This window comes from Formosa sp. L2A11, assembly GCF_009796865.1.
Classification (GTDB): domain Bacteria; phylum Bacteroidota; class Bacteroidia; order Flavobacteriales; family Flavobacteriaceae; genus Formosa.
Genome location: NZ_CP047028.1, coordinates 2,825,904 through 2,883,574 on the forward strand (window position 1 = coordinate 2,825,904; position 57,671 = coordinate 2,883,574).

At 30.9% G+C, this 57,671-nt stretch carries 59 protein-coding genes (1 of these 59 only partly in view); 30 read left to right on the plus strand and 29 right to left on the minus strand.

The genetic code is table 11. The features are described 5' to 3' along the window. The 4 genes in view from GQR95_RS12375 to GQR95_RS12390 are tightly spaced (each overlapping or abutting the next) and all read left to right on the plus strand, a layout consistent with a single transcriptional unit that may run on beyond the window. On the plus strand, positions 1-1,908 hold the 3' portion of the coding sequence (locus tag GQR95_RS12375; protein WP_159023457.1) for a BatA domain-containing protein. 18 nt of this gene lie to the left of the window's left edge; 1,908 of the gene's 1,926 nt are visible here — the last part of the coding sequence; the start codon falls outside the window, past its left edge; it ends in the stop codon at positions 1,906-1,908. After that, on the plus strand, positions 1,905-3,164 hold the full coding sequence (locus GQR95_RS12380; RefSeq protein ID WP_159023458.1) for a dihydroorotase family protein: 1,260 nt from the start codon (positions 1,905-1,907) through the stop codon (positions 3,162-3,164). The genes GQR95_RS12375 and GQR95_RS12380 overlap by 4 nt, the downstream gene beginning before the upstream one ends. Next, positions 3,164-3,490, plus strand: coding sequence for a hypothetical protein (locus GQR95_RS12385; RefSeq protein WP_159023459.1), 327 nt, complete (start codon positions 3,164-3,166; stop codon positions 3,488-3,490). The genes GQR95_RS12380 and GQR95_RS12385 overlap by 1 nt, the downstream gene beginning before the upstream one ends. Then, positions 3,491-4,141, plus strand: a complete 651-nt coding sequence (locus GQR95_RS12390) for an alpha/beta hydrolase (RefSeq protein ID WP_159023460.1) — start codon at positions 3,491-3,493, stop codon at positions 4,139-4,141. It abuts the gene before it with no gap. A 105-nt stretch (positions 4,142-4,246) separates the two neighbouring features. On the opposite strand, the gene GQR95_RS12395 is transcribed toward GQR95_RS12390, so the two are convergent. Together GQR95_RS12395 and GQR95_RS12400 are read right to left on the minus strand one after the other, a co-directional pair. Next, the gene (locus GQR95_RS12395) at positions 4,247-4,744 is read right to left on the minus strand and encodes a hydrolase (RefSeq protein ID WP_159023461.1); all 498 of its coding nucleotides are present in this window, start codon (positions 4,742-4,744) and stop codon (positions 4,247-4,249) included. Then, positions 4,744-5,505 (minus strand): MBL fold metallo-hydrolase, encoded by a 762-nt coding sequence (locus GQR95_RS12400; protein WP_159023462.1) that lies wholly within the window; start codon positions 5,503-5,505, stop codon positions 4,744-4,746. The genes GQR95_RS12395 and GQR95_RS12400 overlap by 1 nt, the downstream gene beginning before the upstream one ends. Before the next feature lie 101 nt (positions 5,506-5,606). On the opposite strand from GQR95_RS12400, the gene GQR95_RS12405 reads away from it, so the two are divergent. Then, positions 5,607-7,058, plus strand: coding sequence for a TonB-dependent receptor (locus tag GQR95_RS12405; RefSeq protein ID WP_159023463.1), 1,452 nt, complete (start codon positions 5,607-5,609; stop codon positions 7,056-7,058). 75 nt (positions 7,059-7,133) lie between these two features. On the opposite strand, the gene GQR95_RS12410 is transcribed toward GQR95_RS12405, so the two are convergent. Next, on the minus strand, positions 7,134-7,691 hold the full coding sequence (locus tag GQR95_RS12410; RefSeq protein ID WP_159023464.1) for a Smr/MutS family protein: 558 nt from the start codon (positions 7,689-7,691) through the stop codon (positions 7,134-7,136). Between the two features lies 1 nt (position 7,692). After that, positions 7,693-7,896: a hypothetical protein gene (locus GQR95_RS12415; RefSeq protein ID WP_233265924.1), complete on the minus strand. Its 204-nt coding sequence runs from the start codon at positions 7,894-7,896 to the stop codon at positions 7,693-7,695. A 111-nt stretch (positions 7,897-8,007) separates the two neighbouring features. Between GQR95_RS12415 and GQR95_RS12420 the strand changes: the two genes are divergently transcribed. Continuing rightward, positions 8,008-8,301 (plus strand): DUF2752 domain-containing protein, encoded by a 294-nt coding sequence (locus tag GQR95_RS12420; RefSeq protein WP_199269591.1) that lies wholly within the window; start codon positions 8,008-8,010, stop codon positions 8,299-8,301. 8 nt (positions 8,302-8,309) lie between these two features. Beyond that, positions 8,310-8,642, plus strand: coding sequence for a CCC motif membrane protein (locus GQR95_RS12425; protein ID WP_159023465.1), 333 nt, complete (start codon positions 8,310-8,312; stop codon positions 8,640-8,642). A gap of 87 nt (positions 8,643-8,729) precedes the next feature. Here the strand turns inward: GQR95_RS12425 and rocD are convergent, their stop codons facing one another. Beyond that, entirely contained in the window at positions 8,730-9,974 is a 1,245-nt protein-coding gene (gene rocD, locus GQR95_RS12430; RefSeq protein WP_159023466.1) for an ornithine--oxo-acid transaminase, read from the minus strand. A 243-nt stretch (positions 9,975-10,217) separates the two neighbouring features. Between rocD and rlmD the strand changes: the two genes are divergently transcribed. The 4 genes from rlmD to GQR95_RS17000 all read left to right on the plus strand — a co-directional run bounded on the left by rlmD (position 10,218) and on the right by GQR95_RS17000 (position 13,545). Further along, a complete protein-coding gene (rlmD, locus tag GQR95_RS12435; protein ID WP_159024304.1) occupies positions 10,218-11,627 on the plus strand; it encodes a 23S rRNA (uracil(1939)-C(5))-methyltransferase RlmD in 1,410 nt (469 codons plus the stop codon). A gap of 7 nt (positions 11,628-11,634) precedes the next feature. Then, positions 11,635-12,174 carry a DUF6452 family protein gene (locus GQR95_RS12440; protein WP_159023467.1) on the plus strand — a complete coding sequence of 180 codons (540 nt, stop codon included), beginning with the start codon at positions 11,635-11,637 and terminating at the stop codon, positions 12,172-12,174. 37 nt (positions 12,175-12,211) lie between these two features. Beyond that, on the plus strand, positions 12,212-12,871 hold the full coding sequence (locus tag GQR95_RS12445; RefSeq protein WP_233265925.1) for a DUF6048 family protein: 660 nt from the start codon (positions 12,212-12,214) through the stop codon (positions 12,869-12,871). Positions 12,872-13,266: 395 nt separating this feature from the next. Then, positions 13,267-13,545, plus strand: coding sequence for a YSC84-related protein (locus GQR95_RS17000; RefSeq protein WP_305038392.1), 279 nt, complete (start codon positions 13,267-13,269; stop codon positions 13,543-13,545). Positions 13,546-13,579: 34 nt separating this feature from the next. Here the strand turns inward: GQR95_RS17000 and GQR95_RS12455 are convergent, their stop codons facing one another. Further along, positions 13,580-14,737, minus strand: a complete 1,158-nt coding sequence (locus GQR95_RS12455; RefSeq protein WP_159023469.1) for a class I SAM-dependent RNA methyltransferase — start codon at positions 14,735-14,737, stop codon at positions 13,580-13,582. 58 nt (positions 14,738-14,795) lie between these two features. Here GQR95_RS12455 and GQR95_RS12460 point away from each other — a divergent pair, with 58 nt between their 5' ends. From GQR95_RS12460 to GQR95_RS12470, 3 genes are read left to right on the plus strand one after another with little or no spacing between them, the layout of a single operon-like run. Then, the gene (locus tag GQR95_RS12460) at positions 14,796-15,527 is read left to right on the plus strand and encodes a bifunctional 2-polyprenyl-6-hydroxyphenol methylase/3-demethylubiquinol 3-O-methyltransferase UbiG (protein ID WP_159023470.1); all 732 of its coding nucleotides are present in this window, start codon (positions 14,796-14,798) and stop codon (positions 15,525-15,527) included. Then, entirely contained in the window at positions 15,527-16,201 is a 675-nt protein-coding gene (locus GQR95_RS12465; RefSeq protein ID WP_159023471.1) for a ZIP family metal transporter, read from the plus strand. The genes GQR95_RS12460 and GQR95_RS12465 overlap by 1 nt, the downstream gene beginning before the upstream one ends. 3 nt (positions 16,202-16,204) lie before the next feature. Further along, positions 16,205-16,633, plus strand: coding sequence for a DUF4268 domain-containing protein (locus GQR95_RS12470; protein WP_159023472.1), 429 nt, complete (start codon positions 16,205-16,207; stop codon positions 16,631-16,633). Here the strand turns inward: GQR95_RS12470 and GQR95_RS12475 are convergent. Together GQR95_RS12475 and GQR95_RS12480 are read right to left on the minus strand one after the other, a co-directional pair. Beyond that, positions 16,630-17,256, minus strand: a complete 627-nt coding sequence (locus GQR95_RS12475) for a hemolysin III family protein (RefSeq protein ID WP_159023473.1) — start codon at positions 17,254-17,256, stop codon at positions 16,630-16,632. The genes GQR95_RS12470 and GQR95_RS12475 overlap by 4 nt on opposite strands. Further along, positions 17,253-17,936: a DUF4294 domain-containing protein gene (locus tag GQR95_RS12480; protein ID WP_159023474.1), complete on the minus strand. Its 684-nt coding sequence runs from the start codon at positions 17,934-17,936 to the stop codon at positions 17,253-17,255. The genes GQR95_RS12475 and GQR95_RS12480 overlap by 4 nt, the downstream gene beginning before the upstream one ends. A gap of 101 nt (positions 17,937-18,037) precedes the next feature. Here GQR95_RS12480 and GQR95_RS12485 point away from each other — a divergent pair, with 101 nt between their 5' ends. Both GQR95_RS12485 and GQR95_RS12490 read left to right on the plus strand, forming a co-directional pair. Next, positions 18,038-19,126: a M42 family metallopeptidase gene (locus GQR95_RS12485; RefSeq protein ID WP_159023475.1), complete on the plus strand. Its 1,089-nt coding sequence runs from the start codon at positions 18,038-18,040 to the stop codon at positions 19,124-19,126. A gap of 47 nt (positions 19,127-19,173) precedes the next feature. Further along, positions 19,174-19,722, plus strand: coding sequence for an NUDIX domain-containing protein (locus GQR95_RS12490; RefSeq protein WP_159023476.1), 549 nt, complete (start codon positions 19,174-19,176; stop codon positions 19,720-19,722). Here the strand turns inward: GQR95_RS12490 and GQR95_RS12495 are convergent. From GQR95_RS12495 to GQR95_RS12535, 9 genes are all read right to left on the minus strand, one after another. Beyond that, positions 19,703-20,386: a hypothetical protein gene (locus GQR95_RS12495; protein WP_159023477.1), complete on the minus strand. Its 684-nt coding sequence runs from the start codon at positions 20,384-20,386 to the stop codon at positions 19,703-19,705. The genes GQR95_RS12490 and GQR95_RS12495 overlap by 20 nt on opposite strands. 170 nt (positions 20,387-20,556) lie before the next feature. After that, positions 20,557-21,000 (minus strand): hypothetical protein, encoded by a 444-nt coding sequence (locus tag GQR95_RS12500; protein ID WP_159023478.1) that lies wholly within the window; start codon positions 20,998-21,000, stop codon positions 20,557-20,559. A 139-nt stretch (positions 21,001-21,139) separates the two neighbouring features. Then, positions 21,140-22,093 carry an IS3 family transposase gene (locus tag GQR95_RS12505; protein WP_159024305.1) on the minus strand — a complete coding sequence of 318 codons (954 nt, stop codon included), beginning with the start codon at positions 22,091-22,093 and terminating at the stop codon, positions 21,140-21,142. After that, entirely contained in the window at positions 22,030-22,341 is a 312-nt protein-coding gene (locus tag GQR95_RS12510; RefSeq protein WP_159022877.1) for a transposase, read from the minus strand. The genes GQR95_RS12505 and GQR95_RS12510 overlap by 64 nt, the downstream gene beginning before the upstream one ends. Positions 22,342-22,400: 59 nt before the next feature. Then, on the minus strand, positions 22,401-23,486 hold the full coding sequence (locus tag GQR95_RS12515; protein ID WP_159023479.1) for a hypothetical protein: 1,086 nt from the start codon (positions 23,484-23,486) through the stop codon (positions 22,401-22,403). 9 nt (positions 23,487-23,495) lie between these two features. Further along, entirely contained in the window at positions 23,496-24,017 is a 522-nt protein-coding gene (locus tag GQR95_RS12520; RefSeq protein ID WP_159023480.1) for a hypothetical protein, read from the minus strand. A gap of 1 nt (position 24,018) precedes the next feature. After that, a complete protein-coding gene (locus tag GQR95_RS12525) occupies positions 24,019-25,782 on the minus strand; it encodes a hypothetical protein (RefSeq protein WP_159023481.1) in 1,764 nt (587 codons plus the stop codon). Between the two features lie 12 nt (positions 25,783-25,794). Then, positions 25,795-26,004 carry a DUF6140 family protein gene (locus tag GQR95_RS12530; RefSeq protein ID WP_159023482.1) on the minus strand — a complete coding sequence of 70 codons (210 nt, stop codon included), beginning with the start codon at positions 26,002-26,004 and terminating at the stop codon, positions 25,795-25,797. A gap of 107 nt (positions 26,005-26,111) precedes the next feature. After that, a complete protein-coding gene (locus tag GQR95_RS12535) occupies positions 26,112-27,095 on the minus strand; it encodes a YafY family protein (RefSeq protein WP_159023483.1) in 984 nt (327 codons plus the stop codon). Positions 27,096-27,183: 88 nt separating this feature from the next. On the opposite strand from GQR95_RS12535, the gene GQR95_RS12540 reads away from it, so the two are divergent. From GQR95_RS12540 to GQR95_RS12570, 7 genes are all read left to right on the plus strand, one after another. After that, positions 27,184-28,443: a polysaccharide biosynthesis C-terminal domain-containing protein gene (locus tag GQR95_RS12540; protein ID WP_159023484.1), complete on the plus strand. Its 1,260-nt coding sequence runs from the start codon at positions 27,184-27,186 to the stop codon at positions 28,441-28,443. Between the two features lie 3 nt (positions 28,444-28,446). Further along, entirely contained in the window at positions 28,447-29,115 is a 669-nt protein-coding gene (locus tag GQR95_RS12545; protein ID WP_159023485.1) for a PrsW family intramembrane metalloprotease, read from the plus strand. A 40-nt stretch (positions 29,116-29,155) separates the two neighbouring features. Further along, the gene (locus GQR95_RS12550; protein ID WP_370514481.1) at positions 29,156-31,075 is read left to right on the plus strand and encodes a DUF294 nucleotidyltransferase-like domain-containing protein; all 1,920 of its coding nucleotides are present in this window, start codon (positions 29,156-29,158) and stop codon (positions 31,073-31,075) included. Next, the gene (locus tag GQR95_RS12555; RefSeq protein ID WP_159023486.1) at positions 31,075-31,740 is read left to right on the plus strand and encodes a PolC-type DNA polymerase III; all 666 of its coding nucleotides are present in this window, start codon (positions 31,075-31,077) and stop codon (positions 31,738-31,740) included. The genes GQR95_RS12550 and GQR95_RS12555 overlap by 1 nt, the downstream gene beginning before the upstream one ends. Before the next feature lie 66 nt (positions 31,741-31,806). Continuing rightward, positions 31,807-32,292, plus strand: coding sequence for an acetyl-CoA carboxylase biotin carboxyl carrier protein subunit (locus tag GQR95_RS12560; protein WP_159023487.1), 486 nt, complete (start codon positions 31,807-31,809; stop codon positions 32,290-32,292). Between the two features lie 18 nt (positions 32,293-32,310). Then, complete coding sequence (locus GQR95_RS12565; RefSeq protein ID WP_159023488.1) at positions 32,311-33,753, plus strand: acetyl/propionyl/methylcrotonyl-CoA carboxylase subunit alpha; 1,443 nt, start codon at positions 32,311-32,313, stop codon at positions 33,751-33,753. An 11-nt stretch (positions 33,754-33,764) separates the two neighbouring features. After that, the gene (locus GQR95_RS12570) at positions 33,765-35,306 is read left to right on the plus strand and encodes an acyl-CoA carboxylase subunit beta (RefSeq protein WP_159023489.1); all 1,542 of its coding nucleotides are present in this window, start codon (positions 33,765-33,767) and stop codon (positions 35,304-35,306) included. 73 nt (positions 35,307-35,379) lie between these two features. Here the strand turns inward: GQR95_RS12570 and GQR95_RS12575 are convergent, their stop codons facing one another. Next, positions 35,380-37,152: an ABC transporter ATP-binding protein gene (locus GQR95_RS12575; protein ID WP_159023490.1), complete on the minus strand. Its 1,773-nt coding sequence runs from the start codon at positions 37,150-37,152 to the stop codon at positions 35,380-35,382. Between the two features lie 141 nt (positions 37,153-37,293). On the opposite strand from GQR95_RS12575, the gene GQR95_RS12580 reads away from it, so the two are divergent. Then, positions 37,294-38,289: an aldo/keto reductase gene (locus GQR95_RS12580; protein ID WP_159023491.1), complete on the plus strand. Its 996-nt coding sequence runs from the start codon at positions 37,294-37,296 to the stop codon at positions 38,287-38,289. A 196-nt stretch (positions 38,290-38,485) separates the two neighbouring features. Next, complete coding sequence (locus GQR95_RS12585; RefSeq protein ID WP_159024307.1) at positions 38,486-39,703, plus strand: multidrug effflux MFS transporter; 1,218 nt, start codon at positions 38,486-38,488, stop codon at positions 39,701-39,703. Positions 39,704-39,790: 87 nt separating this feature from the next. On the opposite strand, the gene GQR95_RS12590 is transcribed toward GQR95_RS12585, so the two are convergent. From GQR95_RS12590 to GQR95_RS12600, 3 genes are all read right to left on the minus strand, one after another. Next, the gene (locus tag GQR95_RS12590; RefSeq protein ID WP_159023492.1) at positions 39,791-40,423 is read right to left on the minus strand and encodes a MarC family NAAT transporter; all 633 of its coding nucleotides are present in this window, start codon (positions 40,421-40,423) and stop codon (positions 39,791-39,793) included. Between the two features lie 204 nt (positions 40,424-40,627). After that, positions 40,628-41,386: an acyl-CoA desaturase gene (locus GQR95_RS12595; protein WP_159023493.1), complete on the minus strand. Its 759-nt coding sequence runs from the start codon at positions 41,384-41,386 to the stop codon at positions 40,628-40,630. Between the two features lie 59 nt (positions 41,387-41,445). Continuing rightward, positions 41,446-42,018: a Crp/Fnr family transcriptional regulator gene (locus GQR95_RS12600; RefSeq protein ID WP_159023494.1), complete on the minus strand. Its 573-nt coding sequence runs from the start codon at positions 42,016-42,018 to the stop codon at positions 41,446-41,448. A 328-nt stretch (positions 42,019-42,346) separates the two neighbouring features. On the opposite strand from GQR95_RS12600, the gene hutI reads away from it, so the two are divergent. Further along, entirely contained in the window at positions 42,347-43,585 is a 1,239-nt protein-coding gene (gene hutI / locus GQR95_RS12605) for an imidazolonepropionase (RefSeq protein ID WP_159023495.1), read from the plus strand. A gap of 68 nt (positions 43,586-43,653) precedes the next feature. Here the strand turns inward: hutI and GQR95_RS12610 are convergent, their stop codons facing one another. Next, positions 43,654-44,535, minus strand: coding sequence for a chromosome partitioning protein ParA (locus tag GQR95_RS12610; protein WP_159023496.1), 882 nt, complete (start codon positions 44,533-44,535; stop codon positions 43,654-43,656). Between the two features lie 131 nt (positions 44,536-44,666). Here GQR95_RS12610 and GQR95_RS12615 point away from each other — a divergent pair, with 131 nt between their 5' ends. Then, the gene (locus tag GQR95_RS12615; protein ID WP_159023497.1) at positions 44,667-45,701 is read left to right on the plus strand and encodes an arginase family protein; all 1,035 of its coding nucleotides are present in this window, start codon (positions 44,667-44,669) and stop codon (positions 45,699-45,701) included. 73 nt (positions 45,702-45,774) lie between these two features. On the opposite strand, the gene GQR95_RS12620 is transcribed toward GQR95_RS12615, so the two are convergent. The 4 genes from GQR95_RS12620 to aceB all read right to left on the minus strand — a co-directional run bounded on the left by GQR95_RS12620 (position 45,775) and on the right by aceB (position 50,819). Then, positions 45,775-46,944: an alanine--glyoxylate aminotransferase family protein gene (locus tag GQR95_RS12620; RefSeq protein ID WP_159023498.1), complete on the minus strand. Its 1,170-nt coding sequence runs from the start codon at positions 46,942-46,944 to the stop codon at positions 45,775-45,777. A gap of 10 nt (positions 46,945-46,954) precedes the next feature. Beyond that, positions 46,955-47,434 (minus strand): ribonuclease E activity regulator RraA, encoded by a 480-nt coding sequence (gene rraA / locus GQR95_RS12625; RefSeq protein WP_199269593.1) that lies wholly within the window; start codon positions 47,432-47,434, stop codon positions 46,955-46,957. An 86-nt stretch (positions 47,435-47,520) separates the two neighbouring features. Then, positions 47,521-49,146, minus strand: a complete 1,626-nt coding sequence (locus GQR95_RS12630) for an isocitrate lyase (RefSeq protein WP_159023499.1) — start codon at positions 49,144-49,146, stop codon at positions 47,521-47,523. Between the two features lie 74 nt (positions 49,147-49,220). Beyond that, complete coding sequence (gene aceB / locus GQR95_RS12635; RefSeq protein ID WP_159023500.1) at positions 49,221-50,819, minus strand: malate synthase A; 1,599 nt, start codon at positions 50,817-50,819, stop codon at positions 49,221-49,223. A gap of 119 nt (positions 50,820-50,938) precedes the next feature. Here aceB and GQR95_RS12640 point away from each other — a divergent pair, with 119 nt between their 5' ends. The 3 genes from GQR95_RS12640 to GQR95_RS12650 all read left to right on the plus strand — a co-directional run bounded on the left by GQR95_RS12640 (position 50,939) and on the right by GQR95_RS12650 (position 53,570). Then, the gene (locus tag GQR95_RS12640; protein ID WP_159023501.1) at positions 50,939-52,414 is read left to right on the plus strand and encodes a helix-turn-helix domain-containing protein; all 1,476 of its coding nucleotides are present in this window, start codon (positions 50,939-50,941) and stop codon (positions 52,412-52,414) included. A gap of 58 nt (positions 52,415-52,472) precedes the next feature. Further along, a complete protein-coding gene (locus GQR95_RS12645; RefSeq protein ID WP_159023502.1) occupies positions 52,473-53,249 on the plus strand; it encodes an MBL fold metallo-hydrolase in 777 nt (258 codons plus the stop codon). A gap of 72 nt (positions 53,250-53,321) precedes the next feature. Beyond that, entirely contained in the window at positions 53,322-53,570 is a 249-nt protein-coding gene (locus GQR95_RS12650; protein ID WP_159023503.1) for a hypothetical protein, read from the plus strand. Between the two features lie 78 nt (positions 53,571-53,648). Here GQR95_RS12650 and ettA read toward each other — a convergent pair whose 3' ends face one another. The 3 genes from ettA to GQR95_RS12665 all read right to left on the minus strand — a co-directional run bounded on the left by ettA (position 53,649) and on the right by GQR95_RS12665 (position 57,371). Next, the gene (ettA, locus tag GQR95_RS12655) at positions 53,649-55,340 is read right to left on the minus strand and encodes an energy-dependent translational throttle protein EttA (RefSeq protein WP_159023504.1); all 1,692 of its coding nucleotides are present in this window, start codon (positions 55,338-55,340) and stop codon (positions 53,649-53,651) included. Between the two features lie 2 nt (positions 55,341-55,342). Then, positions 55,343-55,519, minus strand: a complete 177-nt coding sequence (locus GQR95_RS12660) for a CAL67264 family membrane protein (protein WP_233266056.1) — start codon at positions 55,517-55,519, stop codon at positions 55,343-55,345. Positions 55,520-55,922: 403 nt separating this feature from the next. Further along, complete coding sequence (locus GQR95_RS12665; RefSeq protein ID WP_159023506.1) at positions 55,923-57,371, minus strand: MFS transporter; 1,449 nt, start codon at positions 57,369-57,371, stop codon at positions 55,923-55,925. Positions 57,372-57,671 lie beyond the last annotated feature (300 nt).

The window sequence follows — 57,671 nt, forward strand, 5'->3', positions numbered from 1 at the left end:
GAACTTCTTTACGCTCTATTTTTATTACTTATTCCTATTATTATTCACTTATTTCAGCTTCGTCGCTTTAAAACAGAAGCCTTTACCAACGTTGCAATTTTAAAAACAGTATCGCAACAAACCCGAAAAAGTTCTCAATTAAAAAAATGGTTAACTTTATTTACACGCTTGCTGCTTTTAGCCTGTGTTATTTTAGCTTTTGCACAACCATTTACTACCAATACAAACATACAAGAAGCACCAAAAGAAACTGTTATTTTTTTAGACAACTCTTTTAGTTTAGAACAAAAAGGACCGCAAGGCGATTTGTTAAAACGCGCTGTACAAGACTTAATTTCTGAAGTAGGTTTTAATAAAACAATAACCTTAGTTACTCACAATGCTATTTACAAAAACACCACTTTAAAAGCCATAAAAAACGAGTTGCTACAATTATCTTATGCTGCAAATCCGTTATCGTATCAGGCTGCTTTACTAAAAAGTGAATCTGTATTTAATAAAACCTCTAAACAGAAAAGACAACTTATATTTATTTCAGATTTTCAGCAATTAAAGGCTCCTTTTATGCCTAAAACAGATAGTTTAACCCAATTAAACTTAGTTAAACTACAACCTATAAATACAAATAACATTGCTTTAGATAGTGTATATATTTCTAAAAACAGTCTATTACAAACAGAATTAACTTTATCGTTAAAAAACTATGGCGCTCCTGTAGAAAATCTCTCGATTGCCTTACATAACAACGATAAATTAATAGCAAAATCTGCGGTTACAATTACCGATAAAGCCAATACTCAATTTACAATTTCTAGTAAAGACATTGTTAATGGAAACTTTAGCATTGAAGATTCTGGTTTGCAATTCGATAATACGCTATACTTTAATATTAATACACCATCTAAAATTAATGTGTTAAGCATTTCTGAAGCCGACAATACCTTTTTAAGAAAAATATATACCGAAGACGAGTTTAAATTCACTTCCGTTTCTGCAAAACAATTAGACTATAATATAATTGAAGAACAACACACCATTGTTTTAAACGAATTAAAAGACATGCCTGCTACCTTAATTAATATTCTAAAATCGTTTACAGATCAAGGTGGTAATTTAATTATTATTCCTGCAGCCCAACCTAATATTAACGCTTATAATACATTATTAACTAACTACAATACAACTTTTAAATCTCATATTAATTCAGAAAAACGCATTACTAGCATTAACTATTCTCATCCCATTTATAAGGATGATGTTTTTGAAAAACAAGTTCAAAATTTTCAATACCCAAAAGTGAATCAGTATTATGTGTTAAACGGGAATTCAGGAAGTTCGGCTTTAAGCTTTGAAGATGGTAAACCTTTTTTAACGCAACTATCAAATGTTTTTCTTTTTACTTCTCCTCTAAATTCAGAGGTTTCTAATTTTAAAAGCTGGGCTCTAATTGTACCTTCTTTTTATAAAATGGCAGTGAGTAGTTTAAAACAGCCTAAATTATATTACACCATTGGAGAACAAAATAATTTTGATGTAGATGTTACCTTAAATCAAGACGATATTATTTCAATAGAAAATAAGAACAGTCAGTTTATTCCGCAGCAGCAATATTTTAATAATAAAGTAAACGTAACCACGCAAGACAGACCACAAACTTCTGGAATTTATAATATAAAAGATAAACTAAAAACAATTAAAAACATCAGTTATAACTACAATCGCGAAGAAAGTAATTTAGAATATCAAGATATTTCTACGCTTAAAAATGTAACTATCAGCAATTCAATTCCGAGTCTTTTCGAAACCTTAAAAAGTAATACAAAAATTAATGAGCTATGGAAATGGTTTACTATTTTTGCACTGGCCTTTTTGATTATTGAAATGCTCATCTTAAAATTTTTTAAATGAACGTACTTATAAAATCTGCAACTATTATTGACACTAAAAGTGAGTTTCATAATCAAACTCTCGATATTTTAGTAGAAAAAGGTAGTATTTCCAAAATTGGAACTTCCTTAGAAAACCCAAATAACTACGACCAAATTGAACTTAAAAATTTACACGTTTCTCAAGGTTGGTTTGATAGCAGTGTAAGCTTTGGCGAACCGGGTTTGGAAGAACGCGAAACCATTGCTAACGGATTAAAAACGGCAGCTTATTCTGGTTTCACAACTGTGGCATTAAATGCAAACAGCCATCCGGTAATAGACACCAATAGCGATATTACTTTTGTAACGAGTAGGGCATCTAACAACGCTGTAAGCGTATTACCTATTGGTGCATTAACACGAGAAAGTAATGGTGTAGATTTAGCCGAATTGTACGATATGAAAAGTGCAGGTGCAGTTGCTTATTACGATTATCAGAAACCAATTTCTAATGCTAATCTTATGAAAATTGCTTTGCAATATGCTAGTAATTTTGACGGATTAGTGTGCTCCTTTCCTCAAGATAATAAAATTGCAGGAAAAGGCGTAATGAACGAACATATTACAAGTACGTCTTTAGGTTTAAAAGGAATTCCTAATTTAGCTGAAGAATTACAAGTCGCTCGCGATTTATTTTTGTTAGAATATACTGGAGGTAAACTTCATATTCCAACCATTTCAACAGCGAAATCTGTAGCCTTAATTAGAGACGCAAAACAAAGAAAATTAGATGTAACATGTAGTGTTGCTATTCATAATTTATTTTTTGAAGACAGCGTATTAAAAGAGTTTAATACACATTATAAAGTATTACCTCCTTTAAGGATTAAAAGCGATATAGACGCTTTAATTACAGGGATAAAAGATGGTACTATAGATATGGTTACAAGCGACCATAATCCATTAAATATTGAAGAAAAGAAAGTAGAATTTGATCATGCTACTTATGGTACTATTGGATTAGAAAGTGCATTTGGTGCTTTACAAACATTATTTTCTTTAAAAAAATCTGTAGATATTTTAACCAAAGGAAAACAACGTTTTGGAACAGATAGTAATCCTATAAATATTGGAAACACAGCAAATTTAACGTTGTTTAATCCAGATAAAAAATTCACTTTTACAAGAGAAAATATTATCTCTAAATCTAAAAATGCCATTTTTGAAGGTGAAGACTTAAAAGGAAAAGTTTACGGTATTCTTAATAACAACCAATTAGTATTAAACACAAAATAATGATGAAACAAACCATTAATGAAGGTAAAAATTTAGCCGTAATTAGTTACTTAACTTTTGTAGGGTTAATTATTGCCATTATAATGAATCTTGAAAAGCGTAATACATTTACCTCTTTCCATATTAGACAAATGTTAGGATTAGTAATTATGGTACTTGTTTCTAATATGATAGAAAAATATTTAAACAGTTGGTTAGGGACATTATGTTGGTTTGCCTCGGCTGCCGGATGGTTATATGCTTTTTATCATGTAATTATTGGACAACAGAAACCTATTCCTTTTATAGGTGAATATTTTCAAGAATGGTTTAGAAACGTTAGATAGATGAAAGACTTAAGTTTATATCATATTACAAGACCTTCTACATTGAAGGAAAACGCGCCACTTTTAATCATGTTACATGGTTATGGAAGTGACGAAAACGATTTGTTTTCATTTGCATCAGAATTACCTGAAGACCTTTACATTATTTCTGTGCGTGCGCCTTTTGCTATGCAACCTTCAGGAAATGCTTGGTATGCCATTAATTTTGATGATGTGAATGGAAAATGGAGTGACGACGATCAAGCCAGAACGTCTAGAGATTTAATTTCTAAATTTATAGATGAAGCTGTAGAAAATTATCCTGTAAATAAAGATAATGTAACCCTTTTAGGCTTTAGCCAAGGTAGTATATTAAGTTATGCAGTAGCTTTAACGTATCCTGAACAAGTAAACAATATTATTGCTTTAAGTGGTTATGTGAATTCTGAAATTATACCAGCAAATCATAACACAGAAGATTACGAACATTTAAGCTTTTTCTGTTCTCATGGTAGCGTAGATCAAGTAATCCCTATAGAATGGGCTAGAAAAACACCAGGAATTTTAGACGACTTACATATTAAACATGAATACCACGAGTATCCTGTTGGTCATGGTGTAGCACCACAAAATTTTTACGATTTAAAAGCGTGGTTATCTAAATTAGTTTAATCACAATACAACACAAAAAAAAGTGTCGCAAATCAGATTTAAAAATGATTCTCGACACTTTTTTTATGCTTAAAATATTACATTAAACATGTAAGTATAATTAATTTACTGAAGCGGATATAATAAAGAATCTATGACATTAAAAGTTACTTCGTTCTGATTAATTACTTCATATTTTATAAGAAGTTCTCCCCAAAAAATACCATCAGAAAAATCTGTAATAATCCATTTATGATTTAGTATTTTAATAGAATTAATTAGCATGGCTCTGCCTTCGTTTGCTGCATACGGAATTAAAGGGTTCCCTCCTTTTACATTTTTACTGTAAATTTCGTCTTTAATAAAAGGAATTAAAGCATCGACATCTAAATTATCATTTTCGAAATAAGTAATTGCATCTTCATTATTTTCAATATTAAAATGAGATAATTCAAACACCTTATCTTGTAATACAGCTATAGAGTCTGTTAAGGTTTCAACTTTGGCTTTACTTTTTTCAATAGTTCTAATATCATCTTCAAAAACATGCTTAGCATTTACATATTGAAATAAAATAAGAAGTAATGAAAAGATAAACAGGTACATAAAAATTCTCTGCTTCATTATATAGTTATTTGGAGGTTATCATAAGCTAAAAACACATGTTCTGGTAAATCTTTTTCTACAGCTTCATGGAAACCAAGTAAATGACTTATATGTGTTAAATAGGCTTTTTCAGGTTGTACTTTATTAATAAATTCTAGAGCTTCTTCTAAATTAAAATGAGAAATATGTGGCTCGATTCTTAATGCATTTACCACTAAAACTTTCACGCCTTTTAATTTTTCAATTTCAGAATCTGCTACCGTTTTCATATCGGTTAAATAAGCAAAATCTTTAAATCTAAATCCGAAAACTTGCAATTTATTATGCATACCATTTATAGGCATAACATCTAAATTTTTAAGTTTAAAGCCTGTGTTAGTAATTTCATGAGCAGTTACACTTGGTGCCCCTGGATATTTATTTACGGTTGTAAAGATATAATCAAAACGAATAGCTAAAGATTTTAGCACGCGTTTATGTGCATAAATATCTATATCGCCCTGGCGAAAGAAAAACGGTCTAATATCGTCTAAACCCGCAGTATGATCTGCATGTTCGTGTGTAAATAAAATACCGTCTATTTTATCTACAACATTTGTAAGCATTTGCTGTCTAAAATCTGGACCGCAATCTATCACGTAACTAAAGTTATCCCATTCTATTAAGACCGACACACGAAGCCGTTTATCTTTAGAATCCTGACTTAAACAAACGGGGTGATTACTACCTATAATGGGAACGCCTTGAGATGTTCCTGTGCCTAAAAAAGTGATTTTCAAAACTGTTAAAGATTTACTACAAAAATAGACTTATTTTTTTGTTTAGTAGGCTAATTTAATACCTTTGTAAGAGATACATTTATTCTAATCTACATTTATACATGGAAATCACCCTGATAGGAGACAAAAAGATTGAAGACATACCTTCGTTAAAAACGAAAGCGCTTCGAATCAATTTAAATGAGAACATTTATGGTACGTTTGCGGAAATTGGGGCCGGTCAAGAAACTGTTCGACACTTTTTTAGAGCAGGTGGTGCTTCCGGAACTATAGCAAAAGCTATGTCTGCTTATGATAAATCTTTTAGTGATGCTGTTTACGGAGTCGAAAAAGATGGTAGATATGTGACTGAGGCGCGTTTAATGAAAATGCTTAATCACGAAATTAAATTGATTGAAGAACGTATTACGCGTGATAAACACCCGAATAAAATGTTCTTCTCTTTTGCAAACACGGTAACAACTATAGATTTTGCAAAACAATTTAAAGGTCATGGATGGGTTGGACTGCGTTATCAAGTCGCTCCAGATCAAGATTATAACGAAATCACATTACACCTTAGATTTAAAGAAACAGATGCCAGATTACAACAAGAAACGCTTGGTGTATTAGGTACAAACCTTATTTATGGTGCATTTTATAAATATAACGAGCCTAAAAAATTATTACGTTATTTATACGACCACTTAGATAAAGACCAAATTGAAATTGATACTATTAATTTCTCTGGACCTATTTTTGAAAATGTAGATAACCGATTAATGAGCCTACAATTGGTGAAAAATGGCATGACAGATGCCGTAATGTTCGATCCAGATGGAAACAACGTTTTACCAGCTCGTGTATTATACAAGAAAAACATTTTAGCGTTACGTGGTAGTTATAGACCGGTAACAAAAGTAAACATGGATTTATTTCATAAATCTTACGACATGTTTATTAAAGAAAATAAGGTTGACGAAAATAATACAAAGGTTATTTTTGAGATTACATTATCGAACTTACGTGCAGAAGGAGAAATTGATGAACAGGATTTCTTAGACCGTGCGAAACTATTATGTTCTTTAGGACAAACGGTATTAATTTCTAATTTCCAAGAGTATTATAAATTAGTAGAATACTTCTCTCAATATTCTAAAAACCGCATGGGATTAGCTATGGGGGTTAATAATCTAATCGATATATTCGATGAAAAATACTACCGTCATTTAAGTGGTGGTATATTAGAAGCTTTTGGTAAATTATTCTTTAAAGATCTTCGTGTGTATCTGTATCCAATGACAGATGAAAACGGAAATTTAACAGATAGTGAAAACTTAAAAGTACATCCACGTATGAAAGAATTATATAAATTCTTTAAATACAATGGTAAAGTGGTTGATATTACGGATTACGATCCTACTATTCTTTCTGTATTTTCTAGAGAAGTACTTAAAAAAATTGCAACTAACGAACCCGGATGGGAAACCATGCTACCAGAAGGTATTGCAAACCTAATTAAACAAAAACATTTATTTAGTTGTGCACCTACCAATGTTATAGACAAAAAATAAAATTAATATCTAGTATAAAAAAAGCGACCACATTATTAATAATGTGGTCGCTTTTTATTGTAACAAATTTAAGTATTACTTAACATTCTGAAAGATATAAACCTCTGTCGCTCCTACTCCATATTTCTGATAATTGGCATCGTAAAATTTTACATTATCGTAGTGATTAAATAAGTATTCTAATTCCATTTTAAGCACACCTTCTCCTACGCCATGAATAAACACAACTTTCTGAATTCTGTTTTTTATAGCAAACTCTAACTTAAATTTAGCGGTATCTAATTGTAACGTTAACATATCGTAATTACCCATATTTTTAGTCGATTTTGCCAGATTATGGATATGTAAATCGACTTCCATAGTGGGTTCAAAACGTTCTTTAGGTTTTATTTTAACAGATTTTCTAGGCTTATATTCTTCCTTTTCTGAGATAACTTGACTTAATGAACTTTCTCTAAAAATCTGAGAATCTAACTGCGGATCTGTCTTTATTTTAATAAGTTCCTGTGCTTCAAAATTCAACATAAATCCATCATCCGTTTCTACAGAAACGGTAGTACCATCAACTTTTATAATAGTTCCAGACATATCTTCATCTAAAACAGATACGGTATCTCCTTTTTTAAAACTCATATTATTCATCTTCATTAATAAAATTATCGTCTTTATCTTTTTTACTTGGAATAGTTTGCGAAATTTTAAACACACCAAAAAGCAAGCTACAAATACCTAAAATTAAAAGGTAAGGGTTTTCTGCGTTATCTACCTTTGCGTACATGGCTATAAGAATTCCGAAGATAATTAATATATAATTTAAGGTTTGGGACGATTTCATCATTTTAGTTTCTAATTAAAATCAAAATTACGATTTTATATAAAGTAGTTTATATAATCTTCTATATAAATGCATTGTTATAATACTATATTTGCATCATTAAATTTAATACTTATGTTTTCTATTGACGATTACATGCTTCCTTGTTTAACAAAAAAATTCTTAGGCTTCGATTGTTTAGGCTGTGGTTTGCAGCGCTCTATTGCTTTAATTTTAAATGGCGATTTTATTGCTGCTTTTAAAATGTATCCTGCCATTTACACCATTATTATTTTTTCTGCTTTTATAGTTGTCAATATATTCAAATCGTTTAAACACCAAGAAACTATTAAAAAATGGCTTATTATTACTAATATTGCTATTATTGTAATTAGTTATATCATTAAACTATCAACCACAAACCTTTAGTAAAAATTATGGAAAGAAATTATTTAAAAACAACACCTATTTACGTATTATCAATTTTAGGACTTATGTGTTGTTGTTTTGCTGGTCTAGGAGTTATTCCTGCTGGTATTGCCTTTTATATGGCGCATAACAGTTTGAAAGATGTAGAACTTAATCCTGAAAATTATGATAATATTGAAGGGATGAATACTGCAAAAACCATAGCTATGATTATCTTAATTATAAACGGAATTTTTCTTTTATATTGTATTTATAGTATTGCAACTACAGATTGGAATGTAATGACTGAACAAATTCAGGAAATACAAAGAGGTATTGAAGCAGGCCAAAATGAAGTTTAAAGAACGTTAAATACGTTCTTATTAAATATAAAAAAAGCGATTCTTAATTAAGAATCGCTTTTTTAGGTTTATAACTATTTTGAAAATCTATTTTTCAAATTGTTTTAAAGTTTTAATTATAATAGAAACACAATCTAACAGTTGTTCTTTATTCATAACTAAAGGCGGAGCAAAACGGATAATGTTACCATGTGTTGGTTTTGCTAATAAACCATTATCACGAAGTGCTAAGCAAATATTCCAAGCGGTTTCGCTATTTTCGTCTTCATTAATTACAATAGCATTTAATAAGCCTTTACCTCTTACTAATTTTGCAATAGAACTTACTTCTATATATTTATTTAACTCACTTCTAAATAACTGACCAAGAGTTTCTGCATTTTTGGCTAACTTTTCGTCTGTAACCACATTAAGAGCAGCAATAGCTACAGCAGCAGCAATTGGGTTTCCTCCAAATGTACTTCCGTGGTTTCCTGGCTTAATAACGTCCATAACAACGTTGTCTGATAAAACAGCACTTACAGGATAAGCACCACCACTTAATGCTTTACCAAGAATTAATAAGTCTGGTTTTACATTTTCATGATTTACTGCTAATAACTGTCCCGTTCTGGCAATACCCGTTTGTACTTCATCTGCAATAAATAAAACATTATATTTTTCGCACAACGCTTTTGCTTTAGACAAATAACCTTCGCTAGGCACATAAACACCAGCTTCTCCCTGAATAGGTTCTACTAAAAAGCCAGCAACGTTAGGATTATTTTTTAATGCAGCCTCTAATTCTTTTAAATTATCGTATTCTATTTTAATAAATCCGTTTGTAAAAGGACCAAAGTTTTCGCGAGCTATAGGATCGTTAGAAAAAGAAATAATTGTTGTGGTACGACCGTGAAAGTTATTTTCACACACAATAATTTCTGCTTCATTTTCTTCAACACCTTTTACTTCGTAAGCCCATTTTCTACATAATTTCAAAGCAGTTTCTACAGCTTCTGCACCAGTATTCATGGGTAATAATTTATCGAAACCAAAATATTCGCAAGCAAATTTTTCGTATTTCCCTAACATGTCATTATAAAATGCACGAGATGTTAATGTTAATTGTTGTGCTTGCTCAATCATTGCTCCTACAATTTTTGGGTGACAATGTCCTTGGTTTACCGCAGAATAAGCCGATAAAAAATCGTAATACTTCTTGCCATCAACGTCCCAAACAAAAACGCCTTCTCCTTTGGTTAGTACAACAGGTAACGGATGATAATTGTGCGCACCATACTGGTTTTCTAAGTCAATTGCTTGCTCCGAAGTTAATTGGTCTAAAACAGCCATCTTAATATATTTTAAATTGATAATTTGCTATTCCTACCTTGTCCCTAATTAATAATGAAATTTGAGATGGAGAGAAATCATCCATTAAACTGTCTGCAAATTACTAAATATAAAAAGCGGATTAAAATAATATGTTAGATTTTTAAATGCTTTATGCATAATAATCATTTAAAAATGCAATTCGTTTCTAAAAAATATGTGAAGACGTATAAACAAAAGCTAAAAACACCTTATTTTTGCGCCATGTCTAGAAGAAATAGAAAACAAGTTTTTACAAATATAGAAGTCCTTGATGCAGGAGCAAAAGGGAAAACCATCGCAAAATCTCCAGAGGGAGCAGTTATTTTTTTACCAAATGCAGTACCTGGCGATGTCGTAGATATTCAAACATATAAAAAACGTAAAGCCTATTACGAAGGTAAAGCTACTGTTTTTCATAAATTGTCTGACAAACGTACAACTCCAGCTTGCGAGCATTTTGGTGTTTGTGGAGGTTGTAAATGGCAGGATATGGATTATAAATGGCAACTTTTTTATAAGCAAAAAGAAGTTGAAAACAATTTACGCCGTTTAGGCCATATAGAATTACCAGAGGTTACTCCTATTTTAGGTTCTGCAGAACAATATTTCTACAGAAATAAAATGGAATTTTCTTTTAGTGATAGCCGTTGGTTAACATTAGAAGAAATTCAGTCTGACGAAGATTTAGGAGATAAAAATGCATTAGGTTTTCATATTCCAGGCATGTGGGATAAAATCTTAGATATTGATAAATGTCATTTACAAGCAGATCCTTCAAATGCGATTAGAAATGCTGTAAAAGCGTTCGCTATAGAAAACGATTTGGAATTTTTTAATACAAGAAACCAAACCGGATTACTACGTACGTTAATGATTCGTACAGCATCTACAGGAGAATTAATGATTCTTATTCAATTCTTTAAAGAAGATAAAGAGAAACGTGAATTATTACTAAATTACCTTGCAGAAACCTTTCCTGAAATTACATCTTTATTATATGTAATAAATGGAAAAGCAAACGATACAATTTACGATCAGGAGATTTTATGTTTTAATGGTCGCGATCATATCTTTGAAGAAATGGAAGGCTTAAAATTTAAGATTAATGCCAAATCTTTCTATCAAACAAACTCAGATCAAGCATACGAATTATATAAAGTAGCTCGCGATTTTGCTGGATTAACAGGAGAAGAATTAGTTTACGATTTATATACAGGTACAGGAACCATTGCTCAGTTTGTCGCAAAACAAGCAAAAAAGGTAGTTGGTGTAGAAGCTGTTCCTGATGCTATTTTAGCTGCAAAAGAAAATGCAAAAGCGAACAATATAGAGAATGTAGATTTCTATGTTGGAGACATGAAAAATGTATTTAACACACAATTTATAGAAACTCACGGTCATCCAGATGTTATTATTACAGATCCACCACGAGATGGAATGCATAAAGATGTGGTAGAAATGTTATTAAATGTTTCTCCAGAAAAAATTGTATATGTAAGCTGTAATAGTGCCACTCAAGCTAGAGATTTAGCGTTAATGGATGCTGTTTATAAAGTAACTAAAGTACGAGCTGTAGATATGTTTCCGCAAACGCATCACGTAGAAAATGTTGTACTTTTAGAAAAAAGATAAATCATTTATGAAATATTCATTTATAATTATTCTTTTACTAGCCTTCTGTTTTTTAGGATGTGAAAGAGATGATATTTGTTCTAACGATACTGAGACAACGCCAAAATTAATTATTAGGTTTTACGATGTAACGAATCCTAATGCAGACGAATCTTTAGATGTTACCAATTTGGTAGTACAAGGTGTAGGCAATGACGAAGTGTTATCAGACTACAATATTGTAGCCACAGATTCTATTGCTATTCCGCTTAAAACCACAGATACGATTACACAATATTCGCTTTACGAGGAATACATTTTAGATGATAATGATACGCCAGACGATGATAGCGATGATACTGTAACCGGTAACGAAGATATTATTACTATTACTTATAATGTAGAAGAAGTATATGTATCTCGTGCTTGTGGCTATAAAACGGTGTATAATAATGTAAGTATAAATTTAGAATCAGATAGTGATAATTGGATACAATTAATACAATCTGTGGACGATAACCAATCTGTAGAAGATGAAACTGAACAACATTTTAAATTTTATCATTAGTACTAGTTTTTGTTTTTTTCTTTTTAGTGCCAATGTTATGGCGCAAAATGATAGTATAAAACAAGCAACTATAGATTCAATTAAAATAAAAGAAAAATACGGTTTACGTATTGGTGTAGATTTAAGTAAGCTTGTAACAACGGCCTTTGATGATGATTATGAAGGGTTTGAAATTACAGGAGATTACAGACTTTCTAAAAACTTATACATCGCCGGAGAATTTGGTAATGAAAATAAAAATACGAACACAGAGTTTTACGACGCTACCACTAAAGGATCTTATTTTAAAGCAGGTATAGATTATAATGCCTACCAAAACTGGTTAGACATGAAAAACATGATTTATAGTGGTTTTAGAATTGGAGCAAGTACATTTAACCAAACATTAAATAGTTATACTGTGTATACTGAAGATCAATATTGGACACCTCAATACTCCTCTTCAGATGCAATTGAGCAAGATGGTTTGAACGCTGTATGGGCAGAATTGATAGGAGGTTTAAAAGTTGAAATACTTACAAATTTATATATTGGAGCTCATATAGAATTTAAAATGTTACTTTCTCAAAGCGAACCAGATAATTTTGAAAACCTTTACATTCCGGGGTATTATAAAACTTATGATAGTGTAGATATTGGTTTTGGTTATGGTTATTCTATTACCTACCTAATACCATTGTATAAAAAGGATAAATAACACGATTTTAAATTGCTTTTATAAGCCCTAATTTTAATGCATAAAGCTTAAAATTAGGGCTTAATATTTTTACATATTTGTATTTTACTTAATTTTAAAGAAGCTATTAATAATTGAAATTGAAGAATCATGACACATTTAAAAAAATTAATACTTGTTTTTACTATTGGGCTTATTGGCTTAACAACTACGGCACAAAGTGAAAAAGATAAATCTATAATAAAGACGCAGCAACAGCAAAAGAAACACTTATTAAAGCGAATCCTGATTTAAAAAAACTCTTTAGAAAATCTGCTGGATATGTTATTTTTCCCAATGTAGGTAAAGGCGCTCTTATTATAGGCGGCGCTTCAGGAAATGGTGTACTTTATAAAAAAAGAGGCTCTAAATTAGGTATGGCTAGTTTAAAAAAAGTAAATATCGGACTTCAAGCTGGTGGAGAAGCTATTATTGAAGTTATTTTCTTTGAAACAAAGACTGAATTAGAAGCGTTTAAAAAAGGTAAATTTAAGTTTGATGCTGGAGCTTCTGCAACAGCAATTAAATCAGGAGAATCTTTTAATGCTAAATATTCTGAAGGTGTTGCCGTATTTACAAAAACCAAGGGTGGTTTAATGGCCGATATTTCTGTAGGCGGACAAAAATTTAAATTTAAAGCGTTTAAAAAAGATTAAACGCCTTATCTAAAAGTTATTAAAAAGCAAGTGGTTACACTTGCTTTTTTGCTTTCTTACTACCTTCATACATCACATATTTTACAAAACGTGATTCTAATTTGGCATTAAAAAGTTTTATTTTTCTTGAAGGTCTTAAACCAACACACTTTAAAGCTTCTAAATTAGACGTAATTAACCAAGCATCTGTTCCTGGGTAGTTTTGCTTCAGCGTATCTCCTATACTTCCGTAAAATTCTTCCATTTCAATATTTAAACGTTCACCATAAGGCGGATTAAATAACATGTGTAATTTCTCGTTTCCAGATTTTCTAGTTTTAAAGAAATCTTCATGTTTTACAGAAATAAATTCTTCTAAATGTGCATTCTTCACATTTTCTATGGCTTTTGTTACCGCAGAAGGCGATTTATCGTAACCCATAATTTTATGATGAAAATCACGTGTTTTAGATAATAGAGATGTTTCAATTTTTTCAAATAGCTCTACATCCCAATCTTCCCAACGTTCAAACGCAAATTCTTTACGCATTAAGTTTGGCGGTATATTACAAGCAATCATAGCCGCTTCAACTAAAATAGTTCCAGAACCACACATGGGATCCATAAAATCTGTTTGTCCATCCCAACCAGAATGCATAATTAATCCTGCAGCCAAAACTTCGTTTATAGGTGCAATATTTGTTGCTGTTTTATAACCACGTTTATGTAAAGAATCTCCAGAACTGTCTAAAGAAATAGTACATTTTTCTCTATCTATGTGAATATTAACCTTTAAATCAGGAAATTTTAAATCTACATTTGGTCTTACACCAGTTGTATTTCTAAATTTATCTACAATGGCATCTTTAGTTTTCTGTGCTATATATAAGGAATGCGTAAACACAGTAGAATTAACAGTAGCATCTATTGCTAGAGTTCCTGTAGGTTTTAAATAATTCTCCCATTGCATTTTATAGACATTATCGTAAATGTCTTGTTCTGTAACCACACGAAATGTACGTATTGGTTTTAATATTTTAATAGCCGTTCTTAACCCTAAGTTTGCTTTATACATAAAGCCCTTATCTCCAACAAAACTTACGTTTCTTACACCCACTTCAACGTCTAGTGCACCTAACTGAGTTAATTCTTTTGCTAATAATTCTTCAAAGCCAAATAAGGTTTTGGCAACCATTTTAAAATTATTCTCCATTATTTACTTTAAATAGAACACAAAAATACAGTATTTTTGCACCCTACATAGTTTAGAAATGATAAAAGATAACACAACATGGTATGTATCGTGGTTTGACTCCCCTTTTTACCACATATTATACAAAAATAGAGACGACCGTGAAGCACATGTATTCATGGATGCGTTAACAGAATATTTAAATATTGCTGAAGATGGCAAAATTTTAGACCTAGCTTGCGGAAAAGGAAGACATTCTATTTATTTAAATTCTTTAGGATATAACGTTATTGGAGCAGATTTATCTGAGAACAGTATAAATTACGCAAAACAGTTTGAAAATGATACGCTTCAATTTGAAGTTCATGATATGCGTACAACGTTTACAGAAACGTTTGATGCCGTATTTAATCTATTCACTAGTTTTGGTTATTTTGATAAAGACGAAGACAATTTAAATACCATAAAGGCAATTAAAAAAGATTTAAACGAATATGGTATTGGAGTTATAGATTTTATGAATCCAGATTATGTTATTGCTAATTTGGTACCTGAAGAAACAAAAGTTGTAGACAATATAACATTCTATTTAAAACGTTATGTTGAAGACGGACATATTATAAAAGACATCTCTTTTAATACAGATGGTAAAGATTACAACTATCAAGAACGTGTTAGAGCTTTTACTTTAAAAGATTTCGAAGCGCTTTTTGAAGCTGCCAATGTACACTTAATTGAAGTATTTGGTAATTATAAATTACAGAAATTTGATGTAAACACATCAGAAAGATTAGTTATGCTTTTTAAATAATGAATTCGTACTTACTTCCTATTATTGCCGTTATATTAGGTATTGCTCTTGCTCTTTTAAGTAAATCAAAACCTACAATAAACACTAAATTATTATTGTCGTTTAGTGGTGCATTTTTATTAGCTTTAACCTTGTTTGAGTTGTTGCCAGAAGTCTATAATCACTTAGAATCTAAACAAACCGGATTGTTTATCATGTTAGGAATTCTGTTACAAATTGTACTCGAATTCTTTTCTAAGGGCGCAGAACATGGCCATGTACATATACATAAACACGATACCAGATTTCCGTGGTTGTTGTTTATTAGTTTATGTATTCATAGTTTTTTAGAAGGCTTCCCAATACACCAACATAACGATATGGTTTACGGTGTTTTAATTCATAAAATTCCAATTGCAGCCTTAATCACAACCTTTTTAATTCAATCGCATTACAATAAAAAACAATCTACTGTATTCCTTTTAGTGTTCATGATTATGACACCTTTAGGAACCTTTATATCAAACCATTTAACATTAGTAGAAAGTTATATTCCATATATTAATGCCATTGTAATCGGGATCTTTTTTCATATCTCTACAACTATTTTGTTTGAAAGTAACGAAGATCATAAATTCAATTTAACAAAGCTAATTTCTATTTTTGCAGGAGTTGCCATTGCTTACGCCGTATAAATTATGTTTAGTAAAGAAGAATCAAGACAATTACGAGAATTATTTTGGACTAGTTTCGGGAAATCCTTTCCTAGAAAATGGGTGTTATATAATACAAAAATTAAAGGCTTTAGTTTTAAGTTTTATTTTGATACTAAAAGCGCCTATGTTACTTTAGATGTTGAAGAAGACCTTGAAAACAGAATTAAACATTGGGAAAAATTAGAATCTTTAAAGTCTATTTTAAAAGACGATTATTTGCCTAATGCTATTTTTGAAGAAGAGTTTTTATTAGATAACGAGAAAGAAATTTCAAGAATTTATGTGCCTCTAGATCAAAAAGTATCTATTCATAATAAAAATACATGGCAAGATGTTATGGCATTTTTTAATGATAAGATGTCTAAATTCGAATCGTTTTTCGAGGATTACGAAGACATTTTAAAGGATTAAATTACATATAAAAAGATCATAAAGAAATGGCAAATGGCGCCTGCTAATACAAATAAGTGCCAAATAACGTGATTGTACGGGATTTTTTCAAATACAAAGAAAATAATACCAACGGTATAAAATACACCTCCTGCAACCAATAAAGACACGCCTTGGCTACCAATTACTTGAACTAAATTACTAAAATCGAAAACAATAAGCCAACCCATTATTAGATATAATAACGTTGAAAATAATTCGAATTTACCTGTAAAGAACAATTTTAAAATAAGTCCGAAAGCAGCAATACCCCAAACTACCCAAAATAAATCCCAACCTAAACTATCTTTTAAAGCAATTAAAAGCACTGGAGAATACGTCCCTGCGATGAGTAAATAAATACTAATATGGTCTAAAATGCGTAAATAATGTTTTTGATTTTCTTTAGTTACCGAATGGTATAATGCAGAAGCAGAAAACAAAACAATAACAGATATTCCATAAATAACAACACTAAACGTAGTCCATGCTGTATTTTGTTCGTTATAATATAAAAGCAATCCTAAACCTATAATTCCCAATACCGCTCCAAAAGCATGAGTAATGGTGTTTAGTCGCTCTTCTAAAGGCGATTGTATTTTCATTTTTTAAGATGTTTTAAACGACCTGACCATTTATGTTCTGCTTCATAAAAATCGAAATCTAATACAGAATTCTGACGCTCTAATCTTCCGTTCTGGAAACAACGTTGCAAAATATCTTCAATAAAATAATCTTCTTTAGATGCAATTGGGTCAAACTCTTCTTTTAAAGAAATATCGAATAATTTAGCCGTATTATTAAACCAAAAAGCACGCCAACCACTACGTAAATCTTTTATTAAATCGAAGGTTGTAATTCCTGTTTGTCTGTGAATAAGCTTCACTAAAATTTGTCCTTCGGTTCTCGTCATTTTTTTTAGTTCGGCAGTAAACTCATCTTCTAAATAATGCTGTACTTGCTTAGTATATCTTTTTTTATCACTTTTACGATCTAATTTATCTAATCGTAATTTTAAAGCCTGTAAACGGTCTGCTGCCATTTTAGCATACGGATAGACTTTCATCGTTTTTCTACGCAAAATAATATATTGCACATGCTCTTTTCTGTTTACAAACTCAATTTTGTTAAGAATTAACACTTCATCTAAATCTATACTTTTATGAAAAATTGAATCTCCTTCAACTTTAATATAAATATCCTGAAGTATATCTTCTTCTGTCTCATTAATTTGAGACCAAACAAGAAGCGGACAAAAGAGTAGAATGTATAATAGTATTTTCATAAAATATTGTAGCAAAAAAACTATTCCAAAATTAATAATTTACATTGCTTATAACATTAAAATCGCATTAATATTATTATTTTTATGCAAAACTATTACAAATGGCAAAGAAGAGTATATTAAATAAAAAATCGTTAGACTTTTTAGAAACATATTTAAATAATGCAGCGCCTACAGGATACGAATGGACTGGGCAAAAGCTGTGGATGGATTATTTAAAACCTTATGTAGACGAATTTATTACGGATACTTATGGAACAGCTGTTGGTGTTATAAATCCAGATGCACCTTATAAGGTTGTTATTGAAGGACATGCCGATGAAATTTCTTGGTATGTAAATTATATATCGGATAACGGATTAATTTATGTGATAAGAAATGGTGGTAGTGATCACCAAATTGCACCTAGTAAGATGGTTAATATTCACACTAAAAACGGGATTGTAAAAGGGGTTTTTGGTTGGCCAGCTATTCATACTAGAGATAGAGCAAATGAAGAAACGCCTAAACCAAATAACATTACCATAGACGTTGGAGCTAAAGATAAAGCAGAAGTTGAAAAAATGGGTGTTCATGTGGGTTGTGTAATTACATATCCAGACGAATTTCATGTTTTAAACGGTGATAAATTTGTTTGTCGTGCTTTAGACAATAGAATGGGTGGATTTATGATTGCTGAAGTGGCGCGTTTATTGAAAGAAAACAAGAAAACGCTTCCTTTTGGTTTATACATTACAAATTCTGTACAAGAAGAAATTGGACTTCGTGGTGCTGAAATGATTACACAAACAATAAAACCTAATGTGGCTATTGTTACCGATGTAACTCACGATACAACTACTCCTATGATTGACAAAAAGAAAGAAGGTCATTTAGAGTTAGGTTTAGGACCAGTTATCGCTTACGCACCAGCGGTACAACAAAAATTAAGAGATTTAATTACAGATACTGCAGAAAAAAACGCAATTCCTTTTCAGCGTTCAGCCTTATCTAGAGCAACAGGAACAGATACAGATGCCTTTGCATACAGTAATGGAGGTGTTGCCTCTGCCCTAATCTCTTTACCACTTCGTTACATGCATACTACTGTAGAAATGGTACATCGTGATGACGTTGAAAATGTAATTAAATTAATTTACGAGTCTCTTTTAAAAATTGAAGACGGAGAAACATTTAGTTATTTTAAATAAAATTAATTCAGCCTCAGATTATTCTGAGGCTTTTTTTTCTTAAAATTATGGACGAAATAATAGACATTGTAACCAAAGATTATAAACCTACAGGAAAAACAGCTTTAAAATCTGAAATTCATACTAAAGGCTATTTTCATAATACAGCACATATTTGGTTATATACCACTAAAGGAGAAATTTTATTAGCACAACGCAGTTATAAAAAAGCGATTTGCCCAGGAATTTGGGATATCTCGGTAGCAGGACATGTAGATGCTGGAGAAACTATTGAAGCAGCTGCCTTACGAGAAACTAAAGAAGAACTTAGTTTAACATTACAAGAATCTGATTTAAAGAAAATTGGTGTTTTTGACTGTTTCCAGAGTTATGATTCTGGTATTAAAGACAATGAATTTCATCATACTTATATTGCAGAATTAAAACAAGATATAAGCACACTAACACCTCAAAAAGAAGAAGTTGAAGCCATACAATTAGTTACTTTTAATAAGTTTAAAGACCTTTTAGCCAATAGTGAAAATAACGACTATTTTGTACCTTCTAATAAAGCATATTATTTACAGGTTTTAAAAGCTATTCAAGAAAATGTATAGCATTTAATTTTGATTTTAAAAATGATGGTTTCGGATCATTTTTATGCATTTTAACACCGGCTACAATTTCTGTTAGACGTGTATTCTCGAAAACTAGAAAATCTTCTAAATTATCTTTTATTACCTGATTTTTAATTCCAAACCAAATGCAAATTAAAGAGGTTAGTAATATGTCTCCAATAAAAAATTTGCCTTTATTTAAAACAACAGCAACGCCCATAAAGAACCATAAACAGAGTAGAATGGCTAATTCAGAAGTAAATTCATTAATACTTTCTGAAGCAATTATAGAAACCATTTTATTTAAGTCTGATTGAGAATCTTTTACATTTAATTCCTTTAAAATGTGAGAATCATCGTATTTTGAGTAGGTAGAAACATTAAAATATTTTTGAACTCTTAACTCCCAGCGCTTAGTTCGTGTATCTTCAGATTGCCAAAATTTTGAAGCCTCCTCACAAACCCTAACAAAACTCATTTCCTCATTAATAAATTGTCGGCTTTGTTCAGATAAATAATCGCGATCTAAAACTATTGGAAATAATTGATTTTTATTATAATCGTGTACACTATCACTAGATATACTTTCATGGTCTAGGCCAGTATTAGCTAAAATAGTATGAGAGAAAACTATACTTAAAAGGCATATTACAAAAATCTTCATTCTGTTGATATTTAGGAGGTTTTGAAGTATGCATCAAAATTAACTACCAAATAGACAAAATGTATCCGTTTTAAAATTAAGTTAAAAAAAACTGTCCTATTGCATTATTTAAATACAGAATAAGACAGTTTAAAAATTATTACAATTGAACTTAGTTTATATAAAGTGTACTAATTTTTTCTTTTTAAAATACTATTTGCTTTTCTATTAATACCTGAATCTGCTTTTTTTAAAGACGAAGTCGTTATTACAGTATTAATTTTATAAGTTGTTAAATTTGAACCGCTATTTAACCAATCTTCCATTCTAGTTTTACCTTTAGATTGATTGATCACTCTTAAAGTTACTGATACATTTTCTAGACAATTTACAACTTCTGCAATTTCACTATTACTTAATCGATCTCGATACATCATAAAAACAGCTTCTGCAGAACGTATATGTTCATAATCATAACGATCTCCTCCTCTTAAGGTTTCTCCCGTATAACAATCTGTATAAAGCGCAATACCATCGCCTCCTCTAATTAAAGCAGTCTTATGCATTTGGGCTTTGACTTTGGTGAATAGCAGGTCTATTTCTGTACGGTGGTATGGACGGTTTGGGTTTTGCATTGTCTATGGTTATTCTCAAATAGTTCAATTAAAATTTAATCCATTTTAATAAATTTACCAAAAACCCAACCAGTTTGGCCATTACCTCTTGTTTTGACCCCTATAAAACAAGAGTAATCTTTTAAATTTCGATTATTGCTTAAGCTGTTAATTTTTTCATTAAAATGAGGTGTTTATCAGCGTCCCATTTTTCCATTGGTGTAATTCGTCCTAAGAGCCCATGTAGCCTAGTATTATTATAAAAAGTCACATACCTTTTTAAGATTTGTTCAATTTGCCCAAAATATCGATAATCAACTTTTTGAAAAATTTCTTTTTTTAGTATTCCATGATAGGCTTCTATATGCGCATTTTCTTCTGGTGTGGCTATATGTGTAAATTCTTGCTGAACCCCAATTAGCCCAAGATATTCACGTACATTATTTGCAATAAACTGGCTACCGTTGTCACTTCTAATAACAACATTATTAGGGTATTGGTATTCTGCAAACAACTCTGATAAAAACGCTATCACCTTATCCTGTTTAATAGAAAAATAGTCTTTTAATATTCTACGAGTATGTACGTCTATGATGGATAATAAATAAGCGTTTTTACCCACACTAGGAACCCATACCGTCTTTATATCCATCTCTAAACATTCCATTGGTCTAGAGGTGTTTACTTTTCTGAATTTTACAAATTTACGCCCAGAACCACTTCTGTTTATCCGATTCTCTAGTTTTAGCATGCCCTGTTCTTTCATAATTCTATAGAGCTTTTTATGATTAATCACGTATGCTTCTTTTTTCAAGTAAGAAGTCATTAATCGGTAACCACAATCTATAAATTCATGACTTAAAATCTCTTTTATAGAAGCAATAACAGCGTCTTGATTAACCCAGCCTCTAGATTTATGATAGGTGAGCTTACTAGGAGTATTACCTTTTTTTCCGAAACTTGGAGTACGGTAATAGCTACTATGAACCATCCCTACCATATTAATTATGTTGGTTTTACTAATTTTATGTTTACTATAAATAGCATTTACTAAATCTTTCTTGGATCGGACGTCCCAAACTTTTTTTTTAAAAGTTCCCGTTGTACTTCCAATTCAATTTCCTTGTTGCTTAGAAGCTTACGTAGTATTCTATTTTCTTCTTCTGCCTGTTTATGTTCTTTACTTTTAGTATCATAAGTGACTTTTAAGCCGGCTTCTCCTTGGCTCTCATGTTTCTTCTTCCAACTATAAAAAGTACCCGTACTAACTCCGTATTTACGACAGGTTTCTACGATACCTATCGCTTCTGAACTGGAGAGAATTTCTAACTTCTGATCTAAGGTCCATTTCTTATATTTCATATCTCAAATATATTAATTTTGAAATTTAAAATATCACTCCGATCTTATTGGGGGCTAAACTAACCTCTCTTTACTTTATACCAAGATTCATTAATATAATCTAAATCATTTTTAGAAACTATACCTTCTTTTGATTCTCCTTCTTTAGTTTTAAAACTAATTAAAATTTCTACAGGAGATTCTTCATTAATAGCAATAATTTTAACAAATTTTCCTTTAGGTAAAATATTATTTTTCCCTTCCGTATCACTTACAATAACTTCATTTTTAATTAAAACAGTTTGCTCCTCAGAAGTATAATTACCTATGACAACAACTTTTTCTCCAGCCTGTTTAAAAGATCCAACAATTTTAGATTTTGTTGAATGCCCGTTTCTCATAATGATATCTGAACCTGTAATTGTTGCAGAATTATCTTTTTTTTCTTCAGTTTTACTTGTCATCAACTCTTCTCCATACACCATCATATCTGACTCACTTTCGGCTTCTAGTTGCGCTAGTTCCTCCTCAGTTAACTCATTAGACTTTGATACTACTTCTTTTGTAGGCTTTTCTTTATCAGTTGTTAAGTTTGTTTTCACAATCTCAGGCCTAGAAGATTTATCACTGGAATCTTCTTTAATTACTTCCTCCCCAATTATTGATCTGAATGGAAACGATAATAAAATCAATACTCCTATCACAACTACTATAATCAAGCCATTTGATCTTTTTTTATCTGCTTTTTCTTGAAACTCTGGTATCTCCTGTATTTCAGAAATATTATCAGATTCTAGTAAAATATTTTCTCCGTAAAAGCTTCTATATAAATCTATATTATAACTAGATATTTTATTCTTTAGGGCAAAAAAATGTGCTAGCGGTTTAAAACTAAGAAGTAACAAAAAAAATAGTACAATAAACTTATTCTCTACCGTAATGACAAAGAATAAAATAATAAATAGAAGAAATAAAAAATAATTTAATCTATAAAGTCCTCTTTTAAAAAATGATTTGCCTTCCTGTATTTGTTTTTTCTTATTAAAGATATTTCTAATATCATTATCTTCAACTTCAAAAAGCTCATGCTCTTTACCAAGTAAATAATATTTCAATGCTTTACTACTCGCTAATTTATTTGATTTAATATATTGTTCTATATTCATTTTATATATTTAAAATTGAAGATCACCACCATTTAAAAACGTATCAACATCATTTTCAATGGAATTTGGTTCTTCTTCATAAGAATTATAATTGATTATTTTAGACATTTCTGTTAGAGAAGAAATTGTATTTTCTGATCCTAAAGTTTTAATTTTTTCAAAATCAGATTGATTTTTAATTACTTTCTCTTTAAAAAGTGACAATTTATTATTGAATACATTTAGAAATTGTAATTCATTTAAATTGTTTAATTCTTTTAACCTTTCCCCATTAAGATTAATTAATTTTGTTTCAATGGCATTTTGAATTATTTCGAAACCTAAATTAATTATTTCAGATTTTTGGTTAGCAGAAATTTGTGAAAATTGATCACTCTGATTAATTTTTTCTGTTACTTGTTTTTTAATAAGATTAAAAACTTCTGTTTCTTTATCCAATTCTATTGCATGCTTTTTTACTGCGGATAAAAATATTAACTGTGTTTCTTTGTTCTTTAAATTATTTATTACTTCTAATTGATTTGAATCCATATTATATAGCAACTTTTAAATCTTCCATTAATAATTCTACGGCTATAGTATTTTTTGCCGCACCTGAAATTTGCTTAATTTGAATTAAAAGATCTTTTAAATTAGCTTTAGAATATTCACTTTTATTAAAAATCATAAATATTTCTGCTGACTGCTGCTTAATTAAACCTTCTAACACAATTTTACGATTACCTAAGGACTCTATATCATTGTTTAACTGATTCTTAAAAACATCCTGATTAGCTAGTAGTTGTTTTAACTCATTGTAATAATATACCTTAGGTAAACAATATATATTCCATTCCTCTAAAGTCTCCTTATATAAGGTTCCACTTTTTCCAAAAGAAACTAGATTATAAAAAACAGATGGCTCTTCTGGTTTTATTTCAATTAGAAAATCATTTTCAAATTTAAGATCTGCCAATTCATTCTTAAATCTAACTTTTTCATTATCACAAAAAATCAAACTATTTTCCTTATCTACCAATTCTAAATCAATTAATCTTGACTCTTTAATTAATAATGCATTATTATCTCTCTTTTCTTTAATTCCGTCTATAGACTTAATTTCATTATACAATGGCTTTATATCGTTTTTAACAATTGAAGTGACAGTGTTAATGAAAACTTTAAATCCTGGAATTAATACATCATTCAAATGTGAAAATATACTAGCGATTCTTAATAAATCATTCATCATTTTACTATAATCACTGTGCATACCTTTTTTTAAAGCTTCAACATCTTTATTAATAGTAGCTATAGTTTTTTTAGATTCACTTCGAGACTTGGCTACTCCTAATACTCCTTCTATAGCCATTCCTACAACTGCTCCTGCTAATTCTCCTTTTATATCTTTAGTAGACAAGCTTCCCTTTTTACTTTTTCTATTTAAGTTATTAATAGCATTTTTTCCAATATTCATACTGGAATCTCCAATTTTATTCATTTGCGCTTCGTGCAAAATTTTAAAACTTTCTAAAGATTGATCTATGTTATTAAAATATAAATTTAGATTCCCCCAAGTATCTTCAAAATCCATCCACTCTAAGCGAGAAAAATCAAATAATTCAGGTTCACTAACTTTTATAGAATCTCCAAATAAATCAACTAATAGATTTATTAAATCTAATCTCAATAATTTCAATTCATTTCTTAAAAACTCAAAATCGCTTATAAGATTTAAATTAATATCTTTAATTTCATTATACTTATTAATTATATTTTCATAGCCTTGCTTTATACTAGAGGCATACTCATATGCATTATCGACTTTAGTGCTACCTGTAATAGAAAATTCATCTTTTCTTGTAATTTGTAAAGATTTTTGATGTGTTTGATTTAATTCATCTATAAAATCTATTGATCTAACATTATTTGCATTATTTTCAATTAATTTGATTTTGTTATCAAATTTGTCTAAATAATTATCTTCAAAGTTTAATGAATCTGTATTTATAAATATCCTATTAGGATTATATATACTATCATTCCCAATATTTTCAATAAAACATTTAACAATACCATCTTGAATTAATTTTGAATGTGAAGCTCTTTTATATGCTTCTTCCAAAATATATTTTAGAATAATTCCTTCTTTAAGGTTTAAATCGTTATTTCCTTCATTTAAAAAATCTACTAATTTTCTTCTATTATATATTGTTTTACTATTGGTTAATGTTATTACCAATTGATGAATCTGTTTAATTAGTTCTGCTTGAAAATATTTATTCTTCCAATTAGTTATTTCTTTATAATTTGACATATTTATTTTAATTTAAACTTGTTCAACATTAAAATACCCAGGATTCAAATATCCTGCGGCTCTAAAATCTATGCCATGCATGCGTAGAAAGGCATTTTGAACTTTTTCAACATCGTCGAAGGGATAGGGAACCATAGTTGAGACTTGAACAGAAAGACCTGCTCCAACATACTCACCTTGCACATTTAGTGCTTCTTTTATAGTAATTTTAAATGTAGGCATATAGGTTAGTTTTGAGATTTAATTACATTAAATTTGTGTTTAATGATACTCAAAAATATATGCCAAATAGACAAAATATGTCTGCTTCAATATAATGTAAGAAATTATTAATTATAATAATCAGACATACAGCCAATATGCACTTTCATTTCTTCAACAACATGAAGTGGAGAAATTATTTTAACCCAACGATTGTATCTTAAAATTTGCATAAAAAACTCGTAACTCGGTTCTACATAAATTTTAAGCTCACCCCAAATTCTAGTATTACTATAATCTAAGTCTTGAGTATCTAGATCTTGTGGTCTTGACACAATAATTTGTGAATGGTGTAACGGATTGCTTTCTAAATATTTAAAATGATGATTAGCCACTTGAATATGAATCCACGTCGGGGGAATATCCGATTTTAATATTCCGATGGAGTTTTTAAAATACTCGGAATCATTAAAAGGAACTGGATTTTTACAGACCCTGTTTGTTATAGATAATCCGTTAATTCTATTATCCAAACACAAGGCATAAATACCTATTTCAGAATTATGAGCAATTAAATACCAAGCATTATTAATTTCTTTAATATGCAGCGGTTGAAATATATTTTTTATTTTCTGAAACCGGTTATCGTCATACCAACCTTTATAATCTACTTCTATAAGGTACTGGCATTCTATGGCATTAATAAGCGCAACCATGTCTATAAACGGACTTAAAGACGTTCTGGAAGTGGTAACAAAATCTTTCCAAGCATGCGCGTGATGATGTAATAAATACAACTCTGTTTTCTCGAAAATCTCTTTTAAATCATCGTTTATAATAAAATCTTCTTCTAATACATAATAACCACTAAAACGTTTATGCTTAATTTGTATATTATTAAAAGATCTAATGTCTTTAATATCACGATTTATAGTTTTTCTGCTATTAGACTCTAATTTTTCGTAAAGTGAATCGTCATTATGTCGTTTAACTATAGCTTCTAATGCCTTCTTTAATTCTTCATAAGTAACATAAGGCTTAGATAACCCATATAATTCTGGATTTTTAATAATACGTAATACATAATAGCGTCTAAGAAATTCTGAAGTCATAAATAGTGATTAACTTCAGCAAAATAATAAATAAGAATCAAAGTTCTATACACAAGGCTATTTTATATATTTGAAATTTTTATAGTATATGAAAATAGCATTCAGTAAAAAAGATATTAGCTCTACAACCTGGTTTTCATTAGAAAAAGGGATTCAACTTTTTGCTGGAGTTTTCATTGTACCCAAAATATTCAATACTTTAGGGACTGTAGATATTGGTAAATTACATCTTGTAGAAGCCATTTTAGGTCTGTTTACACCTGTTTTTTTTCTGGGATTGGCCGCGATTTGTATTCGAGAAATTGTATTACAACCAAAAAAAAGTGAAACCATTATTGCAACAACATTTGTAATGCGGTTTTTAACTTGGATTTTGCTCACTATAGGCATAATAGGTTATTTGCTAATTACTAAAAACACATCGTTATTTACTTTATATTTTGTTTTATTATTTAGTTATTTATTTAGATTAACAGATATTTTCGAATTTTATTTCTTAGCTAAAAAGCAGGCTAAATTTATTTTTTTAAGTAAAATTATAAGCCTTTGTATTGTATTATTATTACAATATTATGGTGTTAAGAATGAAAAAGGCGTAACATATTTTGCAGAAATTATAGCCTTAGATTTTCTAATTCAAGGTATAATTTATACCATCGCATTAATTTTAAATCGTCAATTTTCGTTTAAAAAATTATCTATTTCTATACCACTGGGAAAGCAATTATTAATAATGGGATTCCCTTTAATGCTATCTAACGCCTTAGTGATGCTTTATATTGGTATTGATGAAATGTTTTTAAAATACTTTTATAACGATCATGCAAACGGCATATTTGGAAGTGTACAATATTTAGTTATTGGCTTAAGCTGGACCTTAGGATTTGCTATAATTAACGCACTATACCCATCTCTTGCAGAGTCTTTTAAAAGCAATAAAGAACATTATTATACTAAAATGAAACAATTGGGAATAACAATGATTGTTTTAGGAATTGGTATTGCGATATTTTATACTTTTTTAGGAAATTTTATTTTGAGCACCTATTTTTCAGATCAATATCAGGAGGCTAAATCGCCGCTTCATATTTTTTGTTGGGCTCCATTATTTATATTTATGGGCATGCTTTATGAAAAACATTTGCTATCTACAAACCAGTTACAACACGAAGTATATAGGTTTACTTTAGGTTGTGTTACAAATCTTATATTATGTTATATTTTAATTCCTTTATATTATTTAAATGGAGCAGCAATTGCCGTTTTGTTAAGTCATTTTGTAACTAATATTATGTATCCATCACTACAATTATTTTTACAGAAAAAACTTACTCCTAAATTTAAATAAAACATGAATCTACTTATACTTGCCCTTACTCCTGTTTTAGTAATTATACTTTACATTTATTATAAAGATAAATACGAGAAAGAACCAAAAATCTTGTTGTTTTATAACTTTCTACTTGGTGCTTTTGTAAGTATCATTATCACTACAATTATCTCCCTTTTTTACAACTATAATTTAGTTCTAGATCAATATAGCGTAATGCAACAATTTATTAGAGCTTTTCTAGTTGTTGGCCTTACAGAAGAATTTAGTAAATATGTAATTGTACGTTATTTTGCACAACCTAATAAAGCCTTTAACGAACCTTTTGATGGTATAATATATGCCGTAATGGTGTCTATGGGGTTTGCGGCCACAGAAAATATTTTTTATATTTTTGAAGGCGGCATACAATCTGGTATTTTACGAGCATTTACAGCTATTCCGGCGCATGCTAGTTTTGCAATTCTTATGGGGTATTTTATGGGGAAAGCAAAATTTTCTAAACATAGAATTAAGTATAATATAATGGGATTATTACTTGCTGCATGCTTTCACGGTACTTACGATTTCTTTCTTTTTATAGATTTTATACCTGGAATTTGGGCTGGAGCATTTATTTCTTTATTTGTAGGAATTTGGCTATCAAGGAAGGCAATAAAAAAACATCAAGACAAATCATATTTTAAATAATAGTACTATCTTTATTTCCCGAAAATCTCATTAGATGAACATGATGAAGAACACAATTGCTGATCGCGTTGCCGACTTTATAAAAAACTTCCCTCCTTTCGACCTACTCGATAAGGATCAACTATTAGATATATCTAAAGAAGTTAAAATCAAATATTTAGACAAAGAAAACATCATATATAATATAAACGATCCTTTACACGATCAGTTCTATATGATATATAAAGGAGCCGTTAAACTTAAGAAATACATCAACGAAAAATTGGAAACAATAGATCAGTTTGATGAAGGAGATGTGTTTGGATTGCGTCCATTATTTGCAAAAGAAAATTATGCCATCACTTCTGTAACAGAAGAAGAGACAATTTTATATTGTATTCCTATAGATATGTTCCATCCTTTTATTGATAATAATAAGGATGTTCGTCAATATTTAATCGAGAGTTTCGCGTCAAATACAGAGAATCCATTTTCTAACGAATTTCAAAAAAAATTATTGAAAGACGATGTGAAGTTAGATTTCTCAAAGGATATGTTCGAAATGCAACCTGTCCGTCTTATTAAAAATGTAATTACAGCTAAGCAAACTTCAAGTATAAAAGATGCTGCAAAGTTAATGTCTGAAAATAATGTAGGATCTATAATTATTGAAGATAAAGACTGCCCAATTGGTATTATTACCGATAAAGATTTAAGATTACATGTCGCTACAGGAAACTTTTCTATAAACGATGATGTTTCAAAAATCATGAATCATCCAGTAATGTGCTATAAAAAGAACATTACTATTGCGCAAGCACAAATCACCATGATGAAACACAAAATCAATCAGATTGTGGTGACTAAAGATGGTACGCCTAATTCAAAAATATCTGGTGTATTTTCTGAGCATGATATAATTGTAATGAAAGGTACAAATCCTTCCGTTTTAATGAAAGCTATAAAACGTTCTAACTCGACTAAAGAGTTAAAACGCATTCGTGAAAAAATCATGATGCTTTTAGAAGGCTATATTCAACAAAACATTCCGCTTACACATATAAATAATATAATTTTCGAATTAAACGATGCAACTATAAAACGTGTTATAGAGCGTTGTGTAGAGAAGATGGATCAAGCTCCTCCTGTTAAATTTGCATGGATGTCTTTAGGAAGTCAAGGTAGAAAAGAACAACTTTTACATACCGATCAGGATAATGCTATTGTGTTTGAAAATACAGACGACGACCATATAGAAGAAGTTAGAACTTACTTTTTGGCGTTGGCTAAAAAAGTAAATAAGCGTTTAAAAACTATAGGTTTTGAATATTGCCCAGGAGAAATGATGGCAAAAAACCCTAAATACTGCTTAAGCATTGACGAATGGGAAAATCAATTCTCTGCTTGGACAAGAGAAACTGGAGACGATGAACTGCTTTTATGTTCTATCTTTTTCGATTTCGATATTACTTACGGAGATATAGCACTTATCACTCAGCTTACAGAACACGTTACAGAAATTACAAAAGGCAATTTAATTTTCCAATCTAAATTAGGTGCAAGTTCTTTAAGAAACCCATCTCCTTTAGGATTCTTCAGACAGTTTTTAGTTGAACAAGATGGAGAACATAAAGATCACTTCGATTTAAAAAAACGTGCTATAATGCCTGTTACAGATGCAGGTAGATTATTAGCCATACACTATCAAATTATAAGTATTAATAATACTGCAGAGCGTTTTGAAAAATTAGCAGAGATAATGCCTGAAGATGAAGAGCTGTTTTTATCTTGTGCATATGCCTCTAAAGCATTATTAAAATTTAGAACAAAACACGGATTACGCCACCATAACAGCGGACGTTTCATTGCTTTAGCTGAATTATCTAAAGAAGAAAAAATGAAATTAAAACGTTGTTTTAAAGCAATTTCTAAAGTACAAGAACTTATTAAGTTAAAATTTAATTTAAAGAATTTTATTTAATGAAATGGCCTTTTAACAAAAAGGAGAAAGCATATCCTGAATACTGGAAACGCTATAACTCTCACTTTTTAGAACCTAAAGAAACAGACATAAACACCTCTACTTACGTTGTCTTAGATACTGAAACAACAGGGTTTAATTACGAAAAGGACAGGATGTTATCTATTGGGGCTGTAAAAATTATAAATGGTTATATAGATATTAGTACAGCCTTCGAGTTTTATATAAAACAAGATTATTTCAACGAAAGTACGGTAGAAATTCATGGCTTAATTAAAAACGAAAGATTAGAAACGGTTTCTGAAGAAGAAGCCGTTATTTTGTTTTTAGACTATATTAAAGACTCCGTTTTAGTTGCTCATCATGCGTTTTTCGATATTACCATGATTAACACTGCACTTAAGCGTTTAGAACTTCCCGAATTAAAAAATAAGGTTTTAGACACCATGTTTATTTACAAGGCAACACGCTTAAAATCTAATCTTATAGATCCTAATAAAAAGTATACTTTAGATGAACTTGCCGAAAATTATGATATCGATTTAAGCGATAGGCATACAGCCTCTGGAGATGCTTTAATTACAGCAATCGCGTTTATAAAGTCTATGCAATTTCTTATAAAAACAAAGGCTTATACTTTAAAAGATCTCTTAAATTGTAAATAACTCTATTTCAAAAAAAAATATAATCCTCATGTTATTTGTTATATTTACAAGACAAACAAACATAACATGAGTAAATCTACCAAAGTAACCGTTAACGATTTGCATCATTTTAATCTCTCTTTAAAAGATGTAGATCAATTAGATTCTGTAGAGACAGAACACAATCACTTTCATATTATTCAAGAGCGTATTTCTTATACTGCCGAAATTTCTAAAACAGATTTTCAGAATAAATGTTACACTGTAAAAATTAATAACACCGATTATCAGGTCAATATTTCAAACGATTTAGATAACCTAATTGCAGACATGGGATTCGAGATAGGCGCTTCAAAAAAAGTCGATGTCATTAATGCTCCTATGCCTGGATTAATTTTAGATATATCTGTAAAAGTTGGTGATCACGTAAAAGCAGACGACTCCTTATTAGTTTTAGAAGCAATGAAAATGGAAAACAGTATCGTATCTCCGCATGACGGTATTATAAAATCCATTGCTATAAAAGAAGGTATCACTGTAGATAAAGGTGATGTATTAATAGAATTTGAATAACCTGTAACGTTCCTTATTATGAAAAAAATACTAGTTGCAAATCGCGGCGAAATTGCCTTGCGTATTATGAAAACAGTAAAAAAAATGGGTATTAAAACCGTTGCCATTTATTCTACTGCCGACAGAGAATCACCACATGTTACCTATGCAGATGAGGCTGTTTGCGTTGGCGAACCCTTATCTAGTGAATCGTATTTACTTGGTGATAATATTATAAAAATAGCTAAAGAACTACACGTAGATGCTATACATCCCGGTTATGGTTTTCTTAGTGAAAATGCCGAATTTGTAGAAAAAGTTGAAGCTAATAATATCATTTTTATTGGCCCTACATCTGATGCTATAAAAACTATGGGAAGTAAAATAGCCGCCAAAGAAGCGGTTAAACATTATAACATTCCTATGGTTCCTGGCACAAAAGATGCAATTACAGATGTAAAAGAAGCCACTTTAATTGCAAAAAAAATAGGTTTTCCTATTCTAATAAAAGCTTCTGCTGGAGGTGGCGGAAAAGGGATGCGTATTGTTAAAAACGAACACGAGTTTGAGTCACAAATGTCTAGAGCAATTAGTGAAGCAACTCATGCTTTTGGAGATGGATCTGTATTTATTGAAAAATATATAGCTTCTCCCCGACATATTGAAATTCAAATCATGGCAGATAGTTTTGGTCATACTGTACATTTATTTGAACGTGAATGTAGCATACAACGGCGCCATCAAAAAGTAATTGAAGAAGCACCATCGTCTATTCTTACGCCTGCTTTACGAGAAAAAATGGGAGAAGCGGCTATAAAAGTTGCAAAAGCGTGTAAATATGTTGGTGCTGGTACAGTTGAATTTTTACTAGATGAAAATAATACTTTTTATTTCTTAGAAATGAATACCAGATTACAAGTAGAACATCCCGTTACAGAATACATTACAGGTCTAGATCTTGTAGAATTACAAATTAAAATAGCAAGAGGAGAATCTTTAAACTTAATACAAGGCGATTTAGAAATTAAAGGGCATGCCTTCGAACTGCGTGTATATGCAGAAGATCCTTTAAATAACTTCTTTCCAAGTATTGGAAAATTAAATGTGTACAAAATACCTGAAGGAGAAAATATACGTGTTGATAATGGAGTAAACGAAGGTGCAGATGTTTCTATTTATTACGATCCATTATTAGCAAAATTAATAACCTATGGACCAACTCGAGAAGCTGCTATTCTAACTATGGTAAAAGCGATAGACGCCTATAAAGTTGAAGGTATATTTACAACCTTAAGATTTGGAAAATTTGTATTCCAAAATGCAGCATTTCGCGAAGGTAATTTCGATACTAACTTTGTAAACATTTATTACGAACCAAATATTTTACAAAAACAAGCCGAAAAAGAAGCCAGACTTGCCGCTTTAATCGCTTTAAAACAATATCAAATAGACTTAAAACAAGTGAGATTACCTAATAGTTAAATTGAAATTTTATGGATTCTAAAACAAAAATACTATCCGATAAATTAGCTAAAGCCCATCTTGGCGGAGGAACTCATCGTATAGAAACACAACATAGTAAAAAGAAACTTACAGCAAGAGAACGTGTCGAATATCTATTAGATACTAACTCTTTTGAAGAAATAGGCATATTAGTTACTCACCGAACTACAGATTTCAATATGGATAAAGAAATCTATTTTGGAGACGGTGTTGTTACTGGATATGGAACAATACATAACCGATTGGTTTATATTTTTGCACAGGATTTTACAGTTTTTGGCGGATCTTTATCCGAAACTCATGCCGAAAAAATATGTAAAGTCATGGATCTTGCATTAAAAATGGGAGCACCATTAATTGGATTAAACGATTCTGGAGGTGCAAGAATTCAAGAAGGTGTACGTTCTCTTGGTGGTTATGCAGATATATTTCATAAAAATGTACAATCATCCGGAATTATACCTCAAATCTCAGCAATTATGGGACCTTGTGCTGGAGGAGCCGTATATTCTCCTGCCATAACAGATTTTACAATGATGGTGGAAAACAGCAGTTATATGTTTATTACTGGTCCTAATGTTGTAAAAACCGTAACGAATGAAGAAGTAAGTTCTGAAGATTTAGGTGGCGCACATACACATGCTACAAAATCTGGAGTTGCTCATATTACAGCTGTAAATGATGTAGAGTGTCTGGAACAAATTAAATCTTTACTTAGTTATTTACCACAAAATAATACAAAAAAAACTGCTAAAATTCCGTTTGAATTACAAGATGAAACGCGAGAAATATTAGCACAAATAATTCCAGATAATGCCAATAAACCTTACGATATGCGTCGGGTAATCTATGGTATTATTGATGATAAATCTTTTTTCGAAATTCATAAAGATTATGCAGAAAATATTATTGTAGGATTTGCTAGACTTGGCGGCAGAAGTATTGGTATTGTAGCCAATCAGCCTTTATTTTTAGCAGGAGTATTAGATGTAAATAGTTCTAAAAAAGCAGCACGATTTACACGATTTTGCGATAGTTTTAATATTCCTTTATTAATCTTGGTAGATGTTCCTGGCTTTTTACCAGGAACAGATCAGGAATGGAATGGTATTATTTCTAACGGTGCAAAATTACTCTATGCTTTAAGTGAAGCCACTGTACCGCGTATTACTGTAATTACAAGAAAAGCTTATGGCGGAGCTTACGATGTTATGAATTCTAAACACATTGGAGCCGACATGAATTTTGCTTGGCCAACTGCCGAGATTGCTGTTATGGGAGCGAAAGGTGCCAGTGAAATTATTTTTAAAAATGAAATTAAACAAGCTGAAGATCCTATAGCCAAACTAAAAGAAAAAGAAACCGAATACGCAGAAACATTTGCAAATCCGTATCGTGCCGCACAACGTGGTTTTATAGACGAAATTATTTTACCTAAAGATACACGAACAAAACTTTTAAAAGCATTTAGTATGCTAGAGGAAAAAACTGTAGAATTACCTAAACGTAAACATGGAAATATTCCTTTATAAATTGATCTAATTAAATATAAAAGCCTTCAAAACAATACTGTTTTGAAGGCTTTTTTTTGAAATATACGGTTAACTATATTTTTGCTTGAAACGTATACAAATCGTAGTAACGGCCTTGAGAAGCAATAAGTTCGTCGTGTGTACCGCGTTCTTTAATTTTCCCCTCTTCAATTACTAAAATCTGATCTGCTTTTCTAATTGTACTTAATCTATGTGCTATTACAATTGTAGTTCTATCTTTAGTTAATTCATTCAAACTTTTCTGAATATAACCTTCACTTTCGGTATCTAAATTAGAGGTTGCTTCATCTAAAATAATCACTTTTGGATCGGCTAAAATAGCACGTGCAATGGCGATACGCTGGCGCTGACCACCAGATAATTTTACACCACGTTCTCCTATTAATGTATTTAAACCATCATCAAAACGGTCTGTAAATTCGCTTACATAAGCAGAGTCTACAGCACTTAACAACTCCGCTTCTGTTGCATTTGGTCTTGGAAACATAATGTTTTCTCGAATGGTGCCTTCAAACAAAAATTCATCTTGAAGCACAACACCTAAATGTTTTCTAAAACTTTTTAATTTCACTTTAGATAAATCGTAACCGTCTACAGATACAAAACCTGATTTCGGATTTAAAAACGTAGCAGACAATCCTGCGATAGTAGATTTACCAGAACCAGAACTCCCAACCAAAGCGGTAACAGAACCAGAAGGTGCTTCAAAGCTAATATTATGCAATACATCTTTCCCTGTTTCGTAAGCAAAAGAGACATCGTTAAATACTAAATCTCCTTTTAAGTGTTCTATTTCTAAAGTACGGTTTTCATCATCTTCTTCGGCTTCCATATTCATAAGCTCTTCGGTGCGATCTAAACCAGCCAATGCTTCTGTTAACTGACTTCCAATATTACTCATCTGTACAATTGGAGCAATCATAAAACCAAGTAATAAGGTAAAAAACATAAAATCTCCAATAGTTAATTCGCCTAGCATAATTTTATAGCCACCAATTCCCATAATTCCTGTAGATGCAATTCCTAATAAAAATGTAGAAGAACTTGTCATGATCGCCGTAGCGGTTAAACTCTTTTTTACATTCTGAAATAGTTTATCTACTCCAGATTCGAAAGATTTATTTTCTTGATCTTCGGCATTAAAAGCTTTTATTACACGAACTCCAGATAATGTTTCGGTAAGTCTTCCGGTAACTTCTGCATTTATTACACCACGTTTTCTAAAAATGGGTCTAATATATTTAAACGCTTTTAAAGCTAAAACACCAAATACAGCAATAGGTACAAGTACAAAAAGTGTCATAGATGGGCTAATTTTAATTAGTAAAACCAATGAAATTAGGGCAGTAAACGTCCCTCCTACTAATTGTACTAAACCTGTTCCTATTAAGTTTCTAACACCTTCTACATCTGTCATTATTCTAGACACTAAAACTCCAGATTTTGTATTATCGAAAAAACTAATAGGTAAAGACAACACCTTTTTCTGAACTTTAGCACGTAATTCCGATATTAAATATTGGGCTTGTATACTTAATATTTTTGTGAGTAAAAAAGATGTTATGGCTTGTATTAAGATTGCTCCTCCAACTATAGCCAATAAACTATAAAGCTGGTCGAAATCTTTATTTGGTATAATATCGTCTAATAGGACTTTACTTTTCCAAGGTAAAACCAAACTTGCTAAACGACTAAATACAATTAAAATTAAGCCTATAAATACTAAATTTCTTTTAGGCCATATTATGGTTTTAAAAGCTTGTGCCATACTAACTTTAGAAACCTTTTTTTTATCCCCTTTTTCTGGTTGTTTGAGATGTCTCATATTTTGAATTTGATGGTAAAGATAATTTTACTAGATAAACTATTAATGTTTATAGTAATAAATATTGTTAATAGAGTTTTAAAAGACCTCCTGTTTTACCTAGTATTTCTTAACTTTATACCTCTTTAGAACTTATATATTATGGAATTTAGAACAATAGGAACATCAGATTTAAAATTATCAGCAATTACATTTGGATCTTGGGCTGCCGGCGGATGGATGTGGGGCGGAACAGAACAAAATGATGCTGTAAAAGCCATACAATCTGCATTCGATTATGGTGTAACTACAATAGATACTGCACCTATTTACGGTATGGGACATAGCGAAAAAATAGTTGGAGAAGCTATTAAAGACATTCCTAGAGATCAAGTACAATTAATTACTAAATATGGTTTACGCTGGGATGCTACAGAGGGCGATTTTTATGTAAATACTCAAGATAACGACGGTAAAGACATTGCTATTTATAAAAACTCTAGCAAAGCAAGTATTATTAAAGAATGTGAAGATAGCTTAAAACGTTTGGGGACTGATTATATCGATTTATATCAAATTCACTGGCCAGATGTTACTACAGAAATACAAGAAACTATGGAAGCCGTCGCTCAATTAATTAAAGATGGTAAAGTACGTTATGCAGGTGTTTGTAATTATAATGTAGACCAATTAAAAGAAGCTAATAATTATGTAGATATTATATCTAACCAAGTCCCATATAGTATGGTAAACAGAGGAATTGAAACAGATTTGGTTCCGTTTGTACTTGAAAACAATATGTCTATTTTAGCTTATAGTCCGCTACAAAGAGGTTTATTGACAGGAAAGATGAAAGCAGGACATGTTTTTGCAAAAGGAGATCATAGAAAAGGATTAGCTTTTTTTAAAGATGAAAATATAAAACAAACAGATTTGTTTTTAGAGAAATTAATCCCGTTAGCTGAATCGAAAAACGCATCAATTTCTCAATTGGTTTTACGATGGACAATAGAACAACCAGGAATTACAATTGCATTGGCAGGTGCTAGAAATGAGAAACAATCTATTTCTAATGCAAAAGCAATTGATGTAAAATTATCTCACGAAGAATTACAATTTATAAGTCAAGAACTGTCTAAAGTAAGCCTTAATTTATAAACATAAGGCCCTTAAATAAAAGACAATGAAATAGTAATAGGCTGTAAATTTAGAATTTGAAAATTTACAGCCTATTTTATTAAATATATACACCTTATTTGTAATGAATAAGGTGTTTTTTTTACCGATTTGTTAGAACTTTATTTATAACATAAAAAGAACGGCTTAATAAAAGACTAAATGGTATTTTTGTGTGATGCAAGACAAGAAAAACCAATTTGAGTTTATAGCGTTAATGGCATCGCTAATGTCTATAGTATCTTTATCTATAGATGCTTTATTACCTGCTTTTCCTAGTATTGGTATCGCTGTTGGAAATGAAAACAGCAGAGATTTACAGTCTCTTGTTACCATGATTTTTTTAGGTTTTGGAATTGGCCAGTTAATTTTAGGACCGCTTTCTGATAGTTTTGGTAGAAAACCACTCATGTATATTGGGTTTGGAATTTTTATTATTGCAAGTCTAATTTGTGTAAGCGCAACCAGTTTAGAAGTTATGCTTATAGGAAGAGTGCTTCAAGGTATAGGGCTTTCTGCTCCAAGAACTATATGTATTTCTATTATTAGAGATTCTCACAAAGGAAATTATATGGCAAGAATGATGTCTTTTGTTACGGCATTTTTTATTCTTATTCCGGTTATTGCACCAGCATTAGGACAGTTTATTCTTAACTATTTTAATTGGGAATCTATTTTCTTTACACAACTCTTTTTTGCTATAGTTGTTAGCATTTGGTTTTGGAAACGACAACCGGAAACTTTACATCCAGAATTTAAAATACCTTTTAATAAGCATGTGTTTATAAATGGATTTAGTGAATTAATTCGTTATAAAGAAGCCATGATTTTCACGGTGCTTTCTGGTTTTATTACAGGATCTTTTATGGTGTATTTAAGTTCTGCTCATCATGTATTTATAGATCAGTACGAGGTTGGAGAAAATTTTCCATACGTCTTTGCTGGGCTCGCTATTTCTATTGGAATATCTACACTTTTAAATGGAACTTTAGTGGTCCGTTTTGGAATGCGAAGATTAGCTTTAGTTTCTTTAGCGGCTTTTAGTTTAATATCTACTATTTATGTGGGCTTATTTTGGAACACTCCAAATCCAAGTTTATATGTATTGGTTCCGTTTTTAGCAGCACAATTTTTCACGTTAGGATTCTTGTTTGGAAACTTAAGAGCGATAGCTATGGAACCGATAGGACATATTGCAGGAATTGGAGCGGCTTTAACGGGCTTTGTATCTACTATTGTTGCTATTCCTATTGCTACATTTATTGGTGGTTTTATGACGGATACAGCTTTGCCTCTATTTGTTGGTTTTTCTATATGTGGTAGTGTTGGATTAATTACTTTTTTATACTTAAAACGACATAGGCTTTACCGAAAATTTAGTTTAAAACGGAGTTAGGGATTGCAACGGCATCCTTTTTATGTTTTTCTCATAAAAAGATATAGTGGAAAGCCCGACTTTTTTCCTTAAAAAAGGAACTCACTACTAAAATTTAAGATGTGAAAGAATATCTACCACAGACGATATTATGTACTCAATCCCGATTGCAATAACTATAAAACCAATAATACGAGATAGTGCATTAATTCCAGATGCTCCTAAAAATTTCACGATTAAATACGAACTTTTTAGAATAAGGTAAATACAAATGGTTGTGAAAACAAGTGCACCTATAATGATGAATTTATCTTGAATTTCTGAAAACTCCCGATTGTAGGTTATTAATAACGAAATGGTTCCTGGTCCCGCTAACATAGGCATGGCTAAGGGAGTTAAGCTAATTTCGTTTCGAGAATTAATATCTTCTTCTACGCGTTTACGCTTCATTCCTTTGTGTTCTGCAAATTTACCGGTTAACAAGGCGAAACCTGATGATGCAATAATAAGCCCACCTGCAATTTTGAGTGCATTAATGCTTATTCCAAAAAAGGATAAGATATATTTTCCTGCAAAAAAAGATAAAAGTAATATTATAAATGCATTTACAGCTGTCCAAAAAGCAATAACAGCACGCTCTTTTTTAGTGTTTTCTGACGATAAACCTACAAATACTGGAACGGTACCTAAAGGATTCATAATTGAAAATAAAGCCCCGAAAGTGGATAAAAATAACTCCATTGTTTTTTCTGCAAATACACTCTATTTTAAACTATTTTATGTTAGTTATACTTTAAGTAATTGTGAATTGAAGATGAAATATGTCGCTTTAATTTCTATTAATTGTTAACCTATTATTTTACACAAAAAACTGTGCAATGTTATAACAACATGACACAGTTTTTAATATTTTAAATAAGACTATATTTTATGATAAAGTATTAATTATACTTCGCGTTTTACCGGTGCTAATGCACTTTTTTTAATGGTTATAAAACCTAAAGCGTTAAGTATTTTCATAATACCATAAGTAACATCTAGCTCGTACCAACGTACGCCACCAAAGTTAGCGCGACCTCCAAATTTATGGTGATTGTTGTGGTAACCTTCTCCCATCATTAAAAAATCGAATGGTAATAAATTCTTAGATGTATCGCTTACTTTAAAATTAACATAACCATAAATATGTGCAAACCAGTTAATAATTACACCATGTATTGGTGCCATAAAAAAGGCTACAGGAAGTAATAACCATTGCCACCAAGCAGTAGCAAATAATATAAAGATAACAATATAGAATGCGGCCCATGCTAAACGAGAAATACGTGAACTTGCAAAATCATCGAAACGTTTCCATTGTGGTACATTTTTAGTGAATTTAGCATCTATAGCAATACGCTGTTTGTTAATGTCTTGATAAATGTTTTTAGTACGCCACATCATAGAAAACACATTGCTATCGTATTTTGGAGAGTGTGGATCTTTTTCTGTATCTGCATAAGCATGATGCATTCTATGCATAACACCATAACCGTAGGCGCTTAAATAGTTTGAACCTTGAAATACCCAAGTTAGAAAGAAGCAGATTTTTTCTCCTAATCGAGACATTTTATATGTTTGATGTGCTGCATATCTGTGAAGAAAAAAGGTTTGAAAGAACAACCCAGAATACCACAGAATAATCATAAAGACTATTATTTTCATTGCTATAATTTTATACAGCAAAGAACCAATATTAAATAGGATTATGAAATGAACATGGGTTAAGAAATGCGTTTTCTAATACGGCTTAATGCCTGTGCGGTTACACCAATGTAAGATGCTATATATTTTAAAGGAATGTCTTTAATAAGTTTTGGACGCTCTGTAAATAAATTAATATAACGCTGTTCTGCCGTTTCGTTAAGTAACGATTGCTCGCGTTTAGATTTAATTAAAAACAAACGTTCTGAAGATAATCTTCCTATTAAATTACCCACTTCTGTTTTTTTATAAACCTCTTGTAAGTCTTTGTAAGATACACTCCAAATAGACAAATCTGTTAAGGCTTCAAGCGCGTATAAAGATGGTGCTTGTGTTAAAAAAGAATCGTAAGCACTAATAAATTCATTTTCGAAACAGAAACCAAAAGTTACATCTTTTTCTTCGTCTTCATGCGGAATTAAAAACCGTGCAATTCCAGATCCTATAAATGAAATATAATGTTCTGTTTCACCAACATTTAAGATGCGTTCTTTTTTCTTAAACGTTCGTGTTTTAAGTTTTGAAGCAAACAACGTCCAATCGGCATCGCTTATGGATACAGTAGATTCTATATAATCTCTAATTTCTATCATGTTTTACCTACTAATGAGCTGTCTGTTTTAATAAAATTTAAATTTATGCATTTCAAACTGTATTATACAACTGAAAAACTTAAATAATTACATCTTTAAAAATAATTTATAAGAAAATAACTACAGACAAGATAATCATAGTAATTTAACAACTTTAGTATTTAAAAAGGAATATATTTTATGCTATTTCACTATAGTGATGCAGTTAATTATGGATTTATTTCATTTATTCGAAAAATATTAATAATCTTATATAAACCGAGCACTTTTTGTAATCTTTAAGTGAAAATATTTTCATAAATTTATACTGCAAAAATAAATTTAACGCATGTCGATACTTATTACCAACATAAAACAATTATTACAAACAAGAACACATGGTATTTTTAAAGTTTCTGGTAAAGAAATGAAAGAATTACCATTAATAGAAAATGCTTACTTACTTATTGAGCATGATACCATTGTAGAATATGGCTCTATGAAAAATATTGGTGCTGTTATAGCTGAAAAAACTATTGATGCCACTGGTAAAATTGTTTTACCTGCTTGGTGCGATTCGCATACCCATTTAGTTTATGCTGGACATAGAGAACAAGAGTTTGTAGATAGAATAAACGGATTGAGTTATGAAGAAATTGCTAAAAAAGGTGGAGGCATCTTAAACTCTGCTGAAATTTTAGAACATACAAGTGAAGACGATTTATATGAGCAATCTGTAAAACGTTTAATTGAAGTTATGAAATTAGGTACAGGTGCCATTGAAATTAAATCGGGTTACGGTTTAACTTTAGAATCTGAACTAAAAATACTCCGTGTAATAAAACGACTAAAACAAGATTTTAATATTTTAGTTAGACCTACATTTCTTGGTGCTCATGCAATTCCTAAAGCATTTAAAGGAAATAAAGCAGGATATATAGATGAACTCGTTAATACTATAATTCCAGAAATAGCTAAAACACAATTAGCAAAATATATAGATGTTTTTTGCGAAGAAGATTTCTTTACTTTAGAAGATACAGAGCGCATTTTAAAAGCAGGTATAAAACACAATATGGTTCCGAAATTGCATGTTAATCAATTTAAAGCTTTTGGAGGTGTTGCTTTAGGTGTTAAACATAATGCGCGTTCTGTAGATCATCTTGAGATTGTAAAACCAGAAGACATAAAGGCATTAAAAGGTAACCATACCATGCCGGTAGCTTTACCGTCTTGTTCTTATTTCTTAGGTATTCCTTATACGCCAGCACGACAACTTATAGATGCAGGTTTACCTCTTGCTATAGCCAGTAATTATAACCCAGGAACTACACCAAGTGGTAATATGAATTTTGTAGTAAGCACAGCATGTATAAAAATGAAAATGACTCCTGAAGAAGCTATTAATGCAGCTACGATTAATGGAGCCTATGCCATGGGAGCACATAAAATGTTTGGAAGCATAACACGTGGTAAAAAAGCTAACATTATAATTACAGAAGACATACCTAATTATAACTATATACCTTACGCCTTTGGAGATAACAATATTAATACTGTTATTATTAATGGTAAGATTGTAGAATAAAACATATTTACATAAAAACCCCGAATAATTTAAAATTATTCGGGGTTTTTATATATTATTAATATCTGTTATTTAAGTGTAAATTCTGACGTAGACACTAAATCTTTTTCATTAAAAACATTTACAACATAACGTCCTTCTTCAAATTCATCTGTTCTAGAAGTCACAAATTCACAAACATTTAAACTTGCATTTTCATAATTAAAACGACTTATTAAACTATAGTTTAAAGATTTTTCTCCAAATATAACTTGTTCATTTACACCCATTACATTATTCTTAGGGTCTATAACTTGTACATATAGTTCTTGATCTCCTGCTTGTACTAAATTATTTTTAGCAACAGTAAAACAAACTCTAAGTTTATCTGCTCTTCTAGCACGTTCTGTTGGTATTAATTTACCAGAACTACGTTCTATAACACCAAAGCCTTTTAAACCTACAGTACTTAAAACAGCTGCATTTTCTACAACTTCTGCCAATGCTGTATTTTGTACAAGTAAAGAATCTGTAAACATATTACGTTCTTCTAAGCGTGTACGTGTACTATCTAAAGAAGTCGTTAGCATATTGTTTTGAGATTTTAACTTATCGTTTTCTTCAAGTAAAAAATCCATTTCTTTCTGTAAACTCACATACTTCTGTTTGTATCTCCACAAGCTTTTTACATTCGTTTCAGAGATTTGTAGCGAATCAATTAAACCTTGAATTCGTGTTCTTGCTCCAATTAAATTACTATTAGCAACTTCACTTTCACTTATAGCAACATCATATTGTTTTGCCATATTGCTTAAATCCGTCATTACTAATTGTTTCTCTTCTTTAAGCTGAGTTAAAGTTTCGTTCTTCTTTTTCATAAGATCGAACGTATAAAAGGCTGTTCCTAAAAATAACACTAAGGCAACACCTAAAGCTATTTTTAACCCGTTATTTGATGTGTTTTGTTCCATAATTTATTTGAATAATCTCTAATTTGTTAAGACTTTATTTACTATTATTAATATAGCTATATATTATCAATTTTAGGTTCATAAAACAAAAAAAATAGTACTTTTAAATTTTATTAAACTTTATATTAATAATGGATAAACTAGTTGTTTTTAACAATTCAGATCTTTCAAGGTTTTTAAATATTCGTCCTTCAGAATCTAAATTTGGAGAACATGTTAATATGCTTCCACCTGTGTGCAATATATACGAATATATTGAGAAATTAGACGTTAACTATGTATTAATAGGGATTCCAGAAAATATAGGTGTTTTAGCTAATTTTGGTAAGCAAAGCACAATTCATACTTGGGAAGCCACATTAAAATCACTTTTAAATATTCAGAAAAATGAATTTACAAATCCTGAAAACGTTTTAATTCTAGGCTATTTAAATTTTGAAAAAGAACTTAAAAAAATTAATGAATTAGATCTATCTATAGATAAACAACTGGATAAATGTAGAAAAATTGTCTCTAAAATAGATAAAGAAGTCTCAAATTTAGTTTATAGTATAAAAAAAGCAGGTAAAATACCTATTATTGTAGGTGGCGGTCATAATAATTCCTACGGTAATATAAAAGGTAGCGCCTTAGCACTGAATTCTCCTATTAATGTAATTAATTTAGATACGCTTACAAACTTTAAACCTGAAGAAGGCAGACATAGTGGTAACGGTTTTACTTATGCTTATGTAGAAGGCTTCCTGAAAAATTATTATGTTTTTGGTGTTCATGAAAATCACATTCCCAATTCTATTCTTAAAGAGATTAATAAATTAAAACATATTAGTTTTAGTTCTTATGAAAGTATTGAAGTGAAACAAACAACAACCTTTAAAAAAGAATTAAAACAAGCTTTATCTTGCATTGAAGCACTTCCTTTTGGGATTGAAATAGATTGTTCTGCTATAGAAAAGTTAAACGAAGACACCTCCACAACTAGTGGTTTTAGTACAAAAAAGGCTAGACGATTTGTAAATTACTTTGGAAAACGTGAAGCTGTACAATATTTACATATTTGTGAAGCGGCACCTACCAAAGAAAATGCATTACATATAGGTAAACAAATTTCTTATTTAATTACAGATTTTATAAATGCTAACAGTTCAAGAAAAGTAGCAGAATAAAAAAAATAAAAAGAGGTTGAATAAAATTATGTTTTATTCAACCTCTTGAAATACTTTTATTTAAATCGTACAACTAATTCGTGATTATTGCATTTTGAAAAGCATGTAAACTTTTTCCTGATTCAATTGGATATCCTAACTCTATTAAAGCGCGCTCTAAAGCACCAAGGACAGCTAACAAATCATTTGGAGAAACAGACCCCATATGCCCTATTCTAAAATAGGTTGATTTAATATCTGCTAATAATCCGCCAGCAATAATTATATCACTCGCATTCATTTTAGCACTAAAACTAGCACCATCTACACCTTCAGGATAATATATAGCAGATAAAGTATGCGCTGCTAATGCATTAGAAACAGGTAGCATTTTTAGATGTAAAGCTTCTATTCCTAATCTAAAAGCTTCAGCTAAATATCTATGTCTTTTTATGCGTTTATTTATGCCTTCTTTACAAATTATTTTCAAACTAACTTCTAGTGCCACAATTAAATTAACAGGAGGCGTACCAAAATACGAAGGTCTGCGCTCTTCATAAGCTTTCATAATAGGCAACCAGTTTTTCCAGTTTGCATAATAATTACCAACAGGGGTTTTTCTATTCTCCCAAACCTGAATTGCTTTTTCAGAAGCCATTAAAAGTGCCAAACCAGGAGGTACTCCAATTGCTTTCTGAGACGCTGTTAATACAATATCAATACTCCAATCATCCTGATTAATCTCTTCTCCTGCAACCGAACATACACCATCCAGAATACTTAATGTATTATACTTTTTAGCCAAATGAGCTATTGGTTTAGGATCTACCAAAACACCTGTAGACGTATCTACATGTGTCATAGTTAAGGCCTTATAGTGTTTGCTTTTTAGTGCTTCTTCAATTGTATCTAGACTAACAACATCTCCTGTAGGAGCTTCTAAAACAGTCACTTCTGCCCCATAGCACTCTAAAATAGATTTAAAACGTATACCAAAATATCCAGAAGAAATTACAAGTACAGAGTCTCCCGATTCTATAAGATTAGAGATTGCCATATCCATAGCTAAAGTCCCTGTTCCTGAAATAATAAAAGGCTGTCCTTTTGGAGATTTCCAAACAGTTCGCATAAGCTCAAGACTGTTACCAAAAGTCTCAATAAAATCTGGAGCTACATGACTATTTGTAGCAATACCCATAGCTTGTAATACATCAGGTTCAAATTCTATAGGACCTGGTATCATTAGTAATTTTCTACCCTTCATTGTATTTATATTATTTTATTAAATTAAGTTCACTAACAATTATACCATCTAAATCTACATAAATATATTGGTTTGGATTAAAAGTAACACCTCCAAATTTAACAGAAATACAGATCTCTCCTTGGTCTTGTTTTATACTTTTAAAAGGAGACGTATTTAATGCCCTAATACCAATATTCATAGTATGTATTAATTGAGAATCTCTTATACATCCATTTACAAGAATGCCATTCCAGTGATTTTGTATAGCTAACAGAGCTAATTGATCACCAATTAACGCACAACGTAACGATGCACCTCCATCAATAACAAGAACTTTCCCTGTACCGTCTAATTCTAATTGTTTTCTTACTAATGAGTTGTCTTCGAATATTTTTAATGTTGTGATTTTTCCATAAAATGATTTTTTAGCACCATAAGAACGAAAAACGGGATTTACACAACTTATTACGTCTTGATATGCATCACAAAGATCTGCTGTTGTAAACATAATTAAAAGGGTTATGGTTTTTGAAAAGATGATAATTATAAAGGCAACAGTCTTACATGTTGCCTTTACAATAAGATTGTTTACAATTATTTATCAAGAACAAGTTCTCTTTCAGATTTCACTTTGCTTCCCTCAAACTGATTACTTGTATTATTTTCACCACCAGCTTTAAGTGCCTTTTCTCCTGCAAAAAACGATTTATGGTCGTCTCCTAAGTCAGAACCTGCCATACGCTGATGTTTTAAACAAGAAACGCCTTTACGTATTTCTTGTCTCTGAACCCCTTTTACATAAGCCAACATGCCATCTTCTGCAAAATACCCTTTGGTTAAATCGTTCATATGTAACGCTGTAGTATGATATGTAGGCAATGTTATTAAATGATGAAAGATACCTGCTTCCCTTGCACCATCTCTTTGGAATGTTCTAATTTTTTCATCTGCAATTCTACTTAGTTCAGAACCATCATACACAACATCCATTAAATTGTTTTTATCGTACTCTGTCATTATTTTTCCAGAAGCAAACATTTCATCATAAGCTTGATTACGGAAATTTAGAGTCCAATTAAACGATGGCGAATTATTATAAACCAATTTTGCATTAGGTACATTAACTTTAACCCTATTAACCATATATGCAATTTGCTTTACATTAGGCGTAGGTGTTTCAATCCATAATAAATCGGCTCCATTTTGTAAACTTGTAATACAATCTAAAACCACACGATCTATATTAGACCCCATTTTAAATTTATATAAACCATTTGCTAATCGTACAGGTCTAACTAATTTTCCGTCTCGTTTTAAAAGCACATCGTCTTCTTTTGCTCCATCTATAGAAATATCTTCACATTCAATAAAATTTAAATATTTAGAAGCTAAATCTCCAGGTGTTTTACTTACAGGTAATTTTTGAGTTAATCCTGCACCTTCAGAGTCTGTTCTGGCTACAATTATGCCATCATCTACTCCCAATTCTAAAAAGGCATACCTAATTGCATTAATTTTTGCAATAAAATCTTCATGAGGCACCGTTACTTTCCCATCTTGATGTCCGCATTGTTTTGCATCAGACACCTGATTTTCAATTTGAATAGCACAAGCTCCAGCCTCAATCATTTTCTTAGTTAATAAATAAGTAGCCTCTTCATTCCCGAAACCAGCATCAATATCTGCGATAATAGGAACAATATGTGTTTCAAAATTATCAATGTCATTCTGCACATCTTCACCTTTTTCAAGACGTTTAAATAAGTCGTTTAATTCTATAGCATCTGCCTGACGAAGAAAATCGTAAATTTCTTTTATTAAAGCAGGTACAGATGTTTTTTCATGCATAGATTGATCTGGTAACGGACCAAATTCTGAACGCAAGGCAGCGACCATCCAACCTGATAAGTATAAATATTTTTTATTGGTTGTTTTATGATGCTTTTTCACTGCAATTATATTTTGTTGCGCAACAAAACCATGCCAGCATCCTAAAGATTGCGTATAATTAGAAGAATCTGCATCGTATTCTGCCATATCATTCCTCATTATAGCTGCTGTATATTTTGCAATATCCAAGCCTGTTTTAAAACGATTTTGAGTGACCATTCTAGCAGCACTTTCCGGACTTATAGCATCCCAAGTGTTACCGTATTTTTCTTTTAATTTTTTTACAGTTTCTAATGCTGAGCGGTAATTTGTTTGTGATAAATTTTTCATAATTTTGTGATACGTTATTTATTATTAATAATTAGATCCTGTTGATTGTTGTAGCAATCGCAGGATTGTTTTGTTTAAAGATAATTGTAGGCAGAAAGCGTTAAAAATTCTTCAAATTCTTGAGATAACACAGATTTATCAAATAACTGAATAGCTAACTCAAACTTGGTGTCCTTAATGGTTTCTTCTGTATAAATAGAAACGAGTTTCTCTACTTCCTCATTGAAGATCTCTGTGTACATTTTTAAATTAAATATGCGACCATCTTCTAAAACCACTTCGTTCTTAAGCCATTGCCATACTTGTGTTCTCGATATTTCTGCAGTTGCCGCATCTTCCATTAAGTTATAAAGCGCAACAGCTCCATACCCTCTTAACCACGCTTCGGTATATAAAATTCCTACATTAATATTTTTTCTTATTCCAGCTTCTGTTACAGTTCCTTCAGGCAGCTCTACTAAATCTTGTTCGGTAATAGTAACATCGTCACGGGAAACCTGCAATTGGTTAGGTGCAGGCATGTATGTATTAAATTCGGTCATGGCCACAGCAACTAAATCTGGATGAGCAACCCATGTACCATCATGGCCATTTTTAACTTCACGCTCTTTATCTTTTCTTACTTTTTCTAAAGCCGCTGCATTTGCAATTTCATCATTTTTAATAGGAATTTGTGCAGCCATTCCTCCTATGGCTAAAATGCCTCTTTTATGGCAACGCTGAATAACCAATTTAGAATACGCATCCATAAATGGTGTGGTCATGGTGACTTGATCTCGATTTGGAACTACGAAATTTTTATGATTTCTAAATTTTTTGATATATGAAAAAATATAATCCCAACGTCCACAATTTAACCCTACAATATGTTCTTTAAGCTCATAAATAATTTCATCTAACTGAAAACTAGCTGTTATAGTTTCTATTAACACAGTTGCTTTAAATGTACCTAGTGGCACTTCAAGATAATCTTCCGCAAATTTGAAAACGTTATTCCACCAACGTGCCTCTTTATAATGTTCTAATTTTGGAAGATAAAAATATGGTGCTGTATGATGTTTTAACAAAATTTGAGTATTATGGAATACATACAATCCAAAATCTACCAAACTTCCGGAAGCTTCGACACCGTTTATTATAATATGTCTTTCGTTTAAATGCAAACCTCTTGGTCTAACTAATAAAACTGCCGTTTCTGGTTTTAGTTGATATGATTTTCCACGTTTAACATCTTCAAGAGTAATGGTTTTATTATTTGCATCAATTAAATTTTGTTGCCCTTCAATAGCATTTTGCCAAGTTGGTGCATTACTATCTTCTAAATCCGCCATAAATGTTTTGGCACCAGAATTTAGCGCATTAATAATCATTTTCCGATCTACGGGACCTGTAATTTCTACACGTCTATCTTGAAGATCTAACGGAATATTACCTGCAGTCCAATTAGATTCTCTGATAGATTTAGTCTCCTTAGGGAATTTAGGAAACTGCCTATCGTCAAATTTTTTCTGCTGATTTACACGTTTTTTCAGGAGTTGCAAACGCTCTTCATTAAAGTTTTCGTGAAGGGCTATTATAAAATCTAGCGCTTCTTCTGTTAGAATTTCAGGATAGTAATTACTAACATCATTAGAGAACGTAATTTTTGTTTTTTCAATAACTGTCTGTGCCATAGTAGTTTGTTTTATAAAACAATGATATAACAAAGTTTTTAATAAAACAAGCGAACGTTCGCTAAATAAATATTTTCGCAAAATTTAAAGTGTTCGCAAAATAGTTTATATTTGTTATTATGGAAGAAAGTTATATTAAAGTTGTTTTTGGTTTAAAGCTAAAGCAGATCAGGGTAGACAAGAAATTATCTCTATTTGGTTTGTCTAAACTTTCGGGTTTATCTAAATCATATTTAAACGAAATAGAAAACGGAAAAAAATACCCTAAACCAGATAAAATTGTAATGCTTGCAGATAAATTAGATATACCATACGACCAGATGGTATCTTTAAAATTAGACAAGAATTTAGCACCAATTGGAGATTTATTACAATCTAAAATATTGAAAGAACTGCCCTTAGAGCTCTTCGGAATTAAAGAAAGTAATTTAATAGATATTGTTGCTAATGCACCTACAAAAGTGAATGCATTTATTAGTACTATTATTAAAATTTCGCAACATTATAATTTCACTAAAGAAAGTTTCTACCTCGCCTCTGTGCGCTCTTTTCAGGAAGCAAATAATAATTATTTTGACGACATAGAACAAAGTGTACTCGCTTTTGCAAAAGCATATCATATAAACTTAGACGAAACAGTAACATCTAAAGAATTACAAGAAATTCTTATAGAAGAGTTTGGATACACTATTAATCATTCTGAACTTGATAACCACCAGGCTTTAGATACTTTACGTTCCGTTTTTATTCCTAAAACAAAAACATTATTACTTGCCAGTAGAATGGACGAAGCACAACGTACATTTATATACGCCAAAGAATTAGCTTACAATTATTTAGAATATAAAGAACGTCTTTATACGTTTTCATGGATTAAATTTGAAAATTTTGATCAGGTCCTTAATAATTTCTATGCTTCATATTTTGCAGGTGCGTTAATTTTACCAAAAGCTATCTTAACAGATAAACTGACAGATTTATTTAGTAAAAACACCTTTGATGAATCTTTATTTCTAGATATTATACATTCATTTAATGCATCTCCAGAATCATTTTATCAGCGTTTAACTAATATTCTACCTAAAGAGTTTAACATTCAAAACTTATTCTTTTTACGCTTTACGCATCGTTCTGGAACAGAAAGATTTCATCTTAAAAAAGAATTTCATTTATCTCACCAGCATTCACCTAATGCCAATGAAAGTAATGAACATTATTGCAGACGCTGGGTATCTTTAAAAGTTTTAAAAGAAATAGACAAGGATAATAAAGACCATATTTTTGATATGCAAATTTCCAATTATCCGAGTGATAATGTCAGTTATCTGCTATTATCATCAGCAACCAAAGATCCGTTTAAAGAAGGTTATTATAGAAGCATTAGCATTGGTTTATTAATTGACAAGCAGCTAAAAAAGAAGTTAAACTTTTTAGATGATCCTAAAATTAAAAGTCAAAATGTAAGTGTGACTTGCGAGCGTTGTGCCATTAAAGATTGCGAAGTCAGACAAGTACCAGCTATTCGCTTAGAAAACAAGGAAAAAAACTCAGAAATTGAATTGGTTGTAGAAGATTTGAAAAAAAGATTTAGTTAATACCAATTTAAGCTCTAATTTTAGAATAGTTAATAATATAAAAACAACATTATAAATCATGAAAAAGATAGTCTTATTTGCCACATTAGTAACATCTTTCGCATTATATAGCTTTAAACCTATTACACAACCTAAAAACGGATCTGAAATAGAAACGACTAAAGCAGACACTAAAACTAAAATCATACCCATTTCTCATGCTACATTTATCATGGAGATAAAGGATCTAATTATTTACCTAGATCCTGTTGGTGGTGCAGAAGCATTTACAAATCAAAAAGACCCAAATCTTATTTTAATAACAGATATTCATGGAGATCATTTAAATATTGAAACTCTAGAAGCTGTAATTAAACCAACGACAACAATTATGGCTCCACAAGCCGTTGCAGACAAACTTACCGAAGCACTTAAAAAACAGACTATAATTATTAGTAATGGAGAAACCGAAATGTATGAGCATATTAAGATTGAAGCCATTCCTATGTATAACTTACGTCCAGAAGCACTTAAATTCCATTCTAAAGGAAGAGGAAACGGCTATGTTTTAAATAATAATGATGAACGAATTTATATTTCTGGCGACACTGAAGACATTCCAGAAATGCGTAACTTAAAAAATATAGATATTGCTTTTGTTTGTATGAACCTACCTTATACTATGACGGTGGAAAGTGCTACAGATGCTGTATTAGAATTTAAACCCAAAGAAGTTATTCCATATCACTACAGAGGGAGTGATGGTTTTAGCGATGTTAACTTGTTTAAAAAGCTGGTTGAAGCTAAAAATAAGAGTATTAAGGTTACGCTATTAGATTGGTACCCAAAAAATTAACAACCTAATTATGTAAATACTGATATTTATTTTATATTTGGAATGCTATTAGTCTAACAAATATAACTTATCATGTCAATTGTATTGTATCAATCAATGCTGCTTAACCGTGTTATGCAGTTAATTCAAGGTAATGAAATCATTATCGGGTTATTATTTATTGTATCTGTTTTTCTTGTTTTACTAATTATAGGATTGCGAAAAACACAGAAATTAAATGCAGAAAATGAACGTCTTGCTAATTCTGATGTATTAGAAACAGACGAAAAAAACAAAAAATATAAAGATTTTACAGAAGGGCATTTATATAGTAACAACTAATGTGTAACACTTCTAAAAACCAAAAAGAGCCTGCAAATTTTGCAGGCTCTTTTTTATAATAGAAATGCGTTAATATAATTAACGTACTAATTTTTTGTATTTGATACGTTTTGGCATTAAATCTCCACCTAAACGTTTTTTCTTATTTTCTTCGTATTCACTAAAACTTCCTTCAAAGAAATATACTTGGCTATCTCCCTCAAAAGCTAATATATGCGTACAAATTCTATCTAAGAACCATCTGTCGTGACTAATTACCACGGCACAACCTGCAAAGTTTTCCAAACCTTCTTCTAATGCACGTAATGTATTTACATCCAAATCGTTAGTAGGTTCATCTAAAAGCAATACATTACCTTCTTCTTTTAACGTCATTGCTAAATGTAAACGGTTACGTTCACCCCCAGAAAGTAACTTTACCTTCTTATTTTGTTCACCTCCAGAGAAGTTAAAACGACTTAAATAAGCTCTAGAATTTACTTCTTTTCCGCCCATTAAAACCAATTCTTGCTCGTCACTAAAGTTTTGCCAAATTGTTTTTTCAGGATCAATATTTGTATGACTCTGATCTACATAAGCGATTTTAGCAGTATCTCCAAGTTCAAAAGATCCTTTATCAGGTTCTTGCTCTCCCATAATCATTCTGAAAATGGTTGTTTTACCAGCACCATTGGGACCAATAATTCCAACAATTCCTGCTTGAGGTAAATTAAAGTTTAAATCTTCGTACAATAATTTATCATCAAAGCCTTTACTAATACCCTTAGCTTCAATAACATTAGTTCCTAAACGTGGTCCGTTAGGAATATAAATTTCTAATTTCTCGTCAAGTTGTTTTTGGTCTTGACTCATTAATTTATCGTAATTCTTTAAACGTGCCTTTTGTTTGGTTTGGCGTCCTTTTGCTCCTTGACGTACCCAATCTAATTCACGTTCTAACGTTTTCTGGTGCTTAGAAGCTGTTTTGCTTTCTTGTGCCATACGTTTAGATTTTTGGTCTAACCAAGACGAGTAGTTCCCTTTCCAAGGAATACCTTCACCTCTATCTAATTCTAAAATCCAACCCGCAACATTATCTAAGAAATATCTATCGTGCGTTACTGCAATTACAGTTCCTTTATATTGTGCTAAATGATGCTCTAACCAATGCACAGATTCTGCATCTAAATGGTTGGTAGGCTCATCTAAAAGTAATACATCTGGTTCTTTTAAAAGTAAACGACAAAGCGCTACACGTCTGCGTTCCCCTCCAGAAAGTACACTTATTTTTTTATCACCTTCTGGAGTACGTAAAGCATCCATGGCAATTTCTAATTTGGTATCTAACTCCCAAGCATTCGAAGCATCAATCTGATCTTGAAGTTCTGCCTGACGCGCCATTAACTTGTCCATTTTATCTGCATCAGAATACACTTCTTCCAACCCAAACATGTCATTAATTTTATTGTACTCATCAAGAATAGCAACCGTTTCGGCAGCACCTTCACGTACAATTTCCATTACCGTTTTATCTGGATCTAGTTTTGGCTCTTGCTCTAAATACCCTACAGAATAATCTTGAAGAAATGTAACATCTCCTTGATAGTTTTTATCAAGACCTGCAACAATCTTTAATAAAGTAGATTTCCCAGAACCATTAAGACCTAAAATCCCAATTTTTGCTCCGTAAAAAAAACTTAAATAAATATTCTTTAAAACTGGTGTGTTAGCACCAGGAAATGTCTTGGTTAAACCAGACATTGAAAAAATAACTTTCTTATCGTCACTCATAATTATACTCTCCCTTTTAATGCATTAAATACCCAAGCAATAGCAAAAAAACCAATTCCTACAGCAGCAAATCCATAACCTGCTACATCGTTATATCTAAAAGCACCAAGTGCAATTAAACCTAATCCTACTACAATCATAATGGTTGTTGCCCAAGCTAAAACCGTATTCTTATTCATTGCCATAATTTGTAAATCTTATTTTAGTGCGCATCATCTTTAGCAAAAAAAAGCTAAACATGTCAGGCTATCCGTTATATCTTTTTTTAATTGTTACCAATAAAAAAAGGATGCCACTTCTATCCTTTGCGCGTATTTAAATACAAATATCGCATTTTTAGTAGTAATTATAAATATTTTGCATTAACAATGTTGTTTAAATTGTGTTATTAAATCAATATCTTATGATTAAAATGATAATTAAGTCATTTATTACAATTAAATCCCTGCTAAAATGTATTAAAATTATAAACTGATAGTCTTTTTCTAAAACGCGTTTAAATTCATCCAAAAAAAATGAGACTCCTTAAATTAAGAAATCTCATTTATATATTATAAATCATTCTAAAAAATAGAACAACTTTTATTCTAAATCTGTAATCGGTGCATATTTTGGTACTAAAGTTTTCATAACAATCCAACCAATTAAATAAGCCACAGCACAAAATGTAAAAACAATAAAGTATCCAGCTTCAATACCTTCGTACCCTAAAAAATTCATATTTGTTTCTGCAGAATAATCAAATAAAACACCAGACCCTTTATTAATAAAAGTAGATCCTATACCTCCTGCTAAACCACCAATACCTGTTACTGTTGCAATAGCAGATTTAGGGAACATATCTCCCACTGTTGTAAATATATTTGCAGACCAAGCTTGATGTGCTGCTCCGGCAATACCAATAATAATTACAGGAAACCAATAAGATACATGACCTAAAGGCTGTGCTACAATAGCTAATAATGGAAAGAATGCAAAAATAAGCATAGCTCGCATACGACCTGCGTATGGATTCATTCCTTTTTTATCGACAAAATATGTTGGTAACCATCCTCCAATAATAGATAATAATGTAATGGCATATAAAACAAACAATGCAAATTGTGCAACAGGATCTGAAGATTCCATACCATAAACAGAACTTAAATAAGCAGGTGTCCAGAATAAATAGAACCACCATACACCATCTGTCATAAATTTACCAAAAGCAAAAGCCCAAGTTTGTTTGTATTTAAAGAGTTGTTTAAAAGTCACTTTTTTACCAACTTCATTATCTTTTCTAACATGCTCTACATCTTGATTAATATATTCTAATTCTGCAGCATTAACTTTTGGGTGTAAGTGAGGTTTTTTATACCCAAATTGCCACCATCCCATCCAAATAAAACCAAGAGCACCAATAACAATAAACGCAGATTCCCATCCGAATTTTTTAGCTAATATAGGAATTACTAATGGTGCTGCTAATGCACCTACAGTTGCTCCTGCATTAAATATACTCGTAGCGTAAGCTCTATCCTTTTTAGGAAAAAACTCTGCAGTTGTTTTAATCGCTGCAGGGAAATTACCTGCTTCACCAATGGCTAAAACCAAACGTGCAAATATAAAAAGTACAATACTCACGTTTAAGACTCTAGAAACGTCTTCTACTTGAGATATATAATGACTTGCTTGTTCAAAACTAACAAACCAATGGCCTGTTAAAATACCAGAAGCGGCAATACCACAAAAGGCATGTAAAATTGCTCCTAAAGACCAAACACCAATGGCTAACATAAATCCTTTCTTAGTATCTAGCCAGTCTACTAAACGTCCTGCAAAGAGCAAACTAATGGCGTAAAAAAGCGAAAATAGAGCTGTAATTGTACCGTAATCGCTATCTGTCCAATGAAATTCAGGAGCTATAAAGTCTTTCCAGGTTAGAGAAAGTACTTGTCGGTCTAAATAATTTACGGCCGTAGCCATGAACAGCATTGCAACTATCGTCCACCGGTACTTGGACTGTTTTTCTGTAACATGAGTTGTTTTCATAAAATAGTTTTAAATATTATTCTTAGTTAATTTGTCTAGTAAAAATAATGTTGTTAATCGAGAAAAACTAATACTTTGACAAAAATGTTATCGATTGCATTAACTAAATATGAATAATATAATAATGTAAGTGCTACATATAATACTAATTAATCTAATACGAATTCATTACACACAAACACTAATTATATTTCCGTTTTTTAATATGTTTTAAACGAATAGAATTAACTTAAATACTATAACTTCTATAAAACTATCTTACTCTAATTGAAATGTTTTGATTTAACTATTTTTTTACTG

Coding starts and splice junctions, on each gene's coding strand:
- GQR95_RS12380 (WP_159023458.1), top strand. CDS start 1,905: ATGAACGTACTTATAAAATCTGCAACTATTATTGACACTAAAAGTGAG.
- GQR95_RS12385 (WP_159023459.1), top strand. CDS start 3,164: ATGATGAAACAAACCATTAATGAAGGTAAAAATTTAGCCGTAATTAGT.
- GQR95_RS12390 (WP_159023460.1), top strand. CDS start 3,491: ATGAAAGACTTAAGTTTATATCATATTACAAGACCTTCTACATTGAAG.
- GQR95_RS12395 (WP_159023461.1), bottom strand. CDS start 4,744: ATGAAGCAGAGAATTTTTATGTACCTGTTTATCTTTTCATTACTTCTT.
- GQR95_RS12405 (WP_159023463.1), top strand. CDS start 5,607: ATGGAAATCACCCTGATAGGAGACAAAAAGATTGAAGACATACCTTCG.
- GQR95_RS12410 (WP_159023464.1), bottom strand. CDS start 7,691: ATGAGTTTTAAAAAAGGAGATACCGTATCTGTTTTAGATGAAGATATG.
- GQR95_RS12415 (WP_233265924.1), bottom strand. CDS start 7,896: ATGATGAAATCGTCCCAAACCTTAAATTATATATTAATTATCTTCGGA.
- GQR95_RS12420 (WP_199269591.1), top strand. CDS start 8,008: ATGTTTTCTATTGACGATTACATGCTTCCTTGTTTAACAAAAAAATTC.
- GQR95_RS12425 (WP_159023465.1), top strand. CDS start 8,310: ATGGAAAGAAATTATTTAAAAACAACACCTATTTACGTATTATCAATT.
- rocD (WP_159023466.1), bottom strand. CDS start 9,974: ATGGCTGTTTTAGACCAATTAACTTCGGAGCAAGCAATTGACTTAGAA.
- rlmD (WP_159024304.1), top strand. CDS start 10,218: ATGTCTAGAAGAAATAGAAAACAAGTTTTTACAAATATAGAAGTCCTT.
- GQR95_RS12440 (WP_159023467.1), top strand. CDS start 11,635: ATGAAATATTCATTTATAATTATTCTTTTACTAGCCTTCTGTTTTTTA.
- GQR95_RS12445 (WP_233265925.1), top strand. CDS start 12,212: ATGGCGCAAAATGATAGTATAAAACAAGCAACTATAGATTCAATTAAA.
- GQR95_RS17000 (WP_305038392.1), top strand. CDS start 13,267: ATGGCTAGTTTAAAAAAAGTAAATATCGGACTTCAAGCTGGTGGAGAA.
- GQR95_RS12455 (WP_159023469.1), bottom strand. CDS start 14,737: ATGGAGAATAATTTTAAAATGGTTGCCAAAACCTTATTTGGCTTTGAA.
- GQR95_RS12460 (WP_159023470.1), top strand. CDS start 14,796: ATGATAAAAGATAACACAACATGGTATGTATCGTGGTTTGACTCCCCT.
- GQR95_RS12465 (WP_159023471.1), top strand. CDS start 15,527: ATGAATTCGTACTTACTTCCTATTATTGCCGTTATATTAGGTATTGCT.
- GQR95_RS12470 (WP_159023472.1), top strand. CDS start 16,205: ATGTTTAGTAAAGAAGAATCAAGACAATTACGAGAATTATTTTGGACT.
- GQR95_RS12475 (WP_159023473.1), bottom strand. CDS start 17,256: ATGAAAATACAATCGCCTTTAGAAGAGCGACTAAACACCATTACTCAT.
- GQR95_RS12480 (WP_159023474.1), bottom strand. CDS start 17,936: ATGAAAATACTATTATACATTCTACTCTTTTGTCCGCTTCTTGTTTGG.
- GQR95_RS12485 (WP_159023475.1), top strand. CDS start 18,038: ATGGCAAAGAAGAGTATATTAAATAAAAAATCGTTAGACTTTTTAGAA.
- GQR95_RS12490 (WP_159023476.1), top strand. CDS start 19,174: ATGGACGAAATAATAGACATTGTAACCAAAGATTATAAACCTACAGGA.
- GQR95_RS12495 (WP_159023477.1), bottom strand. CDS start 20,386: ATGAAGATTTTTGTAATATGCCTTTTAAGTATAGTTTTCTCTCATACT.
- GQR95_RS12500 (WP_159023478.1), bottom strand. CDS start 21,000: ATGCAAAACCCAAACCGTCCATACCACCGTACAGAAATAGACCTGCTA.
- GQR95_RS12510 (WP_159022877.1), bottom strand. CDS start 22,341: ATGAAATATAAGAAATGGACCTTAGATCAGAAGTTAGAAATTCTCTCC.
- GQR95_RS12515 (WP_159023479.1), bottom strand. CDS start 23,486: ATGAATATAGAACAATATATTAAATCAAATAAATTAGCGAGTAGTAAA.
- GQR95_RS12520 (WP_159023480.1), bottom strand. CDS start 24,017: ATGGATTCAAATCAATTAGAAGTAATAAATAATTTAAAGAACAAAGAA.
- GQR95_RS12525 (WP_159023481.1), bottom strand. CDS start 25,782: ATGTCAAATTATAAAGAAATAACTAATTGGAAGAATAAATATTTTCAA.
- GQR95_RS12530 (WP_159023482.1), bottom strand. CDS start 26,004: ATGCCTACATTTAAAATTACTATAAAAGAAGCACTAAATGTGCAAGGT.
- GQR95_RS12535 (WP_159023483.1), bottom strand. CDS start 27,095: ATGACTTCAGAATTTCTTAGACGCTATTATGTATTACGTATTATTAAA.
- GQR95_RS12540 (WP_159023484.1), top strand. CDS start 27,184: ATGAAAATAGCATTCAGTAAAAAAGATATTAGCTCTACAACCTGGTTT.
- GQR95_RS12545 (WP_159023485.1), top strand. CDS start 28,447: ATGAATCTACTTATACTTGCCCTTACTCCTGTTTTAGTAATTATACTT.
- GQR95_RS12550 (WP_370514481.1), top strand. CDS start 29,156: ATGATGAAGAACACAATTGCTGATCGCGTTGCCGACTTTATAAAAAAC.
- GQR95_RS12555 (WP_159023486.1), top strand. CDS start 31,075: ATGAAATGGCCTTTTAACAAAAAGGAGAAAGCATATCCTGAATACTGG.
- GQR95_RS12560 (WP_159023487.1), top strand. CDS start 31,807: ATGAGTAAATCTACCAAAGTAACCGTTAACGATTTGCATCATTTTAAT.
- GQR95_RS12565 (WP_159023488.1), top strand. CDS start 32,311: ATGAAAAAAATACTAGTTGCAAATCGCGGCGAAATTGCCTTGCGTATT.
- GQR95_RS12570 (WP_159023489.1), top strand. CDS start 33,765: ATGGATTCTAAAACAAAAATACTATCCGATAAATTAGCTAAAGCCCAT.
- GQR95_RS12575 (WP_159023490.1), bottom strand. CDS start 37,152: ATGAGACATCTCAAACAACCAGAAAAAGGGGATAAAAAAAAGGTTTCT.
- GQR95_RS12580 (WP_159023491.1), top strand. CDS start 37,294: ATGGAATTTAGAACAATAGGAACATCAGATTTAAAATTATCAGCAATT.
- GQR95_RS12585 (WP_159024307.1), top strand. CDS start 38,486: ATGCAAGACAAGAAAAACCAATTTGAGTTTATAGCGTTAATGGCATCG.
- GQR95_RS12590 (WP_159023492.1), bottom strand. CDS start 40,423: ATGGAGTTATTTTTATCCACTTTCGGGGCTTTATTTTCAATTATGAAT.
- GQR95_RS12595 (WP_159023493.1), bottom strand. CDS start 41,386: ATGAAAATAATAGTCTTTATGATTATTCTGTGGTATTCTGGGTTGTTC.
- GQR95_RS12600 (WP_159023494.1), bottom strand. CDS start 42,018: ATGATAGAAATTAGAGATTATATAGAATCTACTGTATCCATAAGCGAT.
- hutI (WP_159023495.1), top strand. CDS start 42,347: ATGTCGATACTTATTACCAACATAAAACAATTATTACAAACAAGAACA.
- GQR95_RS12610 (WP_159023496.1), bottom strand. CDS start 44,535: ATGGAACAAAACACATCAAATAACGGGTTAAAAATAGCTTTAGGTGTT.
- GQR95_RS12615 (WP_159023497.1), top strand. CDS start 44,667: ATGGATAAACTAGTTGTTTTTAACAATTCAGATCTTTCAAGGTTTTTA.
- GQR95_RS12620 (WP_159023498.1), bottom strand. CDS start 46,944: ATGAAGGGTAGAAAATTACTAATGATACCAGGTCCTATAGAATTTGAA.
- rraA (WP_199269593.1), bottom strand. CDS start 47,434: ATGTTTACAACAGCAGATCTTTGTGATGCATATCAAGACGTAATAAGT.
- GQR95_RS12630 (WP_159023499.1), bottom strand. CDS start 49,146: ATGAAAAATTTATCACAAACAAATTACCGCTCAGCATTAGAAACTGTA.
- aceB (WP_159023500.1), bottom strand. CDS start 50,819: ATGGCACAGACAGTTATTGAAAAAACAAAAATTACGTTCTCTAATGAT.
- GQR95_RS12640 (WP_159023501.1), top strand. CDS start 50,939: ATGGAAGAAAGTTATATTAAAGTTGTTTTTGGTTTAAAGCTAAAGCAG.
- GQR95_RS12645 (WP_159023502.1), top strand. CDS start 52,473: ATGAAAAAGATAGTCTTATTTGCCACATTAGTAACATCTTTCGCATTA.
- GQR95_RS12650 (WP_159023503.1), top strand. CDS start 53,322: ATGTCAATTGTATTGTATCAATCAATGCTGCTTAACCGTGTTATGCAG.
- ettA (WP_159023504.1), bottom strand. CDS start 55,340: ATGAGTGACGATAAGAAAGTTATTTTTTCAATGTCTGGTTTAACCAAG.
- GQR95_RS12660 (WP_233266056.1), bottom strand. CDS start 55,519: ATGAATAAGAATACGGTTTTAGCTTGGGCAACAACCATTATGATTGTA.
- GQR95_RS12665 (WP_159023506.1), bottom strand. CDS start 57,371: ATGAAAACAACTCATGTTACAGAAAAACAGTCCAAGTACCGGTGGACG.